Below are 52983 nucleotides of genomic sequence, written 5' to 3' on the forward strand. Positions count from 1 at the left end.
GCGAAGTGGAGTTGGTGCCGCTCGCGGGGGCGCGCGTGGTGCCGGGGCTGCGGGTCGGGCGCGGGGGCGAGTTGGATCGGGAGGGTTCTCGGTGACGACCGTCGATCGGCATCGGTACGCGCTTCTGTACGGGCCTACCACCGGGGATCGGATTCGGCTGGCCGATACCGAGTTGCTTGTGGAGGTGACCGAGGATTTGACCCGGCCGCTCGGGGCTGCCGGGGACGAGGTGATCTTCGGTGGGGGGAAGGTGATTCGGGAGTCGATGGGGCAGTCGCTTCGGACTCGGGCCGAGGGGGCTCCGGATACCGTGATCACCGGGGCGGTGATCCTGGATCACTGGGGGGTTGTGAAGGCGGACGTCGGCATCCGGGACGGCCGGGTGTGCGGGATCGGCAAGGCCGGCAATCCCGACACGATGGACGGGGTGCATCCCGACCTGGTGATCGGGCCGTCCACCGAGATCATCGCGGGCAATGGGCGCATCCTGACCGCCGGGGCCGTGGACTGCCACGTGCATCTGATCTCGCCGACGCAGTTTCCCGAGGCGTTGTCCGCCGGGGTGACCACCATGGTCGCCGGCGGGACCGGTCCGGCCGAGGGGTCGAAGGCGACCACCGTCACGCCCGGTGCGTGGCATCTGGCCCGGATGCTGGAGGCGTTGGACGGCGTACCGATCAACTTCGTGCTTCTCGGCAAGGGCAACACCGTGTCCGAGGAGGCCCTGTGGGAGCAGATCCGGGCCGGCGCCGGCGGACTCAAGCTGCACGAGGACTGGGGCTCGACCCCGGCCGTGATCGATGCCGCGCTGCGCGTGGCGGACCGGGCCGGCATCCAGGTCGCGCTGCACAGCGACACGCTCAACGAGACCGGCTTCGTGGAGGGCACGCTGGCCGCGATCGGCGGGCGCACCATCCACGCCTACCACACCGAGGGCGCCGGAGGTGGACACGCGCCCGACGTCATCACCGTCGCCGGACTGCCCAACATCCTGCCCTCGTCCACCAATCCGACCCGGCCGCACACCGTCAACACGGTCGAGGAGCACCTCGACATGCTGATGGTCTGCCACCACCTGAACCCGGCCGTCGCCGAGGACCTGGCGTTCGCCGAATCGCGGATCCGCCCCTCGACCATCGCCGCCGAGGACGTGCTGCACGACCTCGGCGCCATCTCCATGATCGGCTCGGACAGCCAGGCGATGGGCCGGGTCGGCGAGACCGTGCTGCGCACCTGGCAGACCGCGCACGTGAACAAGGTCCGGCGCGGTTCGCTGCCCGGCGACGGGGCCGCGGACAATCTGCGGGCCCGGCGGTATGTGGCCAAGTACACGATCTGCCCGGCGGTCGCCCACGGCCTCGACGACGAGGTCGGCTCGGTCGCCGTCGGCAAGCTCGCCGACCTGGTGTTGTGGGACCCGAGATTCTTCGGCGTGCGGCCGCATCTGGTGGTCAAGGGCGGGGCGATCGCGTGGGCCGCGATGGGCGACGCGAACGCGTCGATCCCGACTCCGCAACCCGTGCTGCCCAGGCCGATGTTCGGTGCTACGGCACGCACCGCGGCGGCCACGTCGTTGCACTTCGTGGCGCCGGCGGCCCTGGAGGACGGGCTCGCGGGGCGGCTGGACCTCGATCGTCGACTCGTGCCCACCGGCGACGTGCGGGGTCGGGGCAAGTCGGCCATGCCGCTCAATGACGCCATGCCGCGCATCGAGGTCGATCCCGAGACGTTCTCCGTGCGGGTGGACGGCGAGAAGGTGGTCGCCGCGCCGGCCGGAACCCTGCCGATGGCCCAACGTTATTTCCTTTTCTGATTGCGCACGCTTGCTTCTTGACGGAGGGTCAGGGAAAGCTGACTCACCGTCAGGGCAGAGAACTGTGACTGCGGTGACCGGCCGGGACCGACATCGACACGTTACGACCAGTAAGAGGTGGTACTGATGGGTGCTGGACTGCTCCTGCTCGGGGACTCACGGTTGCCCGCCGGCGGCTACGCGCACTCCGGCGGTCTGGAGAACGCGGTCCTGCGCGGAGAGGTGCACGACCTCGACACGCTCACCGAGTTCCTGCTCGGCAAGCTCTATTCCACCGGCGCGGTACAGGCGGCCTTCGCCGCCGTCGCCGCGCTGACGGCGGGCCCCTACACGCTGCCCGAACACGGGCCCTGGGCCGAACTCGACGCCGAACTCGACGCCAGGACCGCGTCGGCGCCCGCCCGGGCCGCCTCGCGTGCGCAGGGCCGGTCGTTGCGCCGGGTGGTCAAGGCCGCCTGGCCCACCGAGCCGTGGACCGCGCTCGGGGTGTCCCCGCACCACGCGATCGTGCTCGGCGCCGCGGCCACCCGGGCCCGGTTGGACGCGCGCGAGGCGGCCGTGCTGGCCGCCACCAACGTGGTCAACGGGCCCGCCTCCGCCGCGGTGAAACTGCTCTCCCTCGACCCGATCGCGGTCACCGTGGTGCTCGCCGAGATGGCCGGGCACTGCGACCAGGTGGCGGAGGAGGCCGCCGACGCGGCCCGCACCGTCTCCGCCGACGGCGACTGGGACCGGCTGCCCTGCTGGTCCGCCGTGGGCCTGGACGTCTGCCACGAACTACACGTCCAGGAGGAGGTCGTCCACTTTGCATCTTGACCACACACCCGGCAACGGCGGGCCGTCGGCGGACCCGACATACCCGGCACGCCCCGAGCCCGCGGCGCCCGGCACGCGCGCGTTGCGGATCGGCGTCGGCGGTCCCGTGGGATCCGGCAAGACGGCGCTGGTCGCCGCGCTGTGCCGGGTCCTCGCGGGGCGGTTCTCGCTCGCCGTCGTCACCAACGACATCTACACCACCGAGGACGCCGACTTCCTGCGCGCGGCCGGGGTACTGGCGGCGGACCGGATCGCCGCGGTGCAGACCGGCTGTTGCCCGCACACCGCGGTGCGCGACGACATCAGCGGCAACCTGGACGCGGTCGAGGATCTGGAGGCGGCGCATCCGGACCTGGACCTGGTGCTGATCGAATCCGGCGGGGACAACCTGACCATGACGTTCAGCCGGGGACTGGCCGACGTGCAGATGTTCGTCATCGACGTGTCCGGCGGCGACAAGGTCCCGCGCAAGGGCGGCCCCGGCGTGAGCCGTTCCGACCTCCTGGTGATCAACAAGACGGACATCGCCCCGCAGATCGGCGCCGACCTGACGGTGATGGACCGGGACGCGGCCCGGATGCGCCCCGGCACGCCGGTGGCCTTCCTGTCCCTGCGCGAGACCCCGGACGCGGACGTGGTCGCCGCGTGGGTGCTCGAGCAGATCGCCGCCTGGCGGGCCGGCACCCCCGTCCCCGCGGCGTGCCCGGTCCCGGTCGGCGGGTGAGGGCGACCGCGCTGATCCGCGCGGAGGTTCGGCACGGCCGCTCGGTGGTGACCCGACTGCGCGGACAGGTGCCGTTGGCGCCGCGCGAGGTGTCCGTACCCGGGCCGATCCCCGAGGTGGTCCTCGTCGGCGGCGCGGCCGGCCCGATCGGCGGCGACGACCTGGCGGTGCGGGTCGAGGTGGGGCCGGGCGCCCGGCTGCGGATCCGGACCGCCGCCGCCGCGGTGGTGCTGATCGGCGACGGCACCCCGGCCCGGCAGCGGGTCGACCTGGTGATCGCCGCCGGCGCCGTCCTCGACTGGTCGCCCGAGCCGGTCGTGGTCGCCGCGGGCGCCACGTTCCACACCGTCGTGCACGCCGAACTCGCCGAGGACGCACGTCTTCTCGCCCAGGAGACGCTGATCCTGGGCCGGGCCGGCGAACCCTGCGGCGACGTGCTCTCGCGCTGGGACGCGGTGGTGGCCGGGCGGCCGGTGCTGCGTCAGCGGAGCGCGTACGGCCCCGCCGCGCCGCCGGGGTGGCGGGGACCGGCCGGCACCGCCGGCGGGACCGTGGTGGGCGCCCGGCTGGCCCTGCCCGCCCCGGCCGAACCGGCGTCGAGCGCCCCCAAGCGCGCGGTGTGCGCGTTGGCCGGGGGCGGCCGGCTGATCACGGTGACCGCGGCCGACGCGCCGACCGCCCACGCCGCGCTCGCCGCCGCGACCCGGGTGGATCAGGTCTCCAGCGCGACCAGTTCGGACCCGGCCGTACCCAGCAGCAGCACCTTGCCGGCCCCCGCCGGGGCGGCGGTCAGGTAGGTCGGCAGCCCGTGCCGCCAATGCCGCCCGCCGGTGACCGGGTCGAACGCGTACAGCGTGTCGGTGCCGCCGGCATAGGCGGTCCCGTTCACCAGGGCCACCGGACTGGGCACCCGCGCGCCGGTGGGCTGCCGCCAGCGCTCCCGGCCGGTACGCGCGTCGAGCGCGTACAGCGCGCCGACGTCGGTGGTGTAGACGAGGTTCTCGGTCACCACCGGGACGGTCATGTCCGGGGCGCCCTGGAAACGCCACCGCACCTCGCCGGTCGACCCGCTCAGCGCCACCAGCGTGAAGCCCGACACCACGTGGACCAGATCGCCCATCGCGCGCGCCGGGCGGGCGATCGGCGAGTCGAGCCGGGTCGACCACCTCGGCTCCCGGCGATCGTCGCGGATCGCGCCGACCGTACCGTCGCTGTAGGTCAGGTACAGGAAGTCGCCGCCGGTCTCCGAGACGGCCGGCATCACCCCGCCGCGTGGGGTGCCCTCGCTCCACTGCCAACTCTGCGCGCCCTGCGTCATGTCGATGCCCACCACCCGGTCGTCCCGGGTGCCGACCACCAGGGACGAGCCGTACAACACCGGCGCGCCGAGGATCTGGTCGCCGGCGTGCTGCTGCCACAGCCGCTCGCCGGTGCTCGGATCGAGCGCGGTGACCTGTCCGGCCACGCAGGCCAGGAACATCGCGGTGCCGGAGACCACCGGCTGGGACCAGACCATCGACTCGGTCCGCGCCGTCCACAGCGCGACCCCGGTCTCGGTGCCGACGGCCATCACCACGTTGTCCGTCGTGGTGCAGTAGGCGACGTTGTCGAAGACCTGAAGGGTGGTCACCCGACCCTCCACCGAGCGCCGCCACCGCATCCTGGGGTGTGAGCCACCGCCCCCGGCGTAGCGCGCGAAGGCGACGCCGGCGGACGTCACGGTGGCCGCGGTGAGTGCGAAGCCGCCCCCGACGAGCAGGCGCCGACGGGTCAGCCCGCGCCCGGTCGGCGGCTCCTGCGCGCGGGCCTCCTGCGGCACGTCGGCGCCGTCGTCCACCCCGGCGGGTACCGTCAGCACGGCGGGCCTCGGGCTGAGCACCCGGTCCACGTCGACCGCCGTCGGCCGCCGCCCGGGATCGGGGTCGAGGCAGCGGCGCAGCAGCGGGCCGAGTTCGCCGGAGGACGCCCCGCCGCCGGCCAGGGTGATCAGTGTGCCGAAGGCGTACACATCCTCCGACGGATCGCCGCCGTCGTCCGTGTCGGCGCGGCCGGCGAACCCGGTCACGCGCGGGCCGTACGGGGTGAGCAGGACCTGGTCCGCACCGAGCCGGCCGTGCACGAGACCGATCGCGTGCACCCGGGCCAACGCGTCGGCGATACCCGCCGCGACCTCGCGTAACGGCCCCTCGGCGAGCGGGCCGTCGTGGTCGAGCACTTCTTCGAGCGTGCGCACCCCGGGCATCGCCCACGCCCCTTCGGGACCCGTCGACGTGCTTGCTGGAGAGCAGAGTAGGACCTGCGGCACCGCACGGGTAGAGCGGGGAAAAACGATCCGGAAACGGTTCGCGCGCCCGCGCCGCGCACACCCATCGCGCGGGCTCGGACCGGCGCGGGATTCGGGCAAGGAGGCGGGATGGGGACAAAAGAAAAGGAGGCGCCCGGCCAAAGGCGCCTCCTTCGCGAACCGCACAGCGTTTCGCGAGCGAGACGATCATAACCCGACGGCGCCCGCCGTCCCGTCCGCCCGCGCCGTCCGGTGCTCCGCCCGCCGCCCCGCGCGCCCCGTTCCGAGCCGTCAGTCCCCGGCCGTGGCGAGCGCGTCGTCCCACACCCGGTGCCAGTGCGCCACCGCCGACTCGCCCATGCCCACGACCATCGTCGGCAGCCCGCCGTCGAACCCGCGCTGGCAGGACGCGGCCCCCGGGAAGTCCTCGGTGACCAGTACCCGCTTGTTGGTCTCGTGGTTGGCTCTGGCGGTGGCGATGCTCTGCTCGCCGAGCGGCTCCCAGGTGCCCTCGGTCATGTGCACGACCGACCGGTTCGGCCGATCGCCCGGGTAGATCCGCAACATCGTGGTGCTCAGCGGGCTCTCGATCAGCACGGTCGAGGGCAGCACGGTCTGGACGTTGACCATCGGCAACCGCGCGGGCCAGGACTCCTCGGGCACCTCGGCCAGCTGCTCGAAGCCGACGATCGGCACCGCGAAGCGGGTGTGCGGTCCCCACGTGTCGACGATGCCGTGGTTGAGCACGATGCCGTCGATGGTCGCGGTGTGCAGGAACGGTACGTGGTAGGCCTCGACGTTGACGTCGACGGTGAGCTTCCAGTTGCAGTCGAGTTCGAACCGCTCGCTCACCACCGCCCGGGTCCGGTCGTAGGGGAAACCGGCGTAGGCGTCGGCCAGTTCGTCCAGCGCGTCGGTCACCTCGACCTCCGGCCGCAGGCCGACCACGACCAGGCCCGCGGACAGCGCGACCGGGAGCCGGCGCAGCCCGAACCGCTTCGGGTCGATGCCGGGGAACTGCGGACGCGACGGCAGACCGGTGAGTTCGCCGCCGTTGCCGAACGTCCACCCGTGGTAGCCGCAGCGGAACCGCTGCGCGCTGCCGCACCCGGTCCCGGACAACCCCTCCGTTTCGGGTGTGTCCCGGCTGACCCGCATCCCCCGGTGGGTGCACGCGTCCAAGAACGCGTGCAGCTCGCCGTCCCGGTCGCGGGTGACCAGGACCGGCACGCCGTCCACGTCGCGCGCGATGAAGTCGCCCGGTTCGGCCACCTCGCCCGCCCACCCGATCACCTGCGGCGTGCGTCGGAACAACACCTCGCGCTCGCGGGCGTGCCGGACCGGATCGGTGAAGGCCGAGCCGTCCAGGACGACGGGGGCCGCGCCCAGGTCGAGCGTGCGGTGGGTGATGTGCTCGATGATGCGCCGCCCGGTGGCGACCACGTCCTGGTGCTTCAAGGGGTGACTCCGTTGTCCCGTAGGGGTGAATGTCCGCGACGGGTGGGCGTCCGTGCTCCGACCTCGTCTCTGTTACACCGTTACATTGTTGGTCGGGGGTGATACCCCGTCAATGTCCGGCGAGGCGATGTGGTGTCATCGGGGGGCAATCGCACGTGGAGGTCAGCACCATGCCCGGCCGGGTCGAGAACGTTGGCTATGACATCGCGGGTACGACCCTGTCGGGTCTGCTCGCCCGACCCGGGGCCGGCGTCCGCCCGCGCGGGTTGCTCCTGGCGATCCACGGCGGCGGATCCCGCGCCGCCTACTGGCATCGCGACGGCGCCCCCGACGGCTCGCTCCTGCTGCTCGGCGCGGCGCTCGGCTGGACCGTGCTGGCGATCGACCGCCCCGGGTACGGCGCGTCCGCGGGCCTGGACCGGGCCCGTCAGGGACTCGACGCGCAGGCGGACGCCCTGTTCGCCCTCGTCGAGGAGTTGACGACGGGGGCGTTCGAGACGGCGCCGGATCCCCGAGAGGTCCCCGGCGGTGACCCCGACCCGTCGGCCGCCGCCGACCCCGCCGCGCCGGCGCGCCTGCCCGTGTTCGTCGTCGCGCACTCGATGGGCGCGGTCCTGGCGCTGCGCATGGGCGCCGACAAGCGTGGCCACGATCTGCTCGGCCTGGCCGTCGCGGGCGTGCCGCTGCGGTACACCCCGGCCCGGCTCGCCGAGTTCGCCGCCGTCCCCACCGACGGCGACTTCGTCCCCTCGACCGGAGGCGCCACCCCCGACGCCTTCTTCGGGCCGCCGGGGTCCTACGATCCCGCGCTGCTGACCCGGGCGGGTCGGGTGGTGGCGCCGGTGCCGATGGCCGAGTTCGTGGACGTGCGCGAGAGCCCGAACACGCTGCCGGACGTGCTCGCGAGGGTGACGCCGGCGGTGCACTGGACCGTCGCCGAGTTCGAGCGGTCCCACCCGTCGGGACCCGAAGTACCGGACCTGGCACGGGAGTCGTTGCGCCGGGCGCGCACGGTGGAGACGTACACCCAGCGCGGCGTGGGGCACAACATCAGCCTCCACCACGCCGCGCGCGCCTATCACCTGCGGGTGGTGGCCTTCGCCGAGGAGTGCCTGCTCGCGGTCGCCGGATCGACCGCCCGCTGAGCGGGCCCGGGCCGGTGCGCGGCCCGGGCGCGGCTACGGCGCGTCGGGCAGGGTGAACCACACCACCTTCCCCGGCGGGAGCCGGTCGGCGCCCCACGCGTGCGCCAAGCCGTCGATCATCCGCAGTCCTCGGCCCGATTCCTCGTCCCAGTCGCCGACCCGGGCGATCGGCATGCGCGGCGACGAGTCGCGCACCTCCACCCGCAGCAGGTCGCCGTCGTGCAGCAGGGTGAGCGCGTGCCAGGCGCCGGGACCGACGTGCACGAGCACGTTGGTCAGCAGTTCGGTCAGCAACACCTCTGCCACGTCGACCAATTCGGCCAGGCCCCAGTCGTGCAGGACCTTGCCGGTGGTCCGGCGGGCACGGCCCACCGCCGGTGCCGAGGCGGCCAGCTGAACGCAATAGTGACGGACGTCCTCCGCCATCACCGGCATGTCGACCTCCGGACGTGCGGCAGGGGGTCGCACGATCCGGAACACGCACCCAGAGCGACCCGTGGACAACAGTAAGTCATGACCGGCATGGAGCGTGCCGGGCCGACAACGAGTGTGCAACTCCCACTCTTGGATGCACGGGAAGATTCCGGTAGTAACCACACTTCCACGCCCAGTAGGGCACACTGTCCCCCGATCGGACGCGCCGACGTTCCGGTTCGGTGCGTCAACAGCGTGTACATGGAGGTGCGGCGTGGCCATGGCGCCCAATCCGACCGTTCGGCAGCGCAGGCTCGGGACCGAGCTGCGCCGGTTGCGCGAGGCGCGCGGCCTGAGCCTCGAAGACGTCGCCGTACGTCTGGAGTGCTCGGATTCCAAGGTCAGTCGGATCGAGTTGGGGCGCAGCGGGGTACGACCGGTGGACCTGCGGATCCTCCTCGACCTGTACGAGGTCGCGGACGAGCGGGAGCGGGATTCGTTGCTCACCCTGGCCCGCGAGGCCAAGAAGCGCGGCTGGTGGCACAGCTATTCGTCGATCCTGCCCAGCTCCTACGCCGAGTTGCTCAGCCTGGAAGCCGAGTCTTCGGGTATGCGTGGCTTCGAACTCTCGCTCATTCCGGGCCTGTTGCAGACGCCCGACTACGTGCGGGCGGTGATCGCGGCGGTCCGCGACGACATGCCGGCCGAGGAGGTGGACATGCTGGTGCGGGTGCGTCAGGAGCGGCAGGCGGTGCTCGACCGGGTCGGCGCGCAGGGCGAGGCGACGTTTCGGCTCAGCGTGGTGATCTCCGAGTCGGTGCTGCGCACGGTGGTGGGCGGGCGGGAGACGATGCGTGCCCAACTGGAGCATCTGATGGCCGCCGCGGCCCGGCCGCACGTGCGGTTGCAGATCCTTCCGTTCGCCGCCGGCGCACACCCCGCGATCGAGGGTTCATTCGCGATCATCGGATTCCCCGAACTTTCCGATCTGGATGTGGTCGTCCTCGACACGCATACGAGTAGCCTCTATCTCGAGGAGCCCGAACACGTCAGTGTCTATGAGCGGATGTTTGAGGACATCCGCGCGGCCGCACTGTCGTACGGTGAATCCTTGTCCATGATCGAGCTCACAGCAAAGGAATTGTCTTGAGCAACACAAAGCAGGGATCGCATTTCCCGTCCGTTTCCCAAGAGGCTGCGATCGATTCCCACTCCGGTGGGAAAGTTGCAGGTCACGAGGCTGCAACCGGCCACGCCTGGCGGCGCAGCACCTACAGCGGGGCCACCAGCAATTGCGTCGAGACGGCCCCCGACACCGATGCCGTCCTGGTGCGCGACTCGAAAGTTGCCGCCGGTCCGGTCCTCGAACTGGAATCCGGTGCGTGGCAAACGTTTATCGGTCGTATCGGCGCCTGAGTCGGATCCGATCCGATACCGAACGGTTGATTTGTTCGGGGCGCTCACTCCCAGGAGTGGGAATTAATCCCACGAACGAGTGAATTCTCCAGATGATCGTCCCGGGTTCCCGTGCCCCGGGGCGCTCCCAAAGCGCAACTCCCCGTCGCCGACCCCCACCGCGCTCCGCGCGCCGCCGGCCGACACCCCCGGGCGACCCGTCGGGGTGGAAGAGTGGTGGGGTGTACATCTCGGTGCTTGGCCCGCTCCAGGCGTGGGACGACGACGGTCGATCCGTGACGATCGGCGGCGCGCGCCTGCGCGCGCTGCTGATCCGCCTGTCCCTCGACCCCGGCAGACCGGTCTCCGCCGACCGGTTGATCACGGCCGTGTGGGGTGAGGACCCCCCTTCCGGCGCGGGAAACGCGTTGCAGTCGCTGATCTCGCGACTGCGCCGGCAACTGCCCGTCGGGCTCGATTCGGGGCCGGCCGGCTATCGGCTCGACATCCGCCCCGACGACCTGGACGCGCACGTGTTCACCGAGCTGGCGGTGCGCGGACGCCGGCAACTCGACGAGCGCGACCCGGCCGGCGCGGCCGAGACGCTCACGCGCGCGCTCGCGATGTGGCGCGGCCCGGCCCTGGTCGACGCCGCCGACGCGAGCTTCGCGCAGGGGCCCGCGGCGCGGCTGGCCGAGCAGCGGTTGGGCGCGATCGAGGACCGGGTCCAGGCGCAGCTGATCCTGGGCCGCAGCCAGGGGCTGGCCGCCGAGTTGGAGCAGCTCACCCGCGAGCATCCGCTGCGCGAGCGGCTGTACGGTCTGCTGATCCGCACGCTGCACGAGGAGGGCCGCCGGGCGGACGCGCTGACGCTGTATCAGGACCTGCGCGAGCGGCTGGCGGACGAGCTGGGCATCGACCCCTCGCCCGATCTGGAGGCCGCGTACCTGGCCGTGCTGCGCGGTGGCGACTCGCGGCCCGCGCCGGCGTCCACGCCCGCCGCCTCCGGGTCGCCCGCGCCCGTCCCGCCGGTCGCCGTCCGCCCGGCCCCGGGCAATCTGCCCGCCCGGCTGACCACCTTCGTCGGCCGCGAGGACGAGGTGGATCGGGTCGACCGGCTCCTCGGCCAATCGCGCCTGGTCACCGTCGTCGGCCCCGGCGGCGCGGGCAAGACCCGGCTGAGCACCGAGGCCGGCAGCCGGATCGCCACCCGCGGCGTGGGCGTGGACGGCGGCATCTGGTTCGTCGAACTCGCCCCCGTACTCGACCCGTTGGACGTGCCGCAGGCGGTCCTGGGGGCGCTGGGCCGCCGCGAGGTGGGCCTGCTCGACCCGCATCTGGCCGGTGCGCGCGACCTGGTCGACCGGATCGTCGACGCGTTCACCGGCCCGCCCAGCCTGCTGATCCTGGACAACTGCGAGCACCTGATCGCCGCCGCCGCGAGCTTCGCCGCCCGACTGCTCGCCCGCGCGCCGTCGCTGCGCATCCTCACCACCAGCCGCGAGCCGCTGGGCATCGACGGCGAGATGTTGTACCCGCTGGGCCCGTTGGCCCTGCCGCCGGTCGGCGTCGACGCCGCGGACGCGTTGGGCTACGCCTCGGTGCGGCTGTTCGCCGACCGGGCCCGCGCGGTGCGGCCGGGTCTGGCCGTCGACGCCGACACGATCGGCGCGGTCGGTGAGATCTGCCGCCGGCTCGACGGCCAGCCGCTGGCCATCGAACTGGCCGCCGCCCGCACCCGCTCGCTCACCCCCGCGCAGATCGCGCACCGCCTCGACGACCGCTTCCGGCTGCTCACCGGCGGCAGCCGTACCGCGCTGCCCCGCCACCAGACGCTGCGCGCGGTGGTCGAGTGGAGCTGGGATCTGCTGGAGGAGCGCGAACGCACCGCGCTGCGCCGGTTGTCGGTGTTCGCCGGCGGCACCACCCTGGAGGCCGCCGAGGCGGTACTGCCCGGCGACGACTTCGACCCCGCCGACGTGCTCGACCTGCTCGCCGGACTGGTGGACAAGTCGCTGGTGGACGTGATCGGCAGCACCGAGACCCGCTACCGGCTGCTGGAGACCATCCAGGCGTACGCGAGCGAGAAACTGGTCGAGGCGGGCGAGGCCGAGGCGATCTCCGAGCGGCACGCGCGCTGGTTCATCGACTACGTCGAGGCGGCAGGCGCCCGGCTGCGCGGCCCGGGACAGATCGAGGCGATCAACCGGATCACCGCCGAGCACGACAACCTCGCGCTCCTGCTGCGCTACGCCGTCGACCACGCCGACGCCCGGCTGGCGACCCGGTTGGTCGACGCGCTCTCCTGGTACTGGGCGATGCGCGGCACCCACGCCGAGGCGTACTCCTGGGGCCACGAGGCGCTCGCCCTGCCCGGCCCCGTGCCGCGGGCCCGCCGGGCCGCCGCGCTCGCCTTCCACGCGCTGCACTCCTTCTCCGCGGGAGAGCGGGGCAACGCGCTGCGCTCCTACGCCAGGGCCCGGCTGATCACCCGTCGGCTCGAACCCGACGAGGTGCCCGAACTGCCGGTTTTCATGGAGCTGTTGGCGTCCGTCATCCGTACCGACCAGGCGGCTCTGCGGGCCGCGCTGCAGGACGCGGACGAGATCGACGACCCGTGGGTCCAGGCCATGGCGCGGCTCATGCGCGGACACTTCGCGGTCAACCTGGGCAGCCCCAAGGAGGCGGTGACCTTCCTGACCGACGCCCGGGATCGGTTCGCGGCGATCGGGGACCGCTGGGGCCGGGCCTCGGCGATCTCGGGACTGGCCGAACTGCTGATGTACATGGCCGACTACGACGCGGCGCTGGCCGCCGTGGACGAGGCGCTGGGCCTGCTGGGCGCGCTCCAGGCCGAGGACGAGATCCCGCAACTGATGGTGCGTCGCGGGATGATCCACGCGCGGGCCGGCGACATCGCCCTCGCCCGGCAGGTGATGGAGGACATCTCGCGTCGGCCGGGCGCGCCCGGCGCCTCGCTCACCACCGGCCTGGGCACCACCCTGGGCCTGGCCGAACTCGCCCGTTTCGTCGGGGACTTCGACGAGGCGGGAGAACGCTACGACCAGGTCATCGCGGCGCTGCCGCCGGAGCCGCGACTGCGGCAGTTGCCGCCGCAGTTCGTCTGCAGCCTGTATGTCGGCCGGGCGCACGTGGCCTGTGCGCGAGGCGACGCGGCGGCGGCGCGCGCCGATCTGCGGACCGGGCTGCCGTTCGCGTTGGAGAGCCAGGACATGCCGATCCTGGCGGGCTGCGTCGAGGGATTCTCCGCGCTGGCGCTGCTCTGCGGCGATCCGGAGCAGGCCGCGACCCTGCTCGGCGGGGCACAGGTGGTGCGCGGCCATCCCGACCTGGGCGACGTCGACGCGGACCGGGTGGCCGGGCGGATCCTGGAGCGGATGAGCGTCGAGGAGTACGACCGGGCCCGGGCCATCGGCACGGCGATGACCCGGGAAGAGGTGGTCTCCCTGGTGACGGCCGACCTGCCCGTCGCGCCGCCACCGCTGTGGGTGTCGGGCGACGGGTGGTCGAGCCAGGACCGGCGGGTCAGGCCCGCCGGTTGTACTGACGCACCGTCAGCGGAATGAACACCAGCATCAGACCCAGCGCCCACAGCAGCGCCACGATCGCGTGGTGCGCCACCGGGCCACCGGTGAGCAGCCCGCGCGAGGCGTTGGTGACCGCGGTGACCGGATTGACCTTCACCCACGCCTGCAACCAGCCCGGCATGGTCGAGGTCTTGGCGAACAGGTTCGAGCCGAAGGTCAGCGGAAACATCATCAGGAACGAGACGCCCTGCACCGTGCGCGGCTGCTTCATGCTCACCCCGAGCAGCGCCACGACCCAGCAGAACGCGAACGCGAAGACCAGGACCAGACCGACCGCGGCGGCCACCGCGAGCACATTGGTCTGGAACCGGAAACCGATGATGGTGCCGAACACGAACACCGACGTGATGGCGACCAAGAAGCGCAACACGTCGCCGAGCACGGTGCCCGCGAGCGGCGCGAGACGCGATATCGGCAGGCTGCGGAACCGGTCGAACACACCCGTGGACATGTCGGTGCACAACCCGACGCCGGTGCCCACCGACGCGAACACCACGGTCTGCACCATGATGCCGGGCAGTACGAACTGCAGATAGTCGTGCGTGCTGCCCTCGATCGCGCCGCCGAACAGGTACACGAACATCACGATGAACAGGATCGGCTGCAGCGTCAGGTCGATCAGCTGCTCGCTCTGCTTCTTCAACTTCACCAGGCTGCGCCAGGTGAGGGTGAGCGTGTGCCGCACCACGGCGCTCGGGTCGTTGCGATGTGCCCCGGGCGTGCCGTGGGCGGGAGGCGGGGTGGCGCTCGTGTCGGCCGGGCGGACGGTGGTCGTGGTCATCGGGAGGCTCCAGGGATGAGGGCCAGGTGGGAGACGATCGTGAGGAGCAGGGCGAGCATCGGCATCACACGTGTGCCGTAACGGTCCGGGAGTCGGTTCACGCGGCCTTCCTCTTCGGGTCCGCGCCGTCGTCCCGCTCGCCCGAGTCCTGGCTGCGGTGCCCGGTGATGGTCAGGAACACCTCGTCCAGACTGGGCAGTTGCAGGGTGAACTCGTTGACCCGGATGCCCGCCTCGTCGAGCCGACGCACCACCACCGGCAGCACGTCCTCGTCGCTCACCGCGACGGTGACCTGACCGCGCTCGTGCTCCACGAACGGCTCCCGGCCGGCGAGTTCGCGCAACAGCTCGACCACGTCGGGCAGTCGACTCGGGTCGACCGGGCGCACCTCCAGACTCCGGCCGCCGATCTGCGCCTTGAGCTCGTCGGAGGTGCCGTTCGCGATCACCCGGCCGTGGTCGATCACCACGATGTCGTTCGCCAGGTGATCGGCCTCGTCCAGATACTGCGTGGTCAGCAGCACGGTCACGCCCTCGTCGCGGACCAGGTCGCGGATCATCTGCCACACGTCGCCGCGGCTGCGCGGGTCCAGGCCGGTGGTCGGCTCGTCCAGGTAGAGGAAGGACGGGCGCCCGACCAGCGAGGCGGCCAGGTCGAGGCGACGCCGCATACCGCCCGAATACGTGTCGGGGCTGCGCCCGCCGGCCTCGGTCAGGTCGAACCGGGCGAGCAGTTCGCGGGCCCGCGCCTTGGCCTCGGCACGGGGCAGGTCGAGCAGTCGGCCGAGCAGCAGCAGGTTCTCGAACCCGGTCATCTCCTCGTCCACCGACGCGTACTGCCCGGTCAGCCCGATCAGCCGGCGTACCTCGTGCGCCTGGCGCACCGTGTCGAACCCGCCGACCCGGGCGATGCCTGCGTCCGGTTTGATCAACGTGGCCAGCGCCCGCACCATCGTGGTCTTGCCCGCGCCGTTGGGGCCGAGCAGGCCCAGCACGGTGCCCGCCTCGGACCGCAGATCGATCCCGGCCAACGCGGTGGTGTCGCCGTACCGCTTGACCAAGCCCTCGGTCTCGATCGCGTATGTCATGGGTTGCTCCCCGTAGTGTCCGTCGTATTCGTCCGGCGGGCGCTCGTCGACGGATCGACGGGGCTCGCCGTGTATGGATCCCAGAGTCACCCGGGGCGCCGGCATCGCGCGCACACGCCGCCGGCACCGCCGGCAGCGGGCTGATCCGCCGCCCGCCGCCGGGCCGATCGGAACCGGTCTCGCGCTCACGTGGGCCGCCGGCAGCGGTAGTGTCCTGGCCCTGAGGGGTCTTGCGGGGAGAACGAGGGAAGACCATCGGGAGCTGTGACACGCTCGCGATAACTTCTGGGTGACGGCGTTCACCGGGCACCTCGGCGGTCGATGTTCGGCGTTCGACGAAGACCGCAGGGTGTGTCGGGTCGACCGGCAGGGGGCACACGCGACAGTGGGGGAGGCAAGGCGTTGGCGGCAGCCGTTCCGATTTCGCAAGCACCGGGTCCGGGGACGCCCGCACGGGCGGCGGGCCGTTCTCCCCGTGTGTTCCGCCCCCGCCGGATATCCGTGGGCCGGCTGATTCGTGTCGGCAACACCACCCCGGGGCTGATGCTCGTCACGGGCGTGGCCCTGGTCCTGATCAGCCTGCTCGCCGGACTGTTCGCGGTCCTCGAGGTGGGCCGGCGCGCCGACGCGGCCAAGGCGGTGGCCACCGGCAGCGAACCGCTCGGGGTCAAGACCCAGGACATCTACCGGGCCCTCGCCGACGCCGACGCGACCGCGGCGGCCGGACTGCTCGAAGGCGGCGTCGAATCGGCGGACGTGCGCGAGCGCTACCAGCAGGCGATCGAGACCGCGTCGCGCAAGCTGATCGAGGCCACCGCCGCGGGCGCCTCCGGCGAGGTGGCCGACAAACTCGCGGTCATCGGCGTGCAGTTGCCCGAATACGCGCGCCTGGTCGAGCGGGCCCGGGCGGAGACCCGGCAGGGCAACACCGTCGGCGCCGCCTACCTGCGCTCGGCCTCCAAGAACGTGATGCGGGCCAAGATCCTGCCCGCCGCCACCGCCCTGCACGACATCGCCGAAAAGCGCCTCGCTGGCGACCACCACGACGCGACCTCGACCCCGTGGATACCGCTGACGCTGCTGCTGGTCTCCCTCGCGGCCTGCGCCGGCGCGCTGTGGTTCTTCGCCAGGCGCACCCACCGCCGGATCAACATCGGCCTGCTGATCGCGGGCCTGGCCACCCTGGTGTCGATCGGTTGGTTGTGGGCGGCCTCCGGCGACTCGCGCGACCACCTCGACCGCAGCCGCAGCGACGGCTGGGGACCGGTCGAGACGCTGGCCCAGGCCCGCTTCCTGACCCTGCAGGCCCACGGCGACGAGAGCCTGACCCTGGTCATGCGCGGCAGCGACAACGGCCAGTACGAGGCCGACTTCAACGAGGTGTGGGGCAGGCTCGTCGGCGTCGACGCGCGCGACGGCCGACCCGCGGTGACCGGCATGCTGGCCACCGCCGAGCGGGTCACCCGCTCCGACGCCGGCACGCTCGCCAAGGTCAAGGCCGCGCGGGCCGCCGCCGCCGACTGGAAGAAGGCCCACGACGACGTCATCACGCTCTACGGCAACGGCCAGTTCGAACAGGCCGTCGCCAAGGTGACCAAGGCCGACGGCGCGTCGCGCACGGCCTTCACCCGGATCGACGAGGCGCTGGCCGCCGCGGTCACCGAGGACCAGGGCGACTTCGCCCGCTCGGTCCGCCAGGGCCGCGACTCGCTCGGCGGCCTCGGCGTCGGCATGGGCGTCCTGGCCCTGATCGCCGCCGCCGCGACCGTGGACGGCGTCCGTCGCGAGGTCGGGAGGTACAACCGGCCATGAGCACCCGCATCGCCCTGCCCGCACTGGTGTGCGCCCTCGCGCTGACCGTCGCCGGGTGCGGCGCCGGGTCGGCCGAGCGCGTCCACGCCGGCCCGGCCGCGCCCCCCGCCGGCGCGCCGCGCGCACTTGCCGAGGCCACCCCCGGGCCGGACGCCTCCTGCCCGAACGTGCTGGCCAGCCTGCGCCCCACCGGCTCCCTGCCCGCCCCCACCGCGCTGCCCGCCGGCAGCACCATGGACACCCTGCGCAAGCGCGGCTTCCTGATCGCCGGCATCGACCAGAGCAGCTTCCCGTTCGGCTTCGTCGACCCCAAGACCAACACGCTGCGGGGCTTCGACATCGACCTGCTCCGCGAGGTGGCCAAGGCGATCTTCGGCGACGCCGGCCCCAACCGCATCCAGTTCCGGGTGGTGCGCAACGAGGACCGCACGGTGGCGATCGCGCGCGGCGACGTGGACATCGTCGCGGAGACCATGACGATCAACTGCGAGCGTCGGCAGAGCGTCGAGTTCTCCTCCGTCTACTTCCGCGCCGGCCAGCGACTGCTGGTGCAACGCGACGGAACCGCCGACCGCGCCGACTACGCGGGCGGACTGGCCGCCCTGCCGCGCGGCATGCGGGTGTGCTCGGTGCCCGGCTCCACCTCGATCGGCCTGCTGCGCCGACAGGCCCCGCAGGTGAACGTGATCGAGGGCGACACCTGGGCGGGCTGCCTGGTCCTGCTCCAGCAGGGCCAGGCCGACGCGGTCACCACCGACGACACGATCCTGGCCGGACTCCAGGCACAGGACCACGTCTTCACCATCGTGGTCGGCGACAAGCTCACCTTCGAGCCGTACGGCATGGCGATCGCCAAGAACCGCGGCGACTTCGTCCGGTTCGTCAACGCGGTGCTCGAACAACTGCGCCGCAACGGACGATGGGGCGAGCTGTACCGGGAGTATCTGGGCACCTCGCTGGGGGCCGACACGCCCGCGCCGCCCGAGGCCGAATATCGGGACGCCCCGTGAACCGAGCCCCCCGCGTACTCGGTCGCGACGAGATCGACGAGTTGATCGTGCGTCACGAAGGCGAGTACGACGGCATCACCGCCGGCCTGATGGAGCTGGAGAGCCACCCGGGCCGGCAACTGCTCGAAGGCGGCACGCTGACCGGTCGCACCGCCGAGCGCTGGGAGGTCGGCCGCCGGGCGATCGCGCTGCTGTGGGGACACCGCGAGGCGTACGGCGCGGTCCTGGATCGGGCCCGGACCTTGCGCGCACGGCGCGGCAAGCCGCAACGGCCCGAGCTGGAGGAGCTGTCCTTCCTGCTGCTCGGACAATCCGCCGAACTCGCCGCGCGCGACGTGCCGATCGGGCAGCGCGGCCTGCTCGACCCGGCCATGCACGTACACCGGATGAGCCTGGGCGAACTGGTCGCCGACATGGCGCCGGCCTGGAGCGAGGCGACCGCCGTCGTGGAGGCCGCGGACGCGGTCTGGACCCGCCTGGTGCCCACCCTGGACCGGGTCGACGCGGGCATCGCCGCCGTGGAGGCCGGGATCGCCGAACTCGGCGGCCCCGACACGATGCCGGAGCAGAGCGCCGCGCTGGACGGGGTCCGCCGCCGCCTGGAGACGGCCCGTAGCCTGGTGGCGAGCGACCCGCTGGCGCTGACCGCCGGCGACGACCGGCGCATCGGCGGCGTGGACGTCGACGCCCTGGACGCGGAACTGCGCCGGGTCGCCGACGAGGTGCGGCACCTGACCATCGTCCGGGCCCGCTTCCAGGAGCGGGTCCGGCGACTCGCGGGCGTGCTGGAGGAGTTGGACTACCAGGAGGGCGACACGATCCGGCGGCGGGCGCATGTGCTGACCCGGATCAGCGACAAGCGGGTACCGGAGGTACCGCTGCGCGCCGCCGGCCTGCGGGAGCGGGTGACCACCGTCTCCGGGCTCGGCGCACAGGGCGACTGGGTGCGCGTCTCGCGCGAGTTGAGCGCCCTGGAGAACGACGCGCAGGGCGCCCGGGACCGACTGGCCGCCACCCGCGGGCACATCGACGCGCCACTGGCCCGGCGGGACGAACTGCGCGGCCTCGTGCAGTCCTACCGGGCGATGGCCGCGCGCGGCGGACACGGCGAGGAGGCCGTGCTCGAATCGCTGTACGACCACGCCAAGGAGTTGTTGTGGCGGGCACCGTGTGAACTCGACGTGGCGGTACGGGTGGTGACCCGCTATCAGGAGGCGGTCATCGCCGCGCAACGCAAGGATCGTCCGGACGACAAGGGGGACCAGAGATGATCAAGTGCAATCGCCCGCCTTGCCCGGGCGAGATCGACGACGGCTTCTGCAACGCGTGCGGCAACGAGCCGCTGCCGACCGGCGCGCCGGTGCCCGACCCGAGGACCGGGCGGTCCGGGGTCTCCGGGACGGCGGGCACCTCCGGTACGTCGGGCACGGCCGGCACCGCCGGTTCGTCCTCCTCGCGCAGCGCCTCCGGACGCAGTTCGCGACGCGGCAGCACCGGGACCAGTCGGCGGCTGGGCGGCGGGCTGGTCGAGATGCCGAACGTGCCGCGCCGCAACCCCGAGAGCGCGCTGGCCCGCAATCCGGTCATCCCGGAGGAGAAGCGCTTCTGCCGCAAGTGCGAACAGCCCGTCGGGCGCGGGCGCGGCGGCCGACCCGGGGTGGCCAACGGCTTCTGCCCGCGCGACCGCACGCCGTTCTCCTTCGCGCCCAAGCTCCAGCGCGACGACATGGTCGGCCAGTACCGGATCATCGGCTGCCTCGCCCGCGGCGGCTTCGGCTGGGTCTACCTCGCCCAGGACACCGCCGCGCACAACATGTGGGTCGTGCTCAAGGGCCTGCTGGGCAGCGACGACCCCGACTCGCGTGCCGCGGCCCTGGCCGAACAGCGCATCCTCACCCAGATCCAGCACGCCAACATCGTGCACATCCAGACCGTCGTGCAGCACCCCGACCCGCTCACCGGCCAGGACGAGACCTACCTGGTGATGGAGTACGTCGGCGGCCTGTCGCTGATGGACCGACTCAAGCAGATGCGCGAGGTCGACCCCAAGGCCGTGCTGCCGGTCGAGCAGGTCCTGGCCTACGCGATCGACATCCTGCCCGCGTTCGGCTACCTGCACCAACAGAACCTGGTCTACTGCGACTTCAAGCCGGACAACGTGATCCAGACCGAGGACCAGCTCAAGCTGATCGACCTCGGCGCGGTCACCGACCTGGCCCGGCCGGGCAAGTTCACCTACGGCACGGTCGGCTACCAGGCGCCCGAGATCGAGACCGTGCGGGCCGAACCGTCGGTGGAGTCCGACCTGTTCACCATCGGTCGCACGATGGCGGTGCTCAGCTTCTACTTCGCCGGCTACACCCGCAAGTACAAGGCCTCCCTGCCGCCCGCCGCCGACGTGCCGCTGTTCACCGAATTCGAGTCCTACCACCGCCTGTTGCTGCGGGCCACCCACCCCGACCCGGAGCAGCGCTTCGCCTCCGCGGCGGACATGGCCGAGCAGTGCGTCGCGGTGCTGCGCGAGGTGGTCGCGATCCGCTCCGGGGAGCCGCGCCCGGGCGTGTCCGGCCTGTTCGGGCCGGAGACGCGGGTGGTGCACGCCGAGGTGGCCGCGCGCAACACCGAACCCGGCCTGCTCGCGCCCGCGCCCGATCCCGCGGTGATCGCGGGCGCGTTGCCGGTGCCCCGGGTCGACCCCCTCGACCCGGCCGCCAACCTGCTGGCCACGGTCGCCACCACCGACCCCGACGAACTGCTCTCCGCGCTCACCGCCGCGGGCATCTCCTCGGCCGAGGGCACGCTGCGCCTGGTCCGAATGTGCATCGAACAGGGCGACGTGGTGCGGGCCCGGGCGTTTTTGGCCGACATCGACGCCGACGACTGGCGACTGCCCTGGTTCGAGGGGCTGGCCGCACTGTCCCAGCACGATCCGCCGCGCGCCCACGAGTTCTTCGACGGCGTGCGGGGCGCGCTGCCCGGCGAGCCCGCGCCGCGGATCGCGCTGGGCGCCTGCCGCGAGCTGATGGGCCGTCACCAGGAGGCCGCCGCCGAGTATCGCGGCGTCTGGTCGACCGACCACGCGTACGTCTCGGCCGCATTCGGACTGGCGCGCTGCCTGCTCGCGACCGGCGACCGGGCGGGCGCGGTACGCATCCTGGAGAGCGTGCCGGACACCTCGGCCAACCATGTCGCCGCGCAGACCGCGGCGTTGCGCACCCGGATCAGCGGTCGGGCCGCGATCGAGCCGCTGGGGCCGGACCTGACCACCGCGTCCGATCGGCTCGGTGCGCTGCGGCTGGAGGGCGAGGCGCACGACCGGCTCGCCGTGGAGTTGTTGGAGACGGCCCTGGAGTGGGTGAAGGCGGGTGCGAACGGGGGAAATTCGGGCGCCGGGGGCGCGGATGGAACCGCGAGGGTGCTCGGCAGCGAGTTGAAGGAAAAGCCTCTGCGGTTCGCCCTGGAAAAGTGTTACCGCGATCTGGCCCGGCATGTGACCACGCATGCGGAGCGCATCGCGCTCGTCGACCGGGCGAACGAAGTACGACCGTGGACATGGGTGTGATCAGAGTGGCTGGATATGGACGACTGGACGCGACCGGGCTCGGGGGCCCCCCGAACGGGGGCGAGGCCGCCCCGCCTCCCGAGCCGCCCGCGACGGCCGTCCCCGACGGGTGTCCGTCCTGCGGTCTGCCCGGCGACGCCGACGACCGCTACTGCGAGTCGTGCGGCTACGACCTGGACATCCCCGCGACCCCGGTGGCCGAACGTCCGCCGCCCCGGCGAGTACCCACGCCCAGCGGACACGGACCGGTTTGCTCCGCCTGTGGCACCGCCACCATCGGCTCGGACGGCTGGTGCGAGGCGTGCGGGCGGCCGTTCAACCCGCGCGACCACGTGGAGAGCGACCTGAGCGGCCTGGTCGCGATGGTGAGCAACCGGGGCCTGCGCCACCGGCGCAACGAGGACTCCGCGGCGCTGCGGGCGTTCGAGATGCCCGACGGCAGCAAGCGGGTGGTGGCGGTGGTCTGCGACGGGGTGTCCTCCTCGCCGCGGCCCGACGAGGCGTCGGCGACCGCGGCCACGACCGCGTGCGCGACGATGGCGGCCACCCTGATCGAAGGATGCGCGCCGGCCAAGGCCACCAGCGCCGGGGTGGCCGCCGCCGCGAGCGCGGTGGCCCGGATGCCCGGCATCGAGGACCAGGGCAACGCGCCCGCGTGCACCCTGGTCTCGGCGATCATGGCGCCCGGCGAGATCACCGTGGGCTGGGTGGGCGACAGCCGCGCCTACTGGCTGGCCGACCCGGGCAGCGGGGCCGACGATCCGGCGGACGGCGACGACACGCTGCCCGGCGCGAGCACGCTGCCCCGCGGGGCGGTCGGGGAGTCGGACGGGGCCGACGACGAGCAGGGCCGGCGTACCCCCTCCGCGTTGCTGACCGAGGACGACTCGTGGGCGACCCGGATGATCGCGCTCGGCGCGATGACCGAGGCCGAGGCGTACGCGGATCGGCGCGCGCACGCGATCGTGTCCTGGCTCGGCGCCGACGCCGGCGAGGTGCGGCCCCGGGTGACCAGCGTGCGCCCTTCCGGGCCCGGCGTGCTGCTGCTGTGCAGCGACGGGTTGTGGAACTACCTCTCGGTGGCGCCGACGCTGGCCGCGATGGTGCTCCCGGACGCGCTGGAACAGCCGTTGGCCGCGGCCCGGTTGCTCACCGGGTTCGCCCTGGACCAGGGCGGCGCGGACAACATCACCGTCGCACTCATCCCGTATCTCCCGCCCGGGGACGCCGCGCGCGGCCCCCTCCACGACTGACCCGAGACGCGAAGGAGTCGGATTCATGTCAGGCGCCCCCGAATTCACCATCGAGATCAACCAGAACGCGTACCTGCCGATGGGTGGACACGAGGTCCACGCCGTGGCGCACATCAAGGCTTCCGGACTGCCGACGGGTCCGGCCTCCGCCAGGCGCGGTGCCGAGGTCATCATGGTGGACACTTCGGGTTCGATGGACTTCCCCTCCAGCAAGCTCAAGGCGGCCAAGCAGGCCACCAAGGCGGCGATCGACACGCTGCGCGACGGCACGCTGTTCGCGGTGGTCTCCGGGACCGGCATGGCGTCGATGGTCTACCCGTTCGACGAGGTGCTGGTACCGGCGGACGACCGCAGCCGCAAGGAGGCCAAGCGCGAGGTGGACAAGCTCCGCGCGCGCGGCGGCACCGCCATGGGCCAGTGGTTGCTGATGGCCCGTCGGCTGCTCGAACCGCACCGCGACGCGATCCGGCACGCGATCCTGCTCACCGACGGCAAGAACGAGAGCGAGCGCGAGCAGGACCTGGCCGAGGCGATCGCCTACTGCGAGGGCGTGTTCGTCTGCGACTGCCGCGGCATCGGCCTGGACTGGCGAGTGGACGAGGTGCGCAAGATCTCCAACGCGCTGCTCGGCGACATCGGCCTGGTGAGCCAACCGGCCGACCTGGTCGCGGACTTCACCAGGATGATGGAGAACGCGATGGGCAAGGCCGTGGCCGACGTGGCCCTGCGCGTGCGGACGATCAACAACGCGCGGGTGAAGTACGTCAAGCAGACCTACCCGGTGATCGACGACCTGACCGCCCGGCGTACCGACGTCGGACCGAACGCCGGTGACTACCCGACCGGCTCGTGGGGCGGCGAGAGCAAGCACTACCACATCTGCCTCGAGGTCGAACCGGACGAGGTCAACCCGGGCGGCAAGCGCCGGCCGTGCCAGGTCTCGGTGGTCCTGCCGGACGGCTCGGGCGGCCTGGAACTGGCCAAGGCCGGCGTCTTCGCGCAGTGGACCGACGACGAGGAACTGTCCACCCGGATCAACTCCGAGGTCGCCAAGGTCACCGGCCGGGAGAAACTGGCCAACGCCGTCCAGGAAGGCTTGGAGGCGCGCACGCGGGGGGACGAGACCACCGCGACCGCACGCCTGGTCCAGGCTCTCGAACTGGCCGACGAGGCGGGCGACGAGCACACCGCGAAGCTGCTCCGCCGGGTCGTCGAGGTCGAGGCCGACGGCACCAGTCGGCTGCGCAACGACGAGGAGGGCATGATGATCATCGACGTCGAGTCGCACAAGACCGCCCGTGTCGGACCGCCCATCCGGGACTGAGCGTCGCCGCTCGGCGACGTCGGGTCGGGTAGGGGAACAGGAAGGAGGTCCGCTCATGCACATCTGTCCGGTCGGCCATCAGTCCACCGCCGCGGACTACTGCGACGAGTGCGGGCGCACCATGACCGTCATGGACGATCCGGGGCGGAAAGACCCTGGCGACGGGCCCGCACGGCCGCCCACGGAAACGCTGATCTGTCGGATCTGTGCCACCGAGTACACCCCCGACGACCAGTTCTGTGAGGGCTGCGGGCACGAGAACCCCCCGCGGGGAGACACGGGCATCGTAGTGGAGCCCCCGCCTCCGGACGACGAGGAGGAGCACGGCCGGCGGAAGGACGAGGTTCCACCCCCGACCCGCACCCTGTGGACCGTGCGGGTCGTCCCCGATCACGACTACTTCCTGCGGGTGCTCGAGTGGGACGGCCCGGACGCGCACAACATGCACTTCCCGCACGAACAAGAGCCGTGGACGGTGGAGTTGACCGGCGAGTCGATGCGGATCGGCCGGCGCAACGCGGGTACCAGCTCCGCTCCGCCCGAGATTCCGATCACCGACCCGGGCGTCTCGCGTCGGCACGCGATGTTGCTGCGGTGTGGAGACGGGTCGTGGGAGCTGATGGATCTCGGGGCGATCAACGGGACCACCATCAACTCCGGTTACGACCGGGTGCACCGCGACCCGGTGCACCTGAAGGACGGCGACCGGGTGCACATCGGGGCCTGGACCACGCTGGAGATCCGACGCGTGGACCTGTGAGCCCCGGCGGGCGCCGGTCGGGCTGATCCCGACCGGCGCGATGTGGATCAGCCCACGTGGGCCACACCCGGGGCCAGTGCGGCGAGGATCGGCTCCGGGTCGGCCGCCGCCTCGGCGGCGGTCATCCGGGCGGTGACCCGGCCCGTGGACAGCACGGTCAGCCGGTCCGCGATGCCCTGTACGAAGCCCAGTTGCGGTGCCGCGATCAGGATCGTCAGGCCCTCGTCGGCCAGGGTGGTGATCAGTTGCCGGATCTGCTCGGCGATCACGGGGGACAGGCCCTCCGTCGGCTCGTCGAGCAGGATCAGCCGCGGACCACCGAGCAGTGCCCGGGCGATGGCCAGCATCTGCTGTTCCCCGCCGGAGAGTTGCGAGCCGCGGTTGCCGGCCCGCTCGCCCAGTCGCGGCAGCAGTTCCAACACCCGCGCGGGCGTCCACGCGGCGTGCTTGCGGTGGGCGAGGCGCAGATGCTCGGCCACGGTCAGGCTCGCGAACACCCGCCGACCCTGCGGCACCAGGCCGATGCCCGCGTGCGAGACCCGGTGCGCCGGGCGCCCGGTGAGGTCGGTGCCGGCCAGTTCGACCCGTCCGCCGGAGGGCTTGAGCAGGCCCGCGACGGTATGGATCAGGGTGGACTTGCCCGCCCCGTTGGCGCCCAGGAGCGCGTGCACGGTGCCCTCGGGCACGCTCAGGTCGACCCCGTGCAGCACCGAGCCGCCCTGGTAACCCGCCGTCAGTTCGCCGATCTCCAGCACGATGTCAGCCCACTTCCTGGTGCTCGGGCTCGGACGCGCCCAGATAGGTGTCGCGCACCGCCCGGTCCTCGGCGATCTCGTCCGGCGTGCCGGTGGCGAGCAGTTGTCCCGAGGCCAACACCGTGACGGTGTCGGTGACTTCACGCACCAGCGCGAAGTTGTGCTCGACCAGGACCATGGTCACCTCGGCGGGCAGTGCCTTGAGCACGTCGGCCAGCAACTCGATGTCGGTGTCGGTCAGACCCGCGGCCGGCTCGTCCAGGAGCAGCAGCTTCGGATGCCCCGCGAGTGCCATCGCGATGTCCAGCAACCGGCGGGAGCCGTGCGAGAGTTCGCCGGCGACCTCGTCGGCGCGGGCGGTCAGGCCGACCGTCTCCAGATGGATCGCCGCCTCGCCCGCGAGGGCGCGGTAGCGGGCCGGACGCCACGCGATGCCGCCGCGCCGGGTGTGCCGCCAGGCGGCCAGCGTCACGTTGTCCAGGACCGACAACGAGGGCACCACCGCGGGTTGTTGGAACGCGCGGGCGATGCCCAGGCGGGAGCGCCGGGCCGGGGCCAGGTCGGTGATGTCGCGACCGTCGAAGACGATGCTGCCCGAGGTGACCGGGTTCGCACCCGCGATCATCGCCAGCACGGTCGACTTGCCCGCGCCGTTGGGACCGAGCAGCGCGTGCCGGGCGCCGCGACGCACGGTCAGGTCGAGACCGTCCACCGCGGCCAGTGCGCCGTAGCGCCGGGTGAGACCGGTGATGGTGAGCAACGCGTCGGGGTCGGGGGCGACTTCGGCGCTCGCGTCCGCCGCCTTCTTGGCGAGGTCCGGCTTGCCCGCCTCTGACTTGCCCGCCTCCGACTTGCCCGCGTCCGACTCGTCTGCGTCCGACTCGTCTGCGTCCGACTCGTTCGCGTCCGACTTGCCCGCGTCCGACTCGTCCGCCGCCGTCTCGTTCGCCGCCGTCTCGTCCGCTTCCGTGGACTTCCCGTCCGGCCGGATCACCTTGGCCAGACTTCGCCACGCCGCGCGCGGTCCGCCCGCGACCACCCCGGCCAGGCCGCCCGGCAGCGTGTACACCGCGATCAGGAACAGCAGGCCGAGCAGCAGCGGCCCGTGCCCCGGCCACGGACCGGACAGCCAGTCCCGGGTGAACACGATCAGTGCCGCGCCGATCATCGCGCCCACCAGCGACGCGCCGCCGCCGATGACGACCGCGAGCAGCACCAGCGAGGAGGTGTCGAAGCCGATGTGTGAGGGGGAGATGTAGCGCTGGATCGAGATCAACAGGGCGCCCGCGACACCCGCGATGGCGCCGACCCCGATGTAGGTGACGGTGAGATAGCCCGTCACCGGGTGGCCCGTCGCGCGCATCCGGGTCTCGTTCTCGCGCGCGCCGTCGAGCAGCAGCCCGGCGGGCGAGCGCAGCACGAGCGCGGTGAGGGCGATCACGACGAGGGTGGTGAGCAGTACGTACCAGTAGGTGTCCACGTCGTCGGCGAGGTCGCCCATGCCCCAGAACGGCTCGATCGGCGGGATGCCGGACTTGCCGTCGGTACCGCCGGTGACCGACTTCCACTTCTCCGCGGCGGTGCGCACCAGTTCGCCGACGGCCAGCGTGATCATCAGGACCGTGACGCCGCGGGTGCGGACCACGATCGGCGCGGTGAGCGCGTTGAACAGGGCGCCCGCCGCGGCTGCCAGCAGGGTGTGGACGACGCCGATCCGCATGCCGTGGTCGGCCAGGATCGCCGCCGTGTAGCCGCCGACCGCGTACGGCGCGACCTGGCCGAGCGAGGGCAGCCCGGCGCCGCCGCCGAGCACCGCCACGCTGACCGCGAGCAGGCCCAGGGACAACGCCTGGGACAGCAGGATGATGGTGAACAGGTCGACCATGTACGGCGCCGCGACCAGCCACACGATCGCCGCCACGGCCAGGATGCGACCGGCCAGGATCCCGCGCGGCGAGTGCAGCGCGGTACGCGCGCGCAGGACGGCCGTTGCAAGGGTGGTCATACTCGGCTCCCCGTCGGGCCGAAGCGCGCGGTCCGCGCGATCAGCATCACGGCCATCGTGGCGTACATCAGATACGGCGCGAAGTCGGGCATCAGCGTGACCCCGAGGGTCTGCACCTCGCCGACCAGGATCGCGGCGAGCAGCGCGCCGCCGACCGAGCCGAGGCCGCCGATCACCACGACCAGCAGGGACTGCAACAGCACGGTGTTGGCCACCGACGTGGACGGGCCGATGATCGGCGCGCCCAGACCGCCCGCGAGACCGGCCAGCGCGCCGGCCGCGATCAGTACGCCCGAGCGCACCCGGGCCGGCGAGATGCCGCCGGCCGCGAGCATCTCGGGGTCGTCCACGGAGGCGCGCACGGCCGCGCCGATCCGGGTCCGGGCCAGCACGTACCAGCCGCCGGCGCCGAGCGCGACGGCGACCACGATGAACGCCAGACGGTAGCCCGGGTAGTTGTGGCCCAGGATCGATACCGGCTTCTCCAGCGCGCTCGGCACCGAGACCTGCGGGTCCTCCTTGCCGAACACGGTCATCAGCAGGTCGCCGCCGACCAGGGCGACGCCGAACGTCAACATGGCCTGCGCCATGTGTCCTCTGCCGGCGATCGGCGCGGTCATCACCGCGAGCACCCCGCCGCCGGCCGCGCCCGCCGCGATCCCCGCGAGCACCGCGAGCACCAGGCCCAGCCACGAGCCGTCGGCGACCTCGGTGGCGGTGTAGGCGGCGAACGCGTAGAGCGTGCCGTGCGCGAGGTTGAGGACCCCGCCCGAACCGAAGGCCAGAGTCAGGCCCGCGGCCACGACGAACAGCAGCAACCCGTAGGCCACTCCGTCCAGGGCCGGGATGAAATTGTCGTCGAACCAGCCCACGGCACGCTCCCTTTCGCTCCCGATCCGCCGTCAGCCCAGGGTGCCGAGTTCGCGGACCATCACGTTGCTCAGCGCGGTGCCGTCCTGCTTGACCTCACGCAGGTACCACTTCTGCACCGGGGCGTGCGACTTGGCGTTGAACTCCCAGGGACCGCGCGGGCTGTCCACCTTGCCGGTGTTGGCGATCTGGGCGTTGACCGCCTCCGGGGTGACCTTGTCGCCGGCGGCGGCGATCGCCTTGTCCAGCACGGCGGCCGCGTCGTACATCGTGGCCGACATCATCGTCGGCAGCGCGTTGTACTTCGCCTGGTAGGCCGCGACGAACGAGCGGTTGGCCGGGATGTCCAGCGTGGGCGTGTAGTTGAGCGAGGTGAGCACGCCCTTGGCCGCGTCGCCCTCGGCGCCGAGCACCGCGCCCTCGGTCAGGAAGCCCGCCGCGTACAGCGGGATGTCCTTGATGTCGGACTGCTTGTACTGCTTGACGAAGTTCACCGCGGCGGTGCCCGCGTAGAACGTGTAGACCGCCTTGGCGCCCGAGTTCTTGATCTCGTTGAAGTACGGCTGGAAGTTGGTGGTCGCCGGGAAGGGCGTCCACTTGGTCTTGCCGTCCGGGTTGGCCAGCTTGCCGCCGAGCTTGTCGAACGTCTCGGTGAAGCCGCGCAGCTGGTCGAACCCACCCTGGTACTCCGGGCCGATCGCGTAGACCGGGCCCTGCACGGCCTCCTTGATGTACGGCGCCGCCGCCACGCCCGGCTCCTCGGAGAGGTAGCTGGTGTGCCAGACGTAGTCCTGCCGCTTGATCTCGCCCGGGCGACCGACGGCGCCGATCATCGGCACCTTGTTGTCGTTCACCAGGTCCACGTTGGCCGCCACCGTGGCGGCGTTGGACAGACCCACCACCGCGGTGACCTTGTCCTGCTTGATCAGCTTGGTCACCGAGGGCACCGAGGTCTGCGGACCGTCGCCCTCGTCGGTGATCACGAGCTCGACCTTGTGCCCGCCCAGCTTGCCGCCGTGCTGGTCCAGGTAGGTCTGGAAGCCGTTCTGCAGGTCCGGCCCGAGCGCCGCGTACACACCGGTGAGCGGGATCGTCAGGCCGATCTTGAGCGTGCCCGAGGACGAGCCGCCCTTCTTGTCGTCGGCCGCGCTGCCGCTGCACGCGGCGGTGAACGCGAGCGCGCCGGCGAGCAGTCCCGCGGCACTGACGCGGAACGAGCGACGGGATATGGGACTTGCCGGGGTCATGACGTGCTCCAGGGTTCGGACGGGTACAGCGGTCGATCGATGGGATGGGATGGGTCGCGTCGGGAGGGACGCGAGGGTGCGTCGGTCAGCCCAGCGCGCCGCGCTGCACGTGCAGGAAGCGCTCTCGTGCCGCCGGGGTCAGGGCCGGGCCGACCTGGTTGATCAGCTCGGCCATCTCGAACGAGACCTGGCCGATGTCGCACTCGCGCGAGGCCAGCACGAGCAGCGACGCACCGTCGCTGACCTGCATCGAGAACATGAACGCACCGTTCATCTCGGTCAGGTTGCTGGCCACCGGGTCGGTGCCGAACAGTCGTGCGGCACCGGCCAGAAGGCTGACCAGGCCGGACGCGACCGCGCCGAGCTGGTCGGCGCGGTCCTGCGGCAGCGTGCTGGTGTTGGCCACCACGAGGCCGTCCGCGGAGACCGCGACGGCGTGCAGCACATCGGGCACCCGGGTGGCGAAATCGTTGAGCAGCCAGCTGAGATCGGCTGCGGTGGGGTGGGTCACGATCTCTCCTTGGGATCCGGTTCGCCGCCGTCGGGGCGGGGCGAGGGGGCGCGTCGGGCCCGGCTGTGCCCGATGCCCTGGGCGAAGGCCGACATCGCCGCGGACACCTGGCGGGCGTCTCGGCGGTCCGGCGTCGCGGGGTTCGCCCGGGCGGGTGCCCCGGCCGAGCCGACCAGCGGCGCGGCGGGCGCGGGGGGCGTGCCGGGGTGCACGGTCGGGGTGTCCCGGCGTACTCGCAGCGGCAGGCCCTTGTTGGTGGTGCGGCCGGACTCGGAGGGTTCCGGAGTCAAACGCGGGGGCAGGGCTTCGGCCCCGCGTCCGGCGGACCGGTCCGGCGTCGCCGGGGTCCCCGGGAATGCCGGATTCACCGGGCCGGCCGGTGTGCCCGGGTTTGCCGGTGTCGCCGGGTTCGCCGGTGCCGCCGGGTTCGCCGGCGTGCGTATCGGCGGAGCGAGCGTCGGCGGGGTGGGTGCCGCCGGAGCGGGCGGCCGGGAGCCGGTGAAGCGCAGGCCCGAGGGCGCGGGTACCTGCGGTCCCGGGGCGCTCGCGTCGCTGACCGGTTGCGGTTTGACCGGCGTGAACACGTTCTGCACGGGTTCGAACGGACCGGGGTCGGGGTGACCGCCGGCACGTACGCCGCTGTCGATCGCGCGCGTGGGAGTCGGCTTCGGCAGTGCCGGCGCCTCGTTCTTCGGCGCGCCCGCGCGGTGTCGGCCGGGGCGATCGCGGAAGACCACGATCGTCTCGGGCAGATCCACCTCGGCGACCGTGCCGCCCTGGGGGCCGGGCACCAGGGTGATGGTGATGCCGTAGCGCGCGGCGAGGTGCCCGGCCACGGTCAGACCCATCGTGCGCACCGCGTGCACGTCCAACTGGGCCGGCGAGGACAGGCGTTCGTTGAACGCGGCCAGTCGCTCGGGGGTGATGCCCACGCCACTGTCGGTCACGGTCAGCACCGCGCCGTCGCCGCGCCGGTTCGCCTGGAGCACCACCCAGGTCTCCGGGCGGCTGAACTTGGTCGCGTTGTCCATGAGTTCGGCGAGCAGGTGTGCGACGTCGTCGCGGGCCCGACCGGCGATCAGGATGCGCGGGTCCACCGCGCCGGGGTCGACCCGGGTGAACCGTTCGATCCGGCCGACCGCCGCGCGCGCCACGTCCAGGAGCAGGGCGTCCTCGCGCACGCGCGCGGTGCCCTCGCCGCCGAGCACGAGCAGACTGGTGTTGTTGCGGCCCATGCGCTGGACCAGGTGGTCCAGCGAGTACAGCCGCTTGAGCCGGTCCGGGTCCTGCTCGTGCGCCTCGGCCTCGTCCAAAACCTTGACCAGACCGTCGGTCAGACGCTGGTTGCGGCGGGCGAGGGCGACCAGCACGGTCGCGATACCGGCGCGCAGGACCGCCTGTTCGGCGGCGATCTTGACCGCGGCGGTGAACATGGTGTTGAACGCCGAGCTGACCTCGGCGATCTCGTCCTTGCCGCGCACCTCGATCGGGGTGCCGGCGCGTTCGGCCATCTCCTCGGCGGTCGCGCCGTCGAGGGAACGACCCTGCTGGAGCTTGGCGACCGCTTCCGGCAGACCGGTGTAGGCCACGTCGTGCGCGGTGTCGCGCAGACGCACCAGCTCACGGGTCATCGGCCGGCCGAGTCGCAGCACGAGCAGCACGGCGGCGATCAGCGCGAGCAGCACCGCGCCGCCCTGGCCGATCGCCCACCAGCGGCGGGAGTCGCGCTCGTCGGTGACCGAGGACAGCACGGAGGCGTCGACCTTGCGCTCCACATCGCTCATCTTGGCGATGCGGTCGTTGGTCGCCTTGGTCCACTCGACCTGCGAGATGAAGACGGAGCTGTCCACGCGGATCCGGGAGACGGCGTCCTCGAGGAGGTGCACGGCCTGGATCTCGGGCCCGGTCTGGGCCTGTTCCAGCCAGGGGATCCAGTCGGCGTCGGCGAGCGACTCGAACGACGACTCGCTCTCGTCGTAGCCGGTGCGGGTGGCCAGGATGTCCTGCTGGTGGGCCGGCGACAGCGTCTTGGCGGCCAACGCACGCAACACCGCGCTCTGTTGCTGGCCGAGCCATTCGGTGGCGTGGGACAGTGCCGCCGCCGCGCGCAGTCGGTCCGAGTTGTCCGGGCCGGCGCCGCCTGCCTGGGCCACGCTGTCGCGGTAGTCGAGCGTGGCGGCGATCAGGATGCGGTAGCGGAAGACGACGGCGGTCAGCGAGGTGCCCTTGGGCTCCTGGACCTGTTTGCGCAGCGCGACCAGGTCGGACAGGCCCGCGTCCAGCTTGCGCAACCGTTCCTTCGTGTTGCCCGGGATCGAGCCGAGGTCCTTGCGCAGCTTGCGGTAGCGCGCGGCGCTCTCGTCCGTCGCGGCGGTGCGCTGGTGGTACGCCGCCAGCGCGCCGGAGTCGGGCCACAACACTGCGGTGGCCGCGGCGCGTTCGCTCTGCAGCCGGTGCGCGAGTTCGCCCGCCTCGGCGGACACCTTGGTCAGCGAGCGCAGGCGATTCGCGTCCAGGGCTTCGCCGGTCGTGGTGGACACGGCGAGGCCCGCCGAACCCACCATCACGGTGAGCGGCACGGCGACGAGCAGGACGAGTTTGCGAGTGATATTCAGTTTGTCCACCACCCGATCGGTGCCGAGAGGGGGGAGGGGGCGGGGGAGAGAGCCAGGGATGCGGAGTCAATTCTTCCGCTTGTCAAGTACGTCATTTTCCCGATGATTCGCACTTTCCGGTCTTGCCTTTTCGGTGACGCGGATCGCGTCCTATTCCGTGCACGACGGGCAGAGCCTAGCGGCATTCGTACGTGTGCTCGCAGTTGCCGGTGGGTAATGCGCACGCCGACCCGCATACGGTGCCGAATGTTGACACGCGTAAGTTAACTTTGTGAAGGAAAACGGATTGTGTCGCATGGCAATACAGGTCCTGATATCGAGCGATTTGGGGTCGAGCGTCGGCTGTCACATGTCTATATCCTGATTTCTACACCCGGGGAGGGGTGCCCGTTTGCCAACCATTCGTTGGGATTTACCGGATCGTTGTACTCCGTTTATCTGGAGATCGGATGGGTGTGGCGTGGCGCGGGCCGCCGGAAGCCGCTCGGGCGGGTTCGATGGGGAGCCGGGGTCGGGAGAGTCACATGTCGGGGGGCGTGGGACGGCCGTCGGGCGGTCCGAGGGCGCGAGCGGGGCACGAGCCCTCGGCGCCGGCACCGCCGGCGTGGACCGGTTCCGCCGCCCCGCACACCGGGCGCGCGTGGGTTGTCCGCCGGCGATTCGTCGACCTGTGCCCATGTCGATCAAGTGCCGGGACAGCCGGTCGTGTTGCGCCGCAAGGCTGTCGGAGGCGTGCCGCTCCGGCCCCGGGTCGGCGCCCGACCGACGGCGATCGGGCACCGAACCTGTCCCGTTCGGGCATGACTTGCCCCGGTTCGGTGCCGAACCACCGCTCAGCGGCGCACCGCTCCCGCGGTGAGGGCGATGACGGCCACCAGTACCGCCGGGATGGCCAGAGCCGTGGTCAGGCTGGTGTGGTGGGCGATGAAGCCGATCACCGGAGGGCCGGCCAGCAGGCCGATGTACGCGATGCCGGTCACCCGGGAGATGGCCCATGCCGCCGGAACCCCGGGGGTGTTGCCGGCCGCGCTGAACGTCACCGGGGCGACCGGGGCCACGCCGATGCCGAACAGGGTGAAGCCGAGTACCGATACCGCCGGCCAGGGTGTGACCAGCGCGATCGTCATGCCCAGCGCGGCGATCAGCGCGCCCACGCGCAACACGCGCACCGGGCCGAAGCGTTCCACCACGTGGTCGCCCGCGAAGCGGCCGGCCGCCATGGCCACCGACATCCCCGCGAAGCCGAGGCCGGCGACGCCCGCCGAACTGTCCAGCGTTTCGCGCAGGTGCACCCCGCTCCAGTCGGCGACCGCGCCCTCGCCGACGAAGGAGCACAGGCCGATCAGCGCGAGCAGGACCACCGCGCGGTAGCCCGCGAGCAGTCGGCCCAGGCCGCCTTCGGCCGGGGCGGGTGCGCGGTCCGTGTCGGTGGCGGTCTCCGGCGCGCGTACCGGCTCGCGGACATGGGGGTCGTCCGCGGGACCCAGAAGTGCCCGCGACCCCGCCCACACCGCGACCGCCAGTACGCTGGCCATGATCGACAGGTGCACCCTGGGGGTGATGCCGAGCGCCGCCGCGCCGGAGCCGATCAGGGCCCCGAACAGGCCGCCCAGGCTGTAGCCGCCGTGCAGGCTGTTCATGATCGGGCGGCGCAATTGTTGTTCGATCGCCACGCCCTGGGCGTTGGCCGCGACATCGGTGAAGCCCATCAGGCCACCCAGGACCAGCAACCCGACCGCGAGCGAGGGCAAGTCCCACGCGAACGCCGGCAGCAGCAGGGACAGGCAGCCGCCGATCACCGACACCCGGGCGACGCGTCTGCTGCCCCAGCGCCCGGCGGCGGTGCCCGCGAGTTGCACCGCCACCAGCGCGCCCACCGGCGAGCCGAGCAGGGCCAGGCCCAACTGGGCGTTGTCCAGGTCCAGATCCTCCTTGAACTGGGGGATCCGGGCCAGGAAGTCGGCCACCGCGGCGCTGAACGCGAAGAAGACGAACAGGGCCGCGAAGCGCGCACGACGCAGCCGTGCGACGGACGGTGTCTCGGCCCGTTCCCCCAGCGTGCTCACACCGCGCAGGAGCCGTCGGCGCACGCGTCGCCGGCGGCCGGCTCCGGGGCGGACGACGAACCGTCGCGCTCGCGCATACCCTCCCGCACCTGCTTGAGCACCCGGAGGAAGGTGGCGGACTCCTCCGCGCCCTGGACCGCCCACGTGCCCTCGAAGACGAACGTCGGCACCGCCGTGACGCCCATCTCCCGCGCCTGGTCGATCTCCCGCCGCACCTCGGCGACGCCCTCGTCGGAGGCCAGGTAGGCGAGCACCCGATCACGATCCAGGCCGGCCTCGACCGCGAACTCGGCCAGGCGGGCGTGGTCGGCGACGTTCTCGCCCTCGGTGAAGTACGCGGCGAGCAACCGGTCCTTGAGCGCGGCCTGGGCGGCCGGCCCGTACTCGGTCAGCGCGAGCCGCAACACCCGGTGTGCGGTCAGCGTGTTCACGGCCAGCGCGTTGGCGAAGTCGAAGGTGATGCCCTCGCCCACGCCGATCTCGGCGAGCCGGGCGTTCATCGTGTCCAGGTTGTCCGCGCCGAACTTCTTCGCCAGCCGCTCGCGCAGAGGGGCCGGTTCCGTGGGCGTGCTCGGGTCCAGTTCGTACGGGCGGTACGTGACCTCGACGTCCTCGCCGCCGGGAAACACGGCCAACGCGCGTTCGAAGCGCCGCTTGCCGACGTAGCACCACGGGCACGCGATATCGCTGTAGATCTCGACCTTCACTTGCTCTCCAGCCTTCCGGATCGGGGGCCCGGGGCCGGCGCGCGGTGTCGGGCCGCGACGGCGCGCCGGGGCGCGGGAAGTTCGGGCGGTGTACGGGACGGGCGCGGGTCGGGTATACCGGTGGCCCCGGTGTCGGACGCACCCGAGACGAAACATTCGTGCGGGCGTCATCATTCCCCAACCGCGACGTATCGCGGCTTCGGGGCCTGGGCGTAGCCTGTCCGCTGCTCGTCTCCCGTCACCCGGACATCACGCCGCGTGGGCGCGGCGTCACCCCCGAGGAGCCTTCGTGGACCAGATCACCCAGTATCGGCGCGCCGTCGAGAGCTTCCGCCTGCTGCTGGCCGAGGTCGGCGACGCGGAGTTGACCCTGCCGTGTCCGTGTTCGGAATGGGACGTCCGGGCCCTGCTGGCGCATACGACCGGCGCGCAGCGCGGTCTGGCGTCGGCGCTGACCGGGCCGAACGAGCCGGTCTCCGAGGACCCCCGCGAGGACTTCGAGGCGGCGGTCGAGACGATGGTCGCGACCTTCACTCCGGAGCGGGTGGCCGCCGCCATCAAGACCCCGTTCGGCGAGCGGACCGGCGGCTTCCTGCTCGGCATGGCCACCGGCGACATCTTCGTGCACGCGTGGGACCTGGCCCGGGCGCTGGGCCGGCCGAGCGACCTGGACCCCGAACTCGCCGAGGAACTGCTCGAGCGTATGCGGCAGACGCTTCCGGACGCCGCCCGCGGCGAGGGCCGCGCGTTCGGCCCGGAGCAGCCGGTCGACCCGGACGCGCCGGCCGCGGACCGGCTCGCCGCGTTCACCGGACGCGTGGTCAACTGACCGCAAATCGCCGATCGGGCCCGGGACATCCCGGGACAAGCCCTTCCGGAAGCGGCAACTGACGGTACGTCAGGCTGCGCGGAGGGCGGTCGGCGGTGTAAGCACGTCAACGCACACCCCCAGTCGATCGGGAGTATCGATGAGCACGTCGCAGCACGATCACGGCCGGATGGATCCGCCTCGCGTCCAGGAGGTGGCCGACGGAGCGTACGCGTACATCCAGCCGGACGGCACCTGGTGGATCAACAACACCGGGTTCCTGGTCGGTCCGGAGGGCGTCGTCGCGATCGACGGTTGCGCCACCGAGGCCCGCACCCGAACCTTCCAGGAGACGATCGCCAAGCACACCGACGCACCGGTGCGCACGCTGATCAACACGCACCACCACGGGGACCACACGAACGGGAACTACCTGTTCGAGACGGCCACGATCGTCGCGCACGAGAAGACCCGGACCGAGATACTCAACCTCGGGATCATGGAGGTCGAGTCGATCTGGCCGGGCGTCGGCTGGGGCGGCGTGCGGGCGGTGCCGCCGTTCCTCACCTTCACCGAGGGCGTCACCGTGTACGCGGGCGAACTGCGGGCCCAGGTGCGGCACTTCGGTGCCGCGCACACCTCGAACGACTCGGTGGTGTGGCTGGAGGAGCAGAGTGTCCTGTACACGGGCGACCTGATCTTCAACGGCGGCACTCCGTTCCTGCTGATGGGTTCGCCCGCCGGCTATATCGAAGTGCTGGAGAAGGTAAAGGAGTTGGGCGCGACGACGTTGGTCCCCGGGCACGGCGAGGTGTGCGGTCCGGACCAGATCGACTACGCCATCGGGTACACCGAGTTCGTACTGGAGACCGCGCGCAAGGGCCTCGACGCGGGTCTGGACCCGTTGAGCGTGGCGCGGGAGACCGACCTGGGCGAGTACGCGGCGCTGTCCGACTCGGAGCGGATCGTGGGCAACCTGCACCGGGCCTACGCGGAGTTGGGCGGGGTGGAGCGGGCGGGCGCGATCGACATCTACGCGGCGCTCGGGGACATGGTGGCGTTCAACGGGGGCAAGCCGCTCTCGTGCTACGCGTAGGTGTGGTTGGCCGGCCTGCCGGCCTCATACGCCGGCCGGGCTGATTCGGCCTCAAACGCCGGCCGGGCCGGATTTTCGGCCCGGCCGGCGTTGTTGTGGGCGGCTTCGGGTTGTCCGGCGTGTCCGCTCGGTCGTTGCCCGCCCTCGGGCTTGCGGTGAAATGGCGTCATGCGCCGGCCGGGCCGGGATTTCGGCCCGGTCCGCGTTGTCGCGTGTGGGTTCGGAGTGCACCTGTACGGCTTCCGGTGAGTGGAAGAGGGGTGTGGGGGAGGGGCGGATCCGCGGCTAGCGTCCATGGGGCGGGGCGGTGAATGGAGATGGTGTGGACAAGGTGGTCGGGGCGGCCGCCGAGGCGGTCTCGGATGTGTGGGACGGGGCCTCGGTCGCCGTTGGTGGGTTCGGGCTCTGTGGGATTCCTTCGGTGTTGATCGGTGCCCTGCACGCGCAGGGGGCCGCCGAGCTGAGGGTGGTTTCGAACAACTGCGGCGTCGATCGATGGGGGCTCGGCATCCTGCTGCATGCCGGGAGGATCGCTCGGGCGACCGGTAGCTACGTGGGGGAGAACAAGGAGTTCGCCCGGCAGTACCTCTCCGGGGAACTGGAACTGGAATTGACCCCTCAGGGCACGCTGGCCGAGCGGTTGCGGGCCGGCGGATGTGGGATCCCGGCGTTCTACACGCCGGCCGGGGTCGGGACGCAGGTCGCCGAGGGCGGACTGCCGTGGCGCTACGACGCGGCGGGCAACGTACTGGTGGCCTCGCCCCGCAAGGAGGTCCGCGTCTTCGACGGCGTCGAATACGTCCTGGAGGAGGCCATCACCACCGACTTCGCCCTGGTCCGGGCGGCCCGCGGCGACCGGCACGGCAACCTGGTGTTCGACAAGTCGGCGCGCAACTTCAACCCGCTCGCGGCGATGGCCGGTCGGATCACCGTCGCCGAGGTCGAGGAACTGGTCGAGCCGGGCGAGCTCGATCCCGACGCGGTACACCTGCCCGGGGTGTTCGTCCAGCGCGTGGTGGCGCTGACGCCCGCCCAGGTCGCCGAGAAGCCGATCGAGAAGAAGACCACGAACGGCGCGCCGGCGGTGCGCGGAACGGTGCGCGACTGATGGCCCTGACCAGGGACGAGATGGCCGCGCGGGCCGCGGCCGAGCTGATCGACGGCTCCTACGTCAACCTCGGGATCGGCCTGCCCACCCTCGTGCCCAACCACATCCCGGCCGGCGTACACGTCGTGCTGCACTCGGAGAACGGGCTGCTCGGCGTGGGGCCGTACCCGACCGAGGACGCGGTCGACCCGGACCTGATCAACGCCGGCAAGGAGACCGTCACGGTCCTGCCCGGCGCCTCCTACTTCGACTCGGCGCTCTCCTTCGGGATGATCCGAGGCGGCCACATCGACACCGCCATCCTGGGCGCGATGCAGGTCGGCGTGACCGGCGACCTGGCCAACTGGACCGTCCCCGGCAGCATGATCAAGGGCATGGGCGGTGCGATGGACCTCGTGCACGGCGCCCGTCGGGTGATCGTGCTGATGGAGCACGTGACCAGGAAGGGCGAGCACAAGATCGTCGACGAGTGCTCCCTGCCGCTCACCGGCAAACGCTGCGTGCGGCGGATCATCACCGACCTCGCGGTGCTCGACGTGACCGATCGCGGCCTGCTCCTGGTCGAGACCGCCCCCGGGGTGACCGCGGACGAGGTGCGGGCGAAGACCGGTGCGCGGCTGCTGACCTGACGCCGTCCGCCGAGGTCGGGGCGTGGATCGGCCGGCGCCGATGTGATCATTTAGCGATACCGACGCATCGTCGCCGGTCCTGGGCACGCACCGGAACAAGGAGCACCAATCGTGAAGTTCGCGACCTTCGACCTGAATGGCTCGATCCACTCCGGAGTGGTGTCGGGCGAGGACGCGGTACATCCGCTGCCGGCCGGAGAGACCCTGCTCGGCTTGATCGAGCGCGGTGCCGAGGCCCTGCGCGCGGCGGGCGAGGCGGCCCTGGCCGGTCCCTCGGTCGCGCTCGCCGACGTACGCCTGCTGCCGCCGCTCCAGCCGCCCACGGTCCGCGACTTCGTGGCGTTCGAGGAGCACGTCGAAGGGGCCATGATCACCGTGCAGGGACCGGGCGCGGTCGTGGTCCCGGAGTGGTACGAGCTGCCCACCTTCTACTTCACCAACCCGTACGCGATCATCGGCCCGAACGACCCGGTCCCGATGCCGCCGGGGTCGGCCGTGCTCGACTTCGAGCTGGAGGTCGGCATCGTGATCGGCCGGGCGGGTCGGGACCTGACGGTGGATCAGGCGGCCGAACACATCATCGGCTACACCATCTTCAACGACTGGTCGGCCCGCGACCTCCAGTCCCGCGAGATGCGGGTCGGCCTGGGCCCGTGCAAGGGCAAGGACACCGCGACCACGCTCGGCCCGTGGCTGGTGACGGCGGACGAGTTCGAGGAGTACCGGGACGCGGACGGCTTCCTGGACCTCGCCATGCGCGCCTCGGTCAACGGCGTCGAGATCGGTCGGGACTCGCTGGTCAACATGGGCTGGCCGCCCGCCGAACTGGTCGCCTACGCCTCGCGCGGCACCTGGATCCGGCCCGGCGACGTGCTCGGCACCGGCACCTGCGGCAACGGTGGTTGCCTGGGCGAACTGTGGGGTCGGGGAAGCGAGTTGCCGTCGCTGCGCCCGGGCGACACGGTCTCGCTGACGGTCGAGGGCATCGGTACGCTGGCCAACACGGTGGTCGAGGGCGCGACGCCGCGGCCCATCCCGGCGGCGCGCAAGCGCCCGCGCACCCGCAGGGACTCCTTCGACGCGTGAGCCGGCGACGCCCGGCCGGCGGACCCCGCCCGGGGCCCGCCGGCCGGGCGCGGGTCGGCCGGTCGGCCGTCAGCCGTTCAGGTAGGCGAGTACGGCGAGCACCCGGCGGTGTCCCGTCTCGTCGGGGGCCAGTCCCAGCTTCGCGAAGATGTTCCGGATGTGCTTGTTGACCGCGCCCTCGCTGATCACCAGGAGCCGGGCGAGATCGGTATTGGATCGGCCCTCCGCCATCAGCGCCAGTACCTCGCGCTCGCGCGGGGTCAGCTCGCGCAACGGGTCGTCGGAGCGCCGCCGGACCAGGAGTTGGCCGACCACCTCCGGATCCATCACCGTGCCGCCCGCCGCCACCCGGCGCAGCGCGTCGGCGAACTCCTCGACGTCGCCCACCCGTTGCTTGAGCAGGTAGCCGGTCGCGCCGCGGCCGTCGGCGAGCAGTTCGGCGGCGTACCGGTCCTCGACATAGGCGGACAGGACCAACACCGGCAACCCGGGTCGGCGTCGCCGGGCCTCGATCGCGGCACGCAGCCCCTCGTCCCGGAAGTCCGGCGGCAACCGCACGTCGACCACCGTGGCCGCCGGCTCGTGGGTGTCCACCGCGGCCAGGAAGTCGCTCCCGTTGTCCACGGCCGCGACCACCTCGAAGCCCTCGCCGGCCAGCAGCAGGGTCAGCCCCTCGCGCAGCAGCGCGTCGTCCTCGGCGATCACCACCCGCACGGCAACTCCGCCCGCAGTCGGGTCGGTCCGCCGGCCGGACTGTGCAGCGTCAGCCGGCCGTCCAGGGCGTGCGCGCGGCGGCGCATGCCCACCACGCCGCTGCCGGCGCGCTCGTCGGCGCCACCGCGTCCGTCGTCCTCGACCTCGATCACCAGCGTGCCCTCCTCGTTCGCCAGCCGCAGCCCGACGTGCTCGGCCCGACTGTGCCTGGCCACATTGTTCAACGCCTCGGCGACGATGAAGTACGCGGCGGTCTCCACGGCGGCCGGTGCCCGGCCGAGGCCGGCGGTGTCCACCACGCAGGGCACCGGGGAGCGGGCGGCGAGCGCGGCGACGGCGCCGTCCAGGCCGCGTTCGTCCAGGATCGGCGGATAGATCCCGCGCACCACCTCGCGCAGTTCGTCCAGGGCGCCGGTCGCCGCCTGCCGGGCGCGGCGCACCAGCGGCGGCGCCTGCTCCGGGTCGCGTTCCAGGGCCCGTTCGATCAGCCCGAGATGCATCACCACCGCGAGCAGCCGGTTTTGCGTACCGTCGTGCAGGTCCCGCTCGATCCGCCGCAGTTCGGCGGCGTGCGCGTCCAGCGCGGCGGCCCGGCTCGCGGTCACCTCGGCCAGCCGCTCGGCGACCGAACGATGCGCCGGCGGGGTGAGCAGCCCGCGGCTGAGCCGGGCCTGGCCGCGCAGCAGCGACGGGATCAGCGTGCAGGCGAGCACCGCGACCAGCACGCCGATCGGCAACATCACCGCCGCCCGCGCCCACGAGTCGACGGCGAAGCCGACACCGGACGGCGACCGTCCGGGGATCGCCCACCACCACAGCGGCATGGTCACGTCGTTGACCGCGGCCAGGGCCAGGCCGAGGCCGAGGAAGCCGGCGAGGGTGCCGGTGAGCGCGTGCACCAAAAGCCAGCGCAGATCGCGCATGCTCGCCCGGTCGGTGAGCGGGCGGCGGGCGACCGGCGAGTCCTCGACGGGGCGATCGGGCTCGGGCACGGGCGCCCCACCGAGTACCGCGCCGACCCGGCGCCGCTCGATCCCGGCCAGGCGGCGCACCCCTCGCATCAGCGGCGGGAGCAGCGGCAGGCCGATGCCGGTGAGGCAGAGCACCGCGACCACGACGACCACGGGCAGCGCCGACAGGGCGAGCAGGCCGGTGGCGCCCGCCCGCGCGAGCAGGCCCAGCTGCGCGGGCAGGCGCCGGAGCGCGGGCATGGGGTCGGGCAGGGCGAGCGGGCGGCTCGGCTCGCGGGTCGTCGACACGACGACGGACCTCCCTTCGCGTTCGTCGGTGGTGCCCGCACCACCTTCGGACGCGCGCGTGCGGGTCGTCGCCGGCCCGCCCCCGGATCCTATGTTCGCGCAGGTCGACGACCCGTCGCCGAAACCGTCGACGCGACGGGAGGCACGTTCACGCGGCGCCGACCGGCGCGGGCCGACCGCGTCGCGTCGGGTCCAGTGCCCACAGCAGCAGCGCGAGCGCGCCGAAGCCCGCGCCGAGCAGGCAGACGGCGGTCCAGCCCGCCGCCGCGTACAGCGTGGTCGAGGCGATCGCGCCGCCCGCGCTGCCGATCGAGTAGAAGATCATGTAGCCGCCGATCAGCCGACTGCCGGCGTCCGGCCGGAGCGGGTAGATCAGGCTCTGATTGGTCACGTGTACCGCCTGGACGGCGAGGTCGAGCACGATCGTGCCCACCACCAGGGCCCACAACGACTGGCGGGTGAAGGCGAGCGGCAGCCAGGAAACGGTCAGCAACACCAGCGCGATACCGGTGACCCGGTGTGCGTGGCCGAGGTCGCCCAGCCGCCCGGCGGGGATCGCGCCCAGCGCGCCGGCCGCGCCAGCCAGACCGAAGGCGCCGATCGCGGTGTGCGACAGGGACAGCGGAGGTTCGCTCAGCGGCAGGGCGATGCTGCTCCAGAGGGTGCTGAACGCGGCGAAGATCAGCAGGGCGAAGCCGGCTCGGACCCGGAAGACCGGTTCCTCGACGAACAGCCTCACGGTCGAGCCGAGCAGCCTGCGGTACGACAGCGGGGCAGTGTCGGCGCGCCGCCTCGGGAGTACGCGGTACAGCGTCGCCGCCAGGACCAGGGTCAGCGCGGCCGAGCACAGGTACACCGCGCGCCAGCCCGCGAGGTCGGCCAGCACACCCGAGACGGTGCGGGCGAGCAGGATGCCGATGACCACGCCGCTGGTGACCGCGCCGACCACGCGACCTCGTTCGGCGGGGGCGGCGAGCGAGGCCGCGTAGGCGACCACCGCCTGGGTGACCACGGCGAGCAGGCCGACCGCGATCATCGCCGGGAACACCGGCGCGGCCCCCCGGGCCGTCCCGACGGCGACCAACGCGACGGCGAGCAGCGCGAATTGACCCACGATCAGGCGGCGGCGGTCGATCAGGTCGCCCAGCGGGACGAGCAGGAACAGGCCGAATCCGTAGCCGACCTGGGTGAGGGTGACCACGACGCCGACCGTGCCGGAGGCGAGGCCGAGGTCGTGGCCCATCGTCACCAGGAGGGGCTGGGCGAGGTAGACGTTGGCGACCGCGACGCCGGCGGCGATCGCGAAGAGCAGGGTGAGGGCGCGAGATATCTGGTTGCAAGTTGCCACCAGGTGACCATAGGCAACCTTGGTAGCATGTTGCAACCGGTGGGGTGAGCGAGAGGACGGGACATGGTGCAGCGCACGCGGTTGGACGAGGACAGTTGTCCGGTGGCGCGATCGGTGGACGCGATCGGCGACTGGTGGTCGCTGCTGATCGTGCGCGACGCGTTCGACGGGAGCCGCCGGTTCGGCGAGTTCCAGCGCAGTCTCGGGGTGGCCAAGAACATCCTGACCGCCCGACTGCGGGCCCTGGTGGCCGGCGGGATCCTGGAGACGGTGCCCGCGTCGGACGGCAGCGCCTACCGGGAATACGTACTGACCGCGAAGGGGCGCGACCTGTTCCCCGTGGTCGTCGCGCTGCGGCAGTGGGGCGAGGCGCACTGGTTCGGGCCCGGCGAGCCGATGTCCAGGCTTCTGGACCGACGCGACGGCCGCCCGCTGCGCACCCTGGAGGTGCGCGCGGCGGACGGCCGCCCGATCCGGCCGGAGGACACCGAGGTGGAGCGGGTCGACGAGGCCGGCCGGGACTGACCGACCGGGCGGATCCGCTCTAGCCGCCCGGGACTTCGGTGAGCCCGAGGTGGTCGAGCAGGGTGAAGAACAACTGCTCGACGAACGGATTCCGGCTGAAACCCAACAACTCCAGGATCGGCTCGGGCCGCACCTCGTAGCCGGCCGACGCCGCCCACCGCACCGCCGCCTCGGCGACCCGCGGCCGGTCCTGCTCCAGCCACGCGGCCGCCTCGTCCCGGAACCGGGCGAGGTCGCCCCGCCCGCCGCCCCGGTCCCACCGGTTCCGCGCCAACCGCGAGGCGGCGGTGCCCGGGTCGAGCCACCCCTCCCAAAAGTGCGTCCCGCTCAGTCCCTGGACATGCGCGACATCGCTCTCGAACACCCCGCACACCAGCACGGGGGAGCCGGTCCGGGCGGCCAGGTCGGTCAACCACGGGCCCTGGAAGGCGTACGGATCCTCGAAGTGGCGCACGTGCACCGCGCGCCAGCCGTCGCGGTAGGCCCACTCGGCATAGACCGGATGGCCCTCCCCGCCGACATACGGCGCCAGGTCGGCCAGCGGCGTGTCCGCACGTAAAACGACGATGTCCCCGTTGAACCCCATGGCCACCCCTTCGGTCGCGATGTCCGTTGCGGCCCAACGTAGATACCGCGTCCGACAACCGACCGGGTGCCGGGAACGGGGGCGTGCCGGGGGTCGTCGCGCGACGGCTCCGGGCGACTCTCCCGTCGTGGCCCGGATCCGCCGCCGGCGGTCAACTCCCGGCCTCGGCGACCTGTTCCACCGCGCTCGTCCCGTTGCCCTCGCGGGACTCCCACTCCCAGGTCTCGTCCAACCGGATCCGACCGTCGGGCAATACGACGACGGCGCTCACGCAGTGCCCGGAGGCGGTACCTCCGGAGCGGTTCAACTGCACATAGCGGAAGTCCAGCGTGTCCCCGTCGCGGGTACCGACGAGGTGACCGTGCACGATGTCGCCGCCGTCGTACTCGGCCCAGATCCGGCCGTCCACCTCGTGGTAGGCGAACAGCGTGGACGCGTCCACCTCCCCGTGCTCGGGGCGATCGAGCGGGGCGAAGCGAAGTCCATCCAGGGATGGTGCGGTCATTGCGGGCTCCTTCGGGTGCGAACGCGAGGTGCATCTGCGCTTGGTAGCCCGCAGCGTAGGTGCCGTGTCCCGGGGCCCGATTGCGGGGTCGGGTCGCCGACCGGGGAAGAATTCCGCTCCCGAAGCACTCCCGCTTTCGAACGTTTCCCGCTCCCGCACGTTTCCCGCTCTACTCGTCCGGGGTGCCCTTCCAGCGCCACTTGCCCACCCGGCGCGGATGGCCCGGCAACTCGGTGCGGCCGGTACACCACAGCAGGGCCGGCCACGGCTCGAAGCCGGCGGGGGCGTCGGGGAACATCCGGGCCAGGACGCGGGCGCAGATCTCCGGGTCGGGCCGGTAGTCGAGGCCGAGCCCGGCCGCCATGTCGTGCATGTGGACCATCACCTCGATCATGCCCATCGCGGCGAAGCCGTCCGGGTCGGAGACGCCGTACGGGTGATAGGCGCGGTTCGAGTCCGGCTGCGTGGTGACCACCGACGCCAGGATCGTGCCGCCGGCACGGACCGCGTACAACATCTGGGCCGGCGTCGGATCGTCCTCGGCGTGGATGTCGACCGGGACGTAGTCGTCCATGCGACTCGACGCGACCTGACCCGCGTAGCCGTACAGATCCCCGACCACGTGGACCAGCGTGTACCAGCAGTCCCAGTCGAGCTCGCCGGCCGGCCGCGACCAGTCCCGATCGCCTTCGGTCGCCTCGGCCAACACGGCGACGGCGTGCGCGACCGTCGCCTCCAGATCCTGTGCTGCGTGTGCTCCCATCCGGCGAGTTATACCGGCGCGGCTCCGGGAACGCACGCGACTATCGCGGGCGGCCACCCCCGTGCCGGGGCCCGTGGGGGCGCGGGTGAGGATGGAGGTGTGCCCGTGGCTCCGCTCACCGTCCCGTGATCGCCGCCGACGGCCGTGTTCGCCGGATCGTCCCGTCCTCGGAGAACGCCATGACCTCGACTGCCCCAGCCCCCGACGGCCGCGATTTCGCCGCCGTCACGATCGTGCCGATGCGCGACGAGCACGCGGAGTCGGTGCTCGCGATCTATCAGCTCGGCATCGACACCGGCAACGCCACGTTCCAGGAACACGCGCCCGACTGGGCCGAGTTCGACGCGGGCAAGCTGCCGGACCACCGCTTCGTCGCGCTCGACGGGACCGGCGGCGCGGTGCTGGGGTGGGTGGCCGCGAGCGCGACCTCGCGCCGCCCGGTCTACCACGGTGTGGTGGAGACCTCGGTGTACGTCCACCCCGACGCGGCCGGCCGGGGCGTCGGCCGTGCGCTGCTCACCGCCCAGATCGCCTCGACCGAGGCGGCCGGCGTATGGACCATCCAGGCCGGCGTCTTCCCCGAGAACGCCGGCAGCCTCGCCCTGCACGCCGCCCTCGGCTTCCGCACCATCGGCGTGCGCGAACGCGTCGGCCGCCACCGCGACCGCTGGCGCGACGTCACCCTCCTGGAACGCCGCAGCCCGACGGTGGTCTGACCCGGGCGATCCGGCAGCGACCCGACCCGTCCCAAGGCACCCCGAGCACGCGTCGAACACACCCCCCAACACCCCTCGACACCCCTCGACACCCCTCCGGACACACTCCGAACACACTCCGCGCGGATCCGACGGTCCGTCAGATCCCATCCCGGTATGCCTTGACCTCTCCGGACACCGATGAATAATCGAGATCGGTTGTAGTGACCAAGGATGTGAGTGTTCGGCTTGGGGTGGGCCGGTCCGGGGCGCGGCGAAAACACCTCGCGGCGGGCCGTCCGCCCGGAACGAGGAGACGGTACATGCGCGCGATCCTGCACACCGCCACGGGCGCCGAGATCCGGGACGACGTCACCGTACGTGATCCGGAGGCCGGTGAGGTCCTGGTGCGGATCGTCGCCACCGGCGTCTGCCACAGCGACGTCAGCGTGCTCGAAGGCGTGATCGAGTGGCCCACGCCGTCCGTGCTCGGCCACGAGGGCGCCGGCATCGTGGAGAAGGTCGGCGCGGGGGTCGGCTCGGTCGCGCCGGGCGACCACGTCGTGATCACCACGATCGCCGCGTGCGGGATGTGCCGGCACTGCCAGACCGGACACCCGAACCGCTGTCGGCAGACGCTGGGCAACCGCGGCACGCCGTTCGCGATCGGCGACGAACCGGTATGGAACTTCGCGGGGGCCTCCACCTTCGCCGAACTGACCCTGGTCAAGGAGATCCAGTGCGTGTCCATCCCCAAGGACGTGCCGCTGACCTCCGCGTGCCTGGTCCCGTGCGGCGTGGTCACCGGCGCGGGCGCCGTACTCAACCGGGCCAACGTGCTCCCCGGGCAGACCGCGGCGGTGATCGGCCTCGGCGGCGTCGGCCTGTCCGCCGTCCAGGCGCTGCGCCTGAAGGGCGCGGGCCGGGTGGTCGGCATCGACACCGTGCCCGGCAAGTTCGAACTGGCCGGCGCGTTCGGCGCGACCGACTTCGTCAAGTCCGGCAAGGGTGTCGACGTCGCCGACGAGATCCGCACCCTGTTCCCGTACAGCGACGAGGTCAAGGTCGGCGTGTTCGGGGCGGGCGGCGTGGACTGGATCTTCGAGTGCACCGGCATCCCGGCCGTGCTCGAGAACGCCATGGAGGCGCTGGACTGGGGCGGCACGCTGATCGCCGTCGGCCAACCGGCGCAGACCGCGACCGCGAGCATCCGGATCGCCAACCTGCTCCAGTGCGACCGGGGCATCCTGGGCACCCGGGCAGGCGGCGTACGTCCGCACGAGGACATCCGGACCATCGTCGAGCTGTACCGCCAGGGCAAGTTCGACCTGGACGCGCTGGTGTCCAAGGTCTATCCGGCGGAGGGCTTCCACGACGTCCTCGACGACATGCACCACGGACGGATCGCGCGCGGGGTCATCGCGTTCTGATCCGGCCGCCCGTCCCGGAACGCCGAAGCCCGACCGGGTCGCGGATCCGTCCACGCGCTCATTCGTTCGTTCCCCCGCTCATTCGTTCACTCGTCCCCCCGAGAGGATCGCGGCAGGCATGACGGAGACTCGCTCGACCGAAGGGGCCGCGTCGTCCGTCGCCCCGCCCTCCGGCGGCAACTGGGGCCGCTGGGGCGCGGAGGACGAGCGCGGGGCGCTGAACCTGATCGAACCGGAGGGGGTGCGAGCCGCCGCGCACGAGGTCCGGACCGGGCGGACGTACTCCCTCGCGCTGCCCATCGCGCGCGGGAACCAGCCGGCCTTCGACTTCCGCGGCTCGCCGCAGCGGTTGACCCTGGTGAGTCAGACCGACGCGATGTACGACGGCTTCGAGGGCGGCGGCGACGTCGGGTCCAACGAGGACGTGCTGATCATCCCGTCGCACAACCTCACCCACATGGACGCGCTCTGCCACGTCCAGGCCAAGGGCCGCTTCTACAACGGCTTCCCGGCCGACACGTTCCGCTCGCACACCGGCGCCGGCCGCTGTGGGATCGACAAGCTGGGCGCCTTCGCGACCCGGGCCGTGCTGCTCGACCTGCCGCGCCACTTCGACACGCCGCACCTGGAGGGCGGCTATCGGATCACCGCCGCGGACCTGGCGGGTTGCGCCGAGCGGCAGGGGGTCGAGGTGCGGTCCGGCGACGCGTTGCTGGTGCGGACCGGCTACCTCGACGAATACCGGGCGATCGAGGCGTCCGGCCGCGAGCCTTCCTTCGCCCAGCCGGGTCTGTCGCTCGACGCGGTCGACTACGTCCGGGCCCGGGAGATCAGCGTCGTGGGCGCCGACAACAGCGCGATCGAGTGCATTCCGTTCGACGACCGGTTCCTGTCGGTACATATCGCGTTGCTGGTGGAATCGGGTGTACCGCTGCTCGAACACCTGTGGTTGACCGATCTTGCGGAGGGCATGGCACAGGCGGGTACCTATTCGTGCCTGCTGTGCGTATCCCCGCTTCCGGTCACCGGTGCAACGGGCAGTCCCATCAATCCGGTTGCCATTGTCTGATCGTCGGACGACTGACATAGTCCATGGGCAGGTCGTCTCGGTCTCGTTTCCTCCGTCGGGACCGAGGCGACCGCTCGGATCGAGCCGCAACACCCGCCTCCGGTAGACCTGTACGCATCCGTACCCGCCCGTACGCGCACGTACATCCGTCGAGGCGCCGAGGTACCCACTCCACAATGCGAGGCATTTGCCGAGTCGCCCATCGGGCCGATCCGGCCGCTCGGGCACGGAATCCGGAATCCGATACGGGTAATGCACGTTATCGCACAGTATTAAATTGACGTAGTCAAGGACTGCTATCATGGCGGGGTGAACTCCACCGAAAACGTCGAAGCGATCCAGCGGGCGCTGGAGGCCCTGCTTCGGCGCCACGCCAGCCGCCGAGTGTACGCGGGCCAGGCCGCCGCGGCGGGCGCGACCATCTCGCAGCCCGCCTATGTGCTGCTGCGCCGAATCGAGAAGCAAGGCCCGCTCCCCATGGGGGAGTTGGCGCGCATGACCAACATGGACCCGGGCGCCACCGCGCGCCAGGTCGGCCAGTTGGAGCGGGACGGCTACGTCCGGCGCTCGCCCAGTCCGGACGACGGTCGGGTCAGCCTCGTCTCGCTCACCCCGCGCGGCGACTCCGTGCGGCGCCGGTTGAACGACGTCATGGATCGACGGATGAGCGAGATGCTCGACCGCTGGAGCGACGAGGATCGCGAGACGTTCGCCACGCTGCTGCAGCGATTCGTCGAGGAGATGGCGCAGGGCGAGATTCCCGCGGCCGAGGTCGAGGACAGCGCGGTCTGACCATCCGACTGTTCGTCATATTCCATATCGATTGCCGGGGTTGGCCGTACGGGCGGCGTTCGCAGTAGCTGCGTTCGTGACATTCGACGGTGGGCCCCGGCAATTTTTGTCGGCAATCGCGCGGGTGCGGTGGGCGGTCGGAATGCACGAAGGCATCACTTGATTTGGTCAAGGATCCCGCTTACGGTCCCGGAGTGATCAAGTTCGACATCCGCGACGGGGTTGCCGTCGTCACGCTGGATCGGCCCGACAAACTCAATGTGTTCTCCGGGGGTATGGGTTCGGCCCTCGGGGACGCCTATGCGCGGTGTGACGCCGACGACGCGGTGCGCGCGGTGGTACTCACCGGCGCGGGACGGGCGTTCTGCGCGGGCGCCGACATGTCGCCGGAGGCGGACAGCTTCGCGGGGCCGGCGTCGGCGCCGGGCGCGGGTGCCGGAGTGGCGGCGCGGTCGCGGGAGTTCAGCGCGTCGCCGGTGCGACCGGCCGCCTGGGAGGTGCGCAAGCCGGTGATCGCGGCGATCAACGGGCACGCGATCGGCATCGGCTTCACGCTGGCGATGCAGTGCGACATCCGGCTCGTGGCCGCGGACGCCAAGCTGGCGATTCCACAGGTTCGGCGCGGCATGGTCCCCGACGCCCAGTCGCACTGGACGGTACCGGCGGCCACGTCGCGGGCGGTGGCCGCCGACATCCTGCTGACCGGGCGCACCTTCCGCGGCGCCGAGGCGGCCGTACTCGGCCTGGTGTCCCGGGCGTTGCCCGCCGACGAGGTACTGCCCGCCGCACTGGAGATCGCGCGCGACATCGCGACCAACGTGCACCCGGTGTCGGCCGCGCTCACCAAACGACTGCTGTGGGCCGACGCCGGACTCGACGAGGTCGAACGCCTGGAAACCGCCTACCACCGCGTACTGATGGGCACCGACGACGCCCGCGAGGGCCCGCGCGCGTGGTCCGAACGGCGCACACCACGCTGGACCGGCACGGTCACCGGCGCGTGGGACGGTGTACTGGCGGCGGAATCATCGCAACAGCCGGACCCTTCGGTACGACAGGAGCACCAGTGACCCCCTCTCCGCCGACACCCCGTCGCCTGACAACCCCTCAGCTCGATGTCATGGCAGCCGGCCTCACCCTCCGCGACATGCAACGGGCCGCGGCCGCCACCGAGCGGGCCGGGTTCGACGGCCTGTGGCTCACCGAGGGCGGCCGCACCGCGTACACCGCCGCCACCGCCGCCGCGCTGGCCACCGAGAACCTGACCGTCGGGACGGGCATCGCGGTCGCGTTCGCCCGAAGCCCGATGGTCACCGCGTCGGCGGCCTGGGAGTTGGCCGAGGCGACCGGCGGCCGGTTCGTACTGGGCCTGGGCACCCAGGTGCGGCCGCACATCGAACGGCGCTACTCCGCCGAGTTCGACCGGCCGGGCCCACGGCTGCGCGAGTACGTCGGCGCGCTGCGGGCGATCTGGGCGGCCTTCCGGGGCGAGGAACGGCTGCGTTTCAAGGGCGACTTCTACCGGTTCACCCTGATGACGCCGGAGTGGACGCCGGGTGGCTCGATCGCCGACCCGCCGATCTACCTGGCCGGGGTCAATCCGTGGATGTTGCGCATGATCGGCGAAGTGGCCGACGGCCTGCACGTCCACCCGCTGCACAGCGTGCGCTACATCGACGAGGTGGTCCGCCCCGAACTGGCCGCGGGCGGCGCGGCCGACGACTTCGCGCTGGTCTGCCCGGTGATGACGGCCACCGGCGACACCGACGAGGAGATCGAGACCGATCGCGAGAAGCTGCGCCTGCGCCTGGCCTTCTACGGCTCGACCCCCGGCTACTCGAAGGTCTTCGAAACCCACGGCTGGAACGACCTCCAACCCCGCCTCAACCGCCTCTTCGCCGCCAAGGACCGCCAGGCCATGGCCACCGCCATCACCGACGAGGTCCTCGACACCCTCACGGTAACGGCCCCTTGGACCGACCTGGCCCAGTCCCTCCTGACCCGCTACCAAGGGGTGGCAACCCGAGTAGTCGCATACTCGGCGGTGAGCACCTGGCGCGAAAACCCGGCCTCGCTCGAACGCTGGACAGAGGTGACACAACAGTTCCACGAACTGAGCTGAACCGGGCGCTCCCCGGCACCCGCTGCCCTTCGGGCTGCGGGCGGCCGGCACGGGGCCGGTCGGAGTCGGGGGCGGGCCGCCGCCGGGGTGCGGGGCGAGACTTCGAGGGCCCGACGAGACGGGTGTGTTGGTCGGCTTAAAAGCGACCAACGGCGGCGGGCAGGGTGGGTGCTCGGGTCGGGTTCGCCGGGCGTGCGTTTCCGAGTGGGCCGGGTGCTTTCGGCGCGCGTTGCGCTGGTGGTTGCGGGTGGCCGGTGCGGGGCCGGTCGGAGTCGGTGGTGGGCCGCCGCCGGGGTGCGGGGTTCCGAGACGTGGGGCTTGCGGCGGGGCGGGTGTGTTGGTCGGCTTAAAAGCGACCAACGGCGGCGGGCAGGGAGGGCGCTCGGGTCGGGTTCGCCGGGCGTGCGTTCCCGAGTGGGCCGGGTG

The 52983-nt window shown here is 72.0% G+C and carries 47 protein-coding genes (1 of these 47 cut by a window edge); 28 read left to right on the forward strand and 19 right to left on the reverse strand.

The features are described 5' to 3' along the window. The 5 genes from ACFRCG_RS27985 to ACFRCG_RS28005 form a co-directional block, all read left to right on the forward strand. On the forward strand, nucleotides 1-95 hold the 3' portion of the coding sequence (locus ACFRCG_RS27985) for an urease subunit beta (protein WP_380036408.1). 229 nt of this gene lie to the left of the window's left edge; the window shows 95 of its 324 coding nt (coding positions 230-324); its start codon lies beyond the left edge, outside the window; it ends in the stop codon at nucleotides 93-95. Next, on the forward strand, nucleotides 92-1813 hold the full coding sequence (locus ACFRCG_RS27990) for an urease subunit alpha (protein WP_380036410.1): 1722 nt from the start codon (nucleotides 92-94) through the stop codon (nucleotides 1811-1813). Before ACFRCG_RS27985 ends, ACFRCG_RS27990 begins: the two co-directional genes overlap by 4 nt. A 126-nt stretch (nucleotides 1814-1939) precedes the next feature. Next, nucleotides 1940-2629: an urease accessory protein UreF gene (locus ACFRCG_RS27995; RefSeq protein WP_380036412.1), complete on the forward strand. Its 690-nt coding sequence runs from the start codon at nucleotides 1940-1942 to the stop codon at nucleotides 2627-2629. After that, nucleotides 2619-3353, forward strand: coding sequence for an urease accessory protein UreG (gene ureG / locus ACFRCG_RS28000; RefSeq protein ID WP_380036414.1), 735 nt, complete (start codon nucleotides 2619-2621; stop codon nucleotides 3351-3353). Before ACFRCG_RS27995 ends, ureG begins: the two co-directional genes overlap by 11 nt. Continuing rightward, a complete protein-coding gene (locus ACFRCG_RS28005) occupies nucleotides 3350-4150 on the forward strand; it encodes an urease accessory protein UreD (protein ID WP_380036416.1) in 801 nt (266 codons plus the stop codon). Before ureG ends, ACFRCG_RS28005 begins: the two co-directional genes overlap by 4 nt. Here ACFRCG_RS28005 and ACFRCG_RS28010 read toward each other — a convergent pair. Next, nucleotides 4066-5595, reverse strand: coding sequence for a PQQ-binding-like beta-propeller repeat protein (locus ACFRCG_RS28010; protein WP_380036418.1), 1530 nt, complete (start codon nucleotides 5593-5595; stop codon nucleotides 4066-4068). The two genes, ACFRCG_RS28005 and ACFRCG_RS28010, sit on opposite strands and share 85 nt — an antisense overlap. 333 nt (nucleotides 5596-5928) lie before the next feature. Further along, complete coding sequence (locus ACFRCG_RS28015; protein WP_380036420.1) at nucleotides 5929-7095, reverse strand: SRPBCC family protein; 1167 nt, start codon at nucleotides 7093-7095, stop codon at nucleotides 5929-5931. Nucleotides 7096-7250: 155 nt separating this feature from the next. Between ACFRCG_RS28015 and ACFRCG_RS28020 the strand changes: the two genes are divergently transcribed. Beyond that, nucleotides 7251-8240, forward strand: coding sequence for an alpha/beta hydrolase (locus ACFRCG_RS28020; RefSeq protein WP_380036422.1), 990 nt, complete (start codon nucleotides 7251-7253; stop codon nucleotides 8238-8240). 33 nt (nucleotides 8241-8273) lie between these two features. Here ACFRCG_RS28020 and ACFRCG_RS28025 read toward each other — a convergent pair whose 3' ends face one another. Then, entirely contained in the window at nucleotides 8274-8675 is a 402-nt protein-coding gene (locus tag ACFRCG_RS28025; RefSeq protein ID WP_126639430.1) for an ATP-binding protein, read from the reverse strand. A 259-nt stretch (nucleotides 8676-8934) separates the two neighbouring features. Here ACFRCG_RS28025 and ACFRCG_RS28030 point away from each other — a divergent pair, with 259 nt between their 5' ends. From ACFRCG_RS28030 to ACFRCG_RS28040, 3 genes are all read left to right on the forward strand, one after another. After that, a complete protein-coding gene (locus ACFRCG_RS28030) occupies nucleotides 8935-9804 on the forward strand; it encodes a helix-turn-helix domain-containing protein (RefSeq protein WP_380036503.1) in 870 nt (289 codons plus the stop codon). Then, nucleotides 9801-10070 (forward strand): DUF397 domain-containing protein, encoded by a 270-nt coding sequence (locus tag ACFRCG_RS28035; protein ID WP_380036424.1) that lies wholly within the window; start codon nucleotides 9801-9803, stop codon nucleotides 10068-10070. The genes ACFRCG_RS28030 and ACFRCG_RS28035 overlap by 4 nt, the downstream gene beginning before the upstream one ends. Nucleotides 10071-10345: 275 nt before the next feature. Next, entirely contained in the window at nucleotides 10346-13636 is a 3291-nt protein-coding gene (locus ACFRCG_RS28040) for a BTAD domain-containing putative transcriptional regulator (protein WP_380036426.1), read from the forward strand. Here ACFRCG_RS28040 and ACFRCG_RS28045 read toward each other — a convergent pair. Continuing rightward, nucleotides 13596-14438 (reverse strand): ABC transporter permease, encoded by an 843-nt coding sequence (locus ACFRCG_RS28045; RefSeq protein WP_380036428.1) that lies wholly within the window; start codon nucleotides 14436-14438, stop codon nucleotides 13596-13598. The genes ACFRCG_RS28040 and ACFRCG_RS28045 overlap by 41 nt on opposite strands. A 97-nt stretch (nucleotides 14439-14535) precedes the next feature. Then, nucleotides 14536-15525 (reverse strand): ATP-binding cassette domain-containing protein, encoded by a 990-nt coding sequence (locus ACFRCG_RS28050; RefSeq protein ID WP_380036430.1) that lies wholly within the window; start codon nucleotides 15523-15525, stop codon nucleotides 14536-14538. Between the two features lie 501 nt (nucleotides 15526-16026). Here ACFRCG_RS28050 and ACFRCG_RS28055 point away from each other — a divergent pair. The 7 genes from ACFRCG_RS28055 to ACFRCG_RS28085 are packed head-to-tail and all read left to right on the forward strand — an operon-like array spanning nucleotide 16027 to nucleotide 25246. Continuing rightward, nucleotides 16027-17337, forward strand: a complete 1311-nt coding sequence (locus tag ACFRCG_RS28055; RefSeq protein WP_380036432.1) for a hypothetical protein — start codon at nucleotides 16027-16029, stop codon at nucleotides 17335-17337. Next, complete coding sequence (locus ACFRCG_RS28060; protein WP_380036433.1) at nucleotides 17334-18347, forward strand: glutamate ABC transporter substrate-binding protein; 1014 nt, start codon at nucleotides 17334-17336, stop codon at nucleotides 18345-18347. Before ACFRCG_RS28055 ends, ACFRCG_RS28060 begins: the two co-directional genes overlap by 4 nt. After that, nucleotides 18344-19618 (forward strand): hypothetical protein, encoded by a 1275-nt coding sequence (locus tag ACFRCG_RS28065; RefSeq protein WP_380036435.1) that lies wholly within the window; start codon nucleotides 18344-18346, stop codon nucleotides 19616-19618. The genes ACFRCG_RS28060 and ACFRCG_RS28065 overlap by 4 nt, the downstream gene beginning before the upstream one ends. Continuing rightward, entirely contained in the window at nucleotides 19615-21909 is a 2295-nt protein-coding gene (locus tag ACFRCG_RS28070; protein WP_380036437.1) for a tetratricopeptide repeat protein, read from the forward strand. The genes ACFRCG_RS28065 and ACFRCG_RS28070 overlap by 4 nt, the downstream gene beginning before the upstream one ends. Beyond that, nucleotides 21900-23162, forward strand: a complete 1263-nt coding sequence (locus ACFRCG_RS28075; protein ID WP_380036439.1) for a protein phosphatase 2C domain-containing protein — start codon at nucleotides 21900-21902, stop codon at nucleotides 23160-23162. The genes ACFRCG_RS28070 and ACFRCG_RS28075 overlap by 10 nt, the downstream gene beginning before the upstream one ends. A gap of 25 nt (nucleotides 23163-23187) precedes the next feature. Beyond that, a complete protein-coding gene (locus ACFRCG_RS28080; protein WP_380036441.1) occupies nucleotides 23188-24486 on the forward strand; it encodes a VWA domain-containing protein in 1299 nt (432 codons plus the stop codon). A 55-nt stretch (nucleotides 24487-24541) separates the two neighbouring features. Further along, nucleotides 24542-25246, forward strand: a complete 705-nt coding sequence (locus tag ACFRCG_RS28085) for an FHA domain-containing protein (RefSeq protein ID WP_380036443.1) — start codon at nucleotides 24542-24544, stop codon at nucleotides 25244-25246. Between the two features lie 47 nt (nucleotides 25247-25293). On the opposite strand, the gene ACFRCG_RS28090 is transcribed toward ACFRCG_RS28085, so the two are convergent. The 8 genes from ACFRCG_RS28090 to ACFRCG_RS28125 form a co-directional block, all read right to left on the reverse strand. Beyond that, nucleotides 25294-26001 (reverse strand): ABC transporter ATP-binding protein, encoded by a 708-nt coding sequence (locus ACFRCG_RS28090; protein WP_380036445.1) that lies wholly within the window; start codon nucleotides 25999-26001, stop codon nucleotides 25294-25296. A gap of 4 nt (nucleotides 26002-26005) precedes the next feature. Next, nucleotides 26006-28006, reverse strand: a complete 2001-nt coding sequence (locus ACFRCG_RS28095) for an ATP-binding cassette domain-containing protein (protein ID WP_380036447.1) — start codon at nucleotides 28004-28006, stop codon at nucleotides 26006-26008. Further along, nucleotides 28003-28878, reverse strand: a complete 876-nt coding sequence (locus ACFRCG_RS28100; protein WP_379996480.1) for a branched-chain amino acid ABC transporter permease — start codon at nucleotides 28876-28878, stop codon at nucleotides 28003-28005. The genes ACFRCG_RS28095 and ACFRCG_RS28100 overlap by 4 nt, the downstream gene beginning before the upstream one ends. 30 nt (nucleotides 28879-28908) lie before the next feature. Next, nucleotides 28909-30123 (reverse strand): ABC transporter substrate-binding protein, encoded by a 1215-nt coding sequence (locus tag ACFRCG_RS28105; protein WP_380036449.1) that lies wholly within the window; start codon nucleotides 30121-30123, stop codon nucleotides 28909-28911. Nucleotides 30124-30208: 85 nt separating this feature from the next. Next, on the reverse strand, nucleotides 30209-30634 hold the full coding sequence (locus ACFRCG_RS28110) for a roadblock/LC7 domain-containing protein (protein ID WP_380036451.1): 426 nt from the start codon (nucleotides 30632-30634) through the stop codon (nucleotides 30209-30211). Then, a complete protein-coding gene (locus tag ACFRCG_RS28115) occupies nucleotides 30631-33258 on the reverse strand; it encodes a nitrate- and nitrite sensing domain-containing protein (RefSeq protein ID WP_380036453.1) in 2628 nt (875 codons plus the stop codon). The genes ACFRCG_RS28110 and ACFRCG_RS28115 overlap by 4 nt, the downstream gene beginning before the upstream one ends. Nucleotides 33259-34082: 824 nt before the next feature. Further along, nucleotides 34083-35315, reverse strand: a complete 1233-nt coding sequence (locus tag ACFRCG_RS28120) for an MFS transporter (RefSeq protein ID WP_380036455.1) — start codon at nucleotides 35313-35315, stop codon at nucleotides 34083-34085. Further along, entirely contained in the window at nucleotides 35312-36022 is a 711-nt protein-coding gene (locus ACFRCG_RS28125; RefSeq protein ID WP_380036457.1) for a DsbA family oxidoreductase, read from the reverse strand. The genes ACFRCG_RS28120 and ACFRCG_RS28125 overlap by 4 nt, the downstream gene beginning before the upstream one ends. 289 nt (nucleotides 36023-36311) lie before the next feature. Here ACFRCG_RS28125 and ACFRCG_RS28130 point away from each other — a divergent pair, with 289 nt between their 5' ends. The 5 genes from ACFRCG_RS28130 to ACFRCG_RS28150 all read left to right on the forward strand — a co-directional run bounded on the left by ACFRCG_RS28130 (nucleotide 36312) and on the right by ACFRCG_RS28150 (nucleotide 40749). Further along, the gene (locus ACFRCG_RS28130) at nucleotides 36312-36851 is read left to right on the forward strand and encodes a TIGR03086 family metal-binding protein (protein ID WP_380036459.1); all 540 of its coding nucleotides are present in this window, start codon (nucleotides 36312-36314) and stop codon (nucleotides 36849-36851) included. A 139-nt stretch (nucleotides 36852-36990) separates the two neighbouring features. Next, the gene (locus ACFRCG_RS28135; protein ID WP_380036461.1) at nucleotides 36991-37926 is read left to right on the forward strand and encodes an MBL fold metallo-hydrolase; all 936 of its coding nucleotides are present in this window, start codon (nucleotides 36991-36993) and stop codon (nucleotides 37924-37926) included. A gap of 322 nt (nucleotides 37927-38248) precedes the next feature. Continuing rightward, nucleotides 38249-39034: a CoA transferase subunit A gene (locus ACFRCG_RS28140; protein ID WP_380036463.1), complete on the forward strand. Its 786-nt coding sequence runs from the start codon at nucleotides 38249-38251 to the stop codon at nucleotides 39032-39034. Then, nucleotides 39034-39663 (forward strand): CoA transferase subunit B, encoded by a 630-nt coding sequence (locus ACFRCG_RS28145; protein WP_380036465.1) that lies wholly within the window; start codon nucleotides 39034-39036, stop codon nucleotides 39661-39663. Before ACFRCG_RS28140 ends, ACFRCG_RS28145 begins: the two co-directional genes overlap by 1 nt. Nucleotides 39664-39774: 111 nt before the next feature. Then, on the forward strand, nucleotides 39775-40749 hold the full coding sequence (locus ACFRCG_RS28150) for a fumarylacetoacetate hydrolase family protein (RefSeq protein WP_380036467.1): 975 nt from the start codon (nucleotides 39775-39777) through the stop codon (nucleotides 40747-40749). A 69-nt stretch (nucleotides 40750-40818) separates the two neighbouring features. On the opposite strand, the gene ACFRCG_RS28155 is transcribed toward ACFRCG_RS28150, so the two are convergent. The 3 genes from ACFRCG_RS28155 to ACFRCG_RS28165 form a co-directional block, all read right to left on the reverse strand. Further along, nucleotides 40819-41463, reverse strand: coding sequence for a response regulator (locus ACFRCG_RS28155; protein WP_380036469.1), 645 nt, complete (start codon nucleotides 41461-41463; stop codon nucleotides 40819-40821). Further along, the gene (locus ACFRCG_RS28160; protein ID WP_380036471.1) at nucleotides 41451-42722 is read right to left on the reverse strand and encodes a sensor histidine kinase; all 1272 of its coding nucleotides are present in this window, start codon (nucleotides 42720-42722) and stop codon (nucleotides 41451-41453) included. The genes ACFRCG_RS28155 and ACFRCG_RS28160 overlap by 13 nt, the downstream gene beginning before the upstream one ends. Nucleotides 42723-42870: 148 nt before the next feature. Next, nucleotides 42871-44070: an MFS transporter gene (locus ACFRCG_RS28165; RefSeq protein ID WP_380036473.1), complete on the reverse strand. Its 1200-nt coding sequence runs from the start codon at nucleotides 44068-44070 to the stop codon at nucleotides 42871-42873. A gap of 63 nt (nucleotides 44071-44133) precedes the next feature. Between ACFRCG_RS28165 and ACFRCG_RS28170 the strand changes: the two genes are divergently transcribed. After that, nucleotides 44134-44595, forward strand: coding sequence for a winged helix-turn-helix transcriptional regulator (locus ACFRCG_RS28170; protein ID WP_380036475.1), 462 nt, complete (start codon nucleotides 44134-44136; stop codon nucleotides 44593-44595). A 19-nt stretch (nucleotides 44596-44614) separates the two neighbouring features. On the opposite strand, the gene ACFRCG_RS28175 is transcribed toward ACFRCG_RS28170, so the two are convergent. The 3 genes from ACFRCG_RS28175 to ACFRCG_RS28185 form a co-directional block, all read right to left on the reverse strand. Beyond that, nucleotides 44615-45181 carry a hypothetical protein gene (locus ACFRCG_RS28175; RefSeq protein WP_380036477.1) on the reverse strand — a complete coding sequence of 189 codons (567 nt, stop codon included), beginning with the start codon at nucleotides 45179-45181 and terminating at the stop codon, nucleotides 44615-44617. A gap of 151 nt (nucleotides 45182-45332) precedes the next feature. Beyond that, the gene (locus ACFRCG_RS28180) at nucleotides 45333-45686 is read right to left on the reverse strand and encodes a hypothetical protein (protein ID WP_380036479.1); all 354 of its coding nucleotides are present in this window, start codon (nucleotides 45684-45686) and stop codon (nucleotides 45333-45335) included. 169 nt (nucleotides 45687-45855) lie between these two features. Next, nucleotides 45856-46449 carry a hypothetical protein gene (locus ACFRCG_RS28185; RefSeq protein WP_380036481.1) on the reverse strand — a complete coding sequence of 198 codons (594 nt, stop codon included), beginning with the start codon at nucleotides 46447-46449 and terminating at the stop codon, nucleotides 45856-45858. Nucleotides 46450-46628: 179 nt separating this feature from the next. Here ACFRCG_RS28185 and ACFRCG_RS28190 point away from each other — a divergent pair, with 179 nt between their 5' ends. The 6 genes from ACFRCG_RS28190 (at nucleotide 46629) to ACFRCG_RS28215 (ending at nucleotide 52557) form a co-directional block, all read left to right on the forward strand. Continuing rightward, on the forward strand, nucleotides 46629-47165 hold the full coding sequence (locus tag ACFRCG_RS28190) for a GNAT family N-acetyltransferase (RefSeq protein WP_380036483.1): 537 nt from the start codon (nucleotides 46629-46631) through the stop codon (nucleotides 47163-47165). Nucleotides 47166-47467: 302 nt separating this feature from the next. Further along, nucleotides 47468-48574: an alcohol dehydrogenase catalytic domain-containing protein gene (locus tag ACFRCG_RS28195; protein ID WP_380036485.1), complete on the forward strand. Its 1107-nt coding sequence runs from the start codon at nucleotides 47468-47470 to the stop codon at nucleotides 48572-48574. Between the two features lie 118 nt (nucleotides 48575-48692). Next, nucleotides 48693-49643 (forward strand): cyclase family protein, encoded by a 951-nt coding sequence (locus ACFRCG_RS28200; RefSeq protein ID WP_380036487.1) that lies wholly within the window; start codon nucleotides 48693-48695, stop codon nucleotides 49641-49643. Between the two features lie 309 nt (nucleotides 49644-49952). Continuing rightward, nucleotides 49953-50435, forward strand: coding sequence for a MarR family winged helix-turn-helix transcriptional regulator (locus ACFRCG_RS28205; RefSeq protein WP_160161547.1), 483 nt, complete (start codon nucleotides 49953-49955; stop codon nucleotides 50433-50435). A 194-nt stretch (nucleotides 50436-50629) separates the two neighbouring features. After that, on the forward strand, nucleotides 50630-51505 hold the full coding sequence (locus tag ACFRCG_RS28210; RefSeq protein WP_380036489.1) for an enoyl-CoA hydratase/isomerase family protein: 876 nt from the start codon (nucleotides 50630-50632) through the stop codon (nucleotides 51503-51505). Nucleotides 51506-51555: 50 nt separating this feature from the next. After that, nucleotides 51556-52557, forward strand: a complete 1002-nt coding sequence (locus ACFRCG_RS28215) for a TIGR03617 family F420-dependent LLM class oxidoreductase (protein WP_380036491.1) — start codon at nucleotides 51556-51558, stop codon at nucleotides 52555-52557. The last annotated feature ends 426 nt before the right edge of the window (nucleotides 52558-52983 follow it).

Origin of the sequence: Embleya sp. NPDC056575 (assembly GCF_042793325.1) — a bacterium.
Classification (GTDB): Bacteria; Actinomycetota; Actinomycetes; order Streptomycetales; family Streptomycetaceae; genus Embleya.

Bases quoted from the DNA above. Each gene is read 5' to 3' on its own strand.
- ACFRCG_RS28045 (WP_380036428.1), bottom strand. From the start codon at position 14,438: ATGACCACGACCACCGTCCGCCCGGCCGACACGAGCGCCACCCCGCCT.
- ACFRCG_RS28085 (WP_380036443.1), top strand. From the start codon at position 24,542: ATGCACATCTGTCCGGTCGGCCATCAGTCCACCGCCGCGGACTACTGC.
- ACFRCG_RS28060 (WP_380036433.1), top strand. From the start codon at position 17,334: ATGAGCACCCGCATCGCCCTGCCCGCACTGGTGTGCGCCCTCGCGCTG.
- ACFRCG_RS28050 (WP_380036430.1), bottom strand. From the start codon at position 15,525: ATGACATACGCGATCGAGACCGAGGGCTTGGTCAAGCGGTACGGCGAC.
- ACFRCG_RS28190 (WP_380036483.1), top strand. From the start codon at position 46,629: ATGACCTCGACTGCCCCAGCCCCCGACGGCCGCGATTTCGCCGCCGTC.
- ACFRCG_RS27995 (WP_380036412.1), top strand. From the start codon at position 1,940: ATGGGTGCTGGACTGCTCCTGCTCGGGGACTCACGGTTGCCCGCCGGC.
- ACFRCG_RS28010 (WP_380036418.1), bottom strand. From the start codon at position 5,595: ATGCCCGGGGTGCGCACGCTCGAAGAAGTGCTCGACCACGACGGCCCG.
- ACFRCG_RS28070 (WP_380036437.1), top strand. From the start codon at position 19,615: ATGATCAAGTGCAATCGCCCGCCTTGCCCGGGCGAGATCGACGACGGC.
- ACFRCG_RS28025 (WP_126639430.1), bottom strand. From the start codon at position 8,675: ATGCCGGTGATGGCGGAGGACGTCCGTCACTATTGCGTTCAGCTGGCC.
- ACFRCG_RS28175 (WP_380036477.1), bottom strand. From the start codon at position 45,181: ATGGGGTTCAACGGGGACATCGTCGTTTTACGTGCGGACACGCCGCTG.
- ACFRCG_RS28170 (WP_380036475.1), top strand. From the start codon at position 44,134: ATGGTGCAGCGCACGCGGTTGGACGAGGACAGTTGTCCGGTGGCGCGA.
- ACFRCG_RS28030 (WP_380036503.1), top strand. From the start codon at position 8,935: ATGGCGCCCAATCCGACCGTTCGGCAGCGCAGGCTCGGGACCGAGCTG.
- ACFRCG_RS28135 (WP_380036461.1), top strand. From the start codon at position 36,991: ATGAGCACGTCGCAGCACGATCACGGCCGGATGGATCCGCCTCGCGTC.
- ACFRCG_RS28075 (WP_380036439.1), top strand. From the start codon at position 21,900: ATGGGTGTGATCAGAGTGGCTGGATATGGACGACTGGACGCGACCGGG.
- ACFRCG_RS28195 (WP_380036485.1), top strand. From the start codon at position 47,468: ATGCGCGCGATCCTGCACACCGCCACGGGCGCCGAGATCCGGGACGAC.
- ACFRCG_RS28185 (WP_380036481.1), bottom strand. From the start codon at position 46,449: ATGGGAGCACACGCAGCACAGGATCTGGAGGCGACGGTCGCGCACGCC.
- ACFRCG_RS28080 (WP_380036441.1), top strand. From the start codon at position 23,188: ATGTCAGGCGCCCCCGAATTCACCATCGAGATCAACCAGAACGCGTAC.
- ACFRCG_RS28180 (WP_380036479.1), bottom strand. From the start codon at position 45,686: ATGACCGCACCATCCCTGGATGGACTTCGCTTCGCCCCGCTCGATCGC.
- ACFRCG_RS28215 (WP_380036491.1), top strand. From the start codon at position 51,556: ATGGCAGCCGGCCTCACCCTCCGCGACATGCAACGGGCCGCGGCCGCC.
- ACFRCG_RS28105 (WP_380036449.1), bottom strand. From the start codon at position 30,123: ATGACCCCGGCAAGTCCCATATCCCGTCGCTCGTTCCGCGTCAGTGCC.
- ACFRCG_RS28145 (WP_380036465.1), top strand. From the start codon at position 39,034: ATGGCCCTGACCAGGGACGAGATGGCCGCGCGGGCCGCGGCCGAGCTG.
- ACFRCG_RS28095 (WP_380036447.1), bottom strand. From the start codon at position 28,006: ATGACCACCCTTGCAACGGCCGTCCTGCGCGCGCGTACCGCGCTGCAC.
- ACFRCG_RS28200 (WP_380036487.1), top strand. From the start codon at position 48,693: ATGACGGAGACTCGCTCGACCGAAGGGGCCGCGTCGTCCGTCGCCCCG.